General features: G+C 50.1%; 38 protein-coding genes and 1 riboswitch (1 of these 39 running past the window's edge). Of the genes, 26 read left to right on the top strand and 12 right to left on the bottom strand.

Annotation, left to right across the window (positions count from 1 at the left end; genetic code table 11):
• Nucleotides 1-108 precede the first annotated feature (108 nt).
• From WMO41_RS06350 to WMO41_RS06340, 3 genes are all read left to right on the top strand, one after another.
• Nucleotides 109-984, top strand: a complete 876-nt coding sequence (locus WMO41_RS06350; RefSeq protein WP_349229016.1) for a DMT family transporter — start codon at nucleotides 109-111, stop codon at nucleotides 982-984.
• A 201-nt stretch (nucleotides 985-1,185) separates the two neighbouring features.
• Nucleotides 1,186-1,716, top strand: a complete 531-nt coding sequence (locus WMO41_RS06345) for a shikimate kinase (protein WP_349229015.1) — start codon at nucleotides 1,186-1,188, stop codon at nucleotides 1,714-1,716.
• 84 nt (nucleotides 1,717-1,800) lie between these two features.
• Complete coding sequence (locus tag WMO41_RS06340) at nucleotides 1,801-3,198, top strand: EAL domain-containing protein (RefSeq protein WP_349229014.1); 1,398 nt, start codon at nucleotides 1,801-1,803, stop codon at nucleotides 3,196-3,198.
• A gap of 93 nt (nucleotides 3,199-3,291) precedes the next feature.
• Here WMO41_RS06340 and WMO41_RS06335 read toward each other — a convergent pair whose 3' ends face one another.
• Nucleotides 3,292-4,863 carry a sensor histidine kinase gene (locus WMO41_RS06335; protein ID WP_349229013.1) on the bottom strand — a complete coding sequence of 524 codons (1,572 nt, stop codon included), beginning with the start codon at nucleotides 4,861-4,863 and terminating at the stop codon, nucleotides 3,292-3,294.
• Nucleotides 4,853-5,539 carry a response regulator transcription factor gene (locus WMO41_RS06330; RefSeq protein ID WP_349229012.1) on the bottom strand — a complete coding sequence of 229 codons (687 nt, stop codon included), beginning with the start codon at nucleotides 5,537-5,539 and terminating at the stop codon, nucleotides 4,853-4,855. Before WMO41_RS06330 ends, WMO41_RS06335 begins: the two co-directional genes overlap by 11 nt.
• A 405-nt stretch (nucleotides 5,540-5,944) precedes the next feature.
• Here WMO41_RS06330 and WMO41_RS06325 point away from each other — a divergent pair, with 405 nt between their 5' ends.
• From WMO41_RS06325 to WMO41_RS06290, 8 genes are all read left to right on the top strand, one after another.
• Nucleotides 5,945-6,367 (top strand): hypothetical protein, encoded by a 423-nt coding sequence (locus WMO41_RS06325; protein WP_349229011.1) that lies wholly within the window; start codon nucleotides 5,945-5,947, stop codon nucleotides 6,365-6,367.
• A 121-nt stretch (nucleotides 6,368-6,488) separates the two neighbouring features.
• Nucleotides 6,489-7,769 (top strand): efflux RND transporter periplasmic adaptor subunit, encoded by a 1,281-nt coding sequence (locus tag WMO41_RS06320; RefSeq protein WP_349229010.1) that lies wholly within the window; start codon nucleotides 6,489-6,491, stop codon nucleotides 7,767-7,769.
• A gap of 14 nt (nucleotides 7,770-7,783) precedes the next feature.
• The gene (locus WMO41_RS06315; RefSeq protein ID WP_349229009.1) at nucleotides 7,784-10,798 is read left to right on the top strand and encodes an efflux RND transporter permease subunit; all 3,015 of its coding nucleotides are present in this window, start codon (nucleotides 7,784-7,786) and stop codon (nucleotides 10,796-10,798) included.
• Between the two features lie 14 nt (nucleotides 10,799-10,812).
• A complete protein-coding gene (locus tag WMO41_RS06310; RefSeq protein ID WP_349229008.1) occupies nucleotides 10,813-11,982 on the top strand; it encodes a TolC family protein in 1,170 nt (389 codons plus the stop codon).
• An 18-nt stretch (nucleotides 11,983-12,000) separates the two neighbouring features.
• A complete protein-coding gene (locus WMO41_RS06305; protein ID WP_349229007.1) occupies nucleotides 12,001-13,119 on the top strand; it encodes an HlyD family secretion protein in 1,119 nt (372 codons plus the stop codon).
• A gap of 723 nt (nucleotides 13,120-13,842) precedes the next feature.
• Entirely contained in the window at nucleotides 13,843-15,264 is a 1,422-nt protein-coding gene (gene mgtE / locus WMO41_RS06300; RefSeq protein WP_349229006.1) for a magnesium transporter, read from the top strand.
• Nucleotides 15,265-15,394: 130 nt separating this feature from the next.
• Nucleotides 15,395-15,913 carry a peptidylprolyl isomerase gene (locus tag WMO41_RS06295; RefSeq protein ID WP_349229005.1) on the top strand — a complete coding sequence of 173 codons (519 nt, stop codon included), beginning with the start codon at nucleotides 15,395-15,397 and terminating at the stop codon, nucleotides 15,911-15,913.
• A gap of 18 nt (nucleotides 15,914-15,931) precedes the next feature.
• Nucleotides 15,932-16,678, top strand: a complete 747-nt coding sequence (locus WMO41_RS06290) for a GNAT family N-acetyltransferase (RefSeq protein WP_349229004.1) — start codon at nucleotides 15,932-15,934, stop codon at nucleotides 16,676-16,678.
• 166 nt (nucleotides 16,679-16,844) lie between these two features.
• Here WMO41_RS06290 and WMO41_RS06285 read toward each other — a convergent pair whose 3' ends face one another.
• The 3 genes from WMO41_RS06285 to WMO41_RS06275 all read right to left on the bottom strand — a co-directional run bounded on the left by WMO41_RS06285 (nucleotide 16,845) and on the right by WMO41_RS06275 (nucleotide 22,829).
• Nucleotides 16,845-19,838 carry an EAL domain-containing protein gene (locus WMO41_RS06285; RefSeq protein WP_349229003.1) on the bottom strand — a complete coding sequence of 998 codons (2,994 nt, stop codon included), beginning with the start codon at nucleotides 19,836-19,838 and terminating at the stop codon, nucleotides 16,845-16,847.
• Between the two features lie 291 nt (nucleotides 19,839-20,129).
• Nucleotides 20,130-20,205: riboswitch (cyclic di-GMP riboswitch) on the bottom strand.
• 194 nt (nucleotides 20,206-20,399) lie between these two features.
• Nucleotides 20,400-21,935, bottom strand: a complete 1,536-nt coding sequence (locus tag WMO41_RS06280) for a sodium/proline symporter (protein WP_349229002.1) — start codon at nucleotides 21,933-21,935, stop codon at nucleotides 20,400-20,402.
• A gap of 309 nt (nucleotides 21,936-22,244) precedes the next feature.
• Nucleotides 22,245-22,829, bottom strand: coding sequence for a TetR/AcrR family transcriptional regulator (locus WMO41_RS06275; protein ID WP_349229001.1), 585 nt, complete (start codon nucleotides 22,827-22,829; stop codon nucleotides 22,245-22,247).
• A gap of 165 nt (nucleotides 22,830-22,994) precedes the next feature.
• Between WMO41_RS06275 and WMO41_RS06270 the strand changes: the two genes are divergently transcribed.
• The 3 genes from WMO41_RS06270 to spoIIID all read left to right on the top strand — a co-directional run bounded on the left by WMO41_RS06270 (nucleotide 22,995) and on the right by spoIIID (nucleotide 24,614).
• Complete coding sequence (locus WMO41_RS06270) at nucleotides 22,995-24,053, top strand: FUSC family protein (RefSeq protein ID WP_349229000.1); 1,059 nt, start codon at nucleotides 22,995-22,997, stop codon at nucleotides 24,051-24,053.
• 37 nt (nucleotides 24,054-24,090) lie between these two features.
• On the top strand, nucleotides 24,091-24,264 hold the full coding sequence (locus tag WMO41_RS06265) for a chorismate--pyruvate lyase (protein ID WP_118533521.1): 174 nt from the start codon (nucleotides 24,091-24,093) through the stop codon (nucleotides 24,262-24,264).
• Nucleotides 24,265-24,335: 71 nt separating this feature from the next.
• Complete coding sequence (spoIIID, locus tag WMO41_RS06260) at nucleotides 24,336-24,614, top strand: sporulation transcriptional regulator SpoIIID (RefSeq protein ID WP_177292259.1); 279 nt, start codon at nucleotides 24,336-24,338, stop codon at nucleotides 24,612-24,614.
• A 60-nt stretch (nucleotides 24,615-24,674) separates the two neighbouring features.
• On the opposite strand, the gene WMO41_RS06255 is transcribed toward spoIIID, so the two are convergent.
• Complete coding sequence (locus WMO41_RS06255) at nucleotides 24,675-25,403, bottom strand: histidine phosphatase family protein (RefSeq protein WP_349228999.1); 729 nt, start codon at nucleotides 25,401-25,403, stop codon at nucleotides 24,675-24,677.
• Between the two features lie 188 nt (nucleotides 25,404-25,591).
• Between WMO41_RS06255 and WMO41_RS06250 the strand changes: the two genes are divergently transcribed.
• The 5 genes from WMO41_RS06250 to WMO41_RS06230 all read left to right on the top strand — a co-directional run bounded on the left by WMO41_RS06250 (nucleotide 25,592) and on the right by WMO41_RS06230 (nucleotide 29,953).
• Complete coding sequence (locus WMO41_RS06250) at nucleotides 25,592-26,557, top strand: D-2-hydroxyacid dehydrogenase (protein ID WP_349228998.1); 966 nt, start codon at nucleotides 25,592-25,594, stop codon at nucleotides 26,555-26,557.
• A gap of 75 nt (nucleotides 26,558-26,632) precedes the next feature.
• On the top strand, nucleotides 26,633-27,064 hold the full coding sequence (locus WMO41_RS06245; protein ID WP_177292256.1) for a protease complex subunit PrcB family protein: 432 nt from the start codon (nucleotides 26,633-26,635) through the stop codon (nucleotides 27,062-27,064).
• A gap of 95 nt (nucleotides 27,065-27,159) precedes the next feature.
• Complete coding sequence (cysE, locus tag WMO41_RS06240; RefSeq protein WP_349228997.1) at nucleotides 27,160-27,810, top strand: serine O-acetyltransferase; 651 nt, start codon at nucleotides 27,160-27,162, stop codon at nucleotides 27,808-27,810.
• Between the two features lie 101 nt (nucleotides 27,811-27,911).
• The gene (locus WMO41_RS06235; protein WP_349228996.1) at nucleotides 27,912-29,468 is read left to right on the top strand and encodes a DUF3794 and LysM peptidoglycan-binding domain-containing protein; all 1,557 of its coding nucleotides are present in this window, start codon (nucleotides 27,912-27,914) and stop codon (nucleotides 29,466-29,468) included.
• A gap of 206 nt (nucleotides 29,469-29,674) precedes the next feature.
• Nucleotides 29,675-29,953, top strand: coding sequence for a GIY-YIG nuclease family protein (locus tag WMO41_RS06230; RefSeq protein ID WP_177292253.1), 279 nt, complete (start codon nucleotides 29,675-29,677; stop codon nucleotides 29,951-29,953).
• A 20-nt stretch (nucleotides 29,954-29,973) separates the two neighbouring features.
• On the opposite strand, the gene trhA is transcribed toward WMO41_RS06230, so the two are convergent.
• Nucleotides 29,974-30,624, bottom strand: a complete 651-nt coding sequence (trhA, locus tag WMO41_RS06225; RefSeq protein WP_177292252.1) for a PAQR family membrane homeostasis protein TrhA — start codon at nucleotides 30,622-30,624, stop codon at nucleotides 29,974-29,976.
• Nucleotides 30,625-30,782: 158 nt separating this feature from the next.
• Here trhA and WMO41_RS06220 point away from each other — a divergent pair, with 158 nt between their 5' ends.
• The 3 genes from WMO41_RS06220 to WMO41_RS06210 all read left to right on the top strand — a co-directional run bounded on the left by WMO41_RS06220 (nucleotide 30,783) and on the right by WMO41_RS06210 (nucleotide 32,618).
• Nucleotides 30,783-31,688 carry an RluA family pseudouridine synthase gene (locus tag WMO41_RS06220; RefSeq protein ID WP_349228995.1) on the top strand — a complete coding sequence of 302 codons (906 nt, stop codon included), beginning with the start codon at nucleotides 30,783-30,785 and terminating at the stop codon, nucleotides 31,686-31,688.
• A gap of 316 nt (nucleotides 31,689-32,004) precedes the next feature.
• Nucleotides 32,005-32,280 carry a type II toxin-antitoxin system HicB family antitoxin gene (locus WMO41_RS06215; protein ID WP_118533499.1) on the top strand — a complete coding sequence of 92 codons (276 nt, stop codon included), beginning with the start codon at nucleotides 32,005-32,007 and terminating at the stop codon, nucleotides 32,278-32,280.
• Between the two features lie 80 nt (nucleotides 32,281-32,360).
• Nucleotides 32,361-32,618 (top strand): TIGR03905 family TSCPD domain-containing protein, encoded by a 258-nt coding sequence (locus WMO41_RS06210; protein ID WP_118533497.1) that lies wholly within the window; start codon nucleotides 32,361-32,363, stop codon nucleotides 32,616-32,618.
• On the opposite strand, the gene WMO41_RS06205 is transcribed toward WMO41_RS06210, so the two are convergent.
• A complete protein-coding gene (locus WMO41_RS06205; RefSeq protein ID WP_349228994.1) occupies nucleotides 32,619-33,503 on the bottom strand; it encodes a LysR family transcriptional regulator in 885 nt (294 codons plus the stop codon).
• A gap of 185 nt (nucleotides 33,504-33,688) precedes the next feature.
• Here WMO41_RS06205 and WMO41_RS06200 point away from each other — a divergent pair, with 185 nt between their 5' ends.
• From WMO41_RS06200 to WMO41_RS06185, 4 genes are all read left to right on the top strand, one after another.
• The gene (locus tag WMO41_RS06200) at nucleotides 33,689-34,966 is read left to right on the top strand and encodes an L-cysteine desulfidase family protein (RefSeq protein ID WP_349228993.1); all 1,278 of its coding nucleotides are present in this window, start codon (nucleotides 33,689-33,691) and stop codon (nucleotides 34,964-34,966) included.
• Nucleotides 34,967-35,146: 180 nt separating this feature from the next.
• A complete protein-coding gene (locus tag WMO41_RS06195; RefSeq protein WP_349228992.1) occupies nucleotides 35,147-36,361 on the top strand; it encodes a sensor domain-containing diguanylate cyclase in 1,215 nt (404 codons plus the stop codon).
• The gene (locus tag WMO41_RS06190) at nucleotides 36,273-38,573 is read left to right on the top strand and encodes a DMSO/selenate family reductase complex A subunit (protein ID WP_349228991.1); all 2,301 of its coding nucleotides are present in this window, start codon (nucleotides 36,273-36,275) and stop codon (nucleotides 38,571-38,573) included. Before WMO41_RS06195 ends, WMO41_RS06190 begins: the two co-directional genes overlap by 89 nt.
• A complete protein-coding gene (locus WMO41_RS06185) occupies nucleotides 38,563-38,871 on the top strand; it encodes a DUF3837 family protein (protein WP_349228990.1) in 309 nt (102 codons plus the stop codon). Before WMO41_RS06190 ends, WMO41_RS06185 begins: the two co-directional genes overlap by 11 nt.
• Before the next feature lie 81 nt (nucleotides 38,872-38,952).
• On the opposite strand, the gene WMO41_RS06180 is transcribed toward WMO41_RS06185, so the two are convergent.
• The 4 genes from WMO41_RS06180 to WMO41_RS06165 all read right to left on the bottom strand — a co-directional run.
• Entirely contained in the window at nucleotides 38,953-39,546 is a 594-nt protein-coding gene (locus WMO41_RS06180) for a cytidylate kinase family protein (RefSeq protein WP_177291977.1), read from the bottom strand.
• Nucleotides 39,547-39,559: 13 nt separating this feature from the next.
• A complete protein-coding gene (locus tag WMO41_RS06175; RefSeq protein ID WP_349228989.1) occupies nucleotides 39,560-40,222 on the bottom strand; it encodes an amino acid ABC transporter permease in 663 nt (220 codons plus the stop codon).
• Nucleotides 40,216-40,944 (bottom strand): ABC transporter permease subunit, encoded by a 729-nt coding sequence (locus WMO41_RS06170; RefSeq protein WP_177291979.1) that lies wholly within the window; start codon nucleotides 40,942-40,944, stop codon nucleotides 40,216-40,218. Before WMO41_RS06170 ends, WMO41_RS06175 begins: the two co-directional genes overlap by 7 nt.
• Nucleotides 40,945-41,032: 88 nt before the next feature.
• A protein-coding gene (locus WMO41_RS06165; RefSeq protein WP_349228988.1) for a transporter substrate-binding domain-containing protein crosses the window boundary here: on the bottom strand, nucleotides 41,033-41,203 show its 3' end. 747 nt of this gene lie beyond the right edge of the window; the window shows 171 of its 918 coding nt (coding positions 748-918); its start codon lies off the right edge, out of view — the gene reads right to left on this strand; it ends in the stop codon at nucleotides 41,033-41,035.

The following is a 41,203-nucleotide window of genomic DNA, read 5'->3' as shown; positions in this document are numbered from 1 at the left end:
CAGGCAAAAATCCCATTGCCGAAGGCAATTTTCAATGGATTTTTGCCCGTAACTGTGAGGGTACTGAACAGTTACGGACTATGACAGTACAAGAGAGGACTTGAGATTATGAAACGCAATGCAGGCTATTTATTTCTGTTGATCACATTTTTTTGCTGGGGCAGCATTTATATTGTAAGCAAATATGCCCTGGCGGTTATGGGGCCGGTGACGGTTGGGATGTGCCGGTACGCAGTATCAGTATTATGCCTTTACGGAATTCTGAAACTGAAGGGCGGAGCGAAGAAGATTCAGCCGGAACACTGGAAGTATCTGCTGATTCTGGGCGGACTTGGATATTTTGTTTCTATTATACTACAGCTTGGCGGAACGGCCTTGTTATCCGGTTCCCTGGCATCCCTGATCAACTCCTTAAACCCGGTGGTCATTTCCATTATGGCGGCACTGTTTTTAAAGGAGCAGATCACCTGGAAAAATGTAGTCAGCATCGTGGTATCCCTGATCGGTGTTTACATCATTCTGGGAAAGGGCAGTATGGAGATTAATACGATGGGCGTCCTGTGCTCCGTCGGATCTGTGATTCTGTGGTCTGCGGCATCCGTATCCATCCGCAAGATTTCCGGCTACTATGATCCGGTACAGACGGCGCTTTATGGCATGGCTATTGCGCTGGTGTTCAATATTCCGGCGGCTGTGATCGAGAATGTGTTTGTGACAGGAAGTCATCCCACTGCTGTAGCGCTTGGTGCCTGCCTGTTTGTAGCAATTTTTGGCACGGCGGTGGCACATACCTGTTGGAATAAGGCTTTGCAGCTGCTAAATGCCAGCACCTGTTCCATGTTTTATCCGCTGCAGCCGTTGGTATCTGCGGTGCTGGGCGTGCTGCTCCTGCATGAGGTCATCACCCCGTCCTTTGTGGTGGGCGCAGTGCTGATCTGCGCAGGCGTGGTTGTAACATTCCTGCCAACGAAGGCGAAAAGATGATAGGTTTAACTTTCGTCAGCCTTTACGAAATCGGAACAGGACAAAATGATTGCGCAAACATAGAACTGCTGATATAATTACAAATAGAAAATTGGTAATTGCGCGGCGGAAAGGCCGGTGGTTGCAACATCATAGTTCCGGGCCTTCGGGGAAGCAAAACGGCTTTACGAAGTGTCCGGAATTGTGCAAGTGGAGGAATTTATGGAAACAACGCAGACAAAGCAGCCCGACTGCAATATCTTCCTGATCGGCTTTATGGGAGCAGGAAAGAGTACCATTGCGGCGGAGCTGAAACGGCAGCTTCATCTGGAGCTGATCGAGATGGATCAGCTCATTGAGGAACAGCAGGGCATGCCGATCACGGAGATTTTCGCAAAGTATGGCGAGGATCATTTCCGGAAACTGGAAACAGACATGCTGGTCAGCTTTCAGAACAAAACCAATACCGTAGTTTCCTGCGGAGGCGGCATTGTGGTGCGGCCGGAAAATCAGGCGTATATGAAACAGAGCGGAAAGGTCGTGCTTCTGACGGCATCCCCGGAAACGGTTTATGAGCGGGTGAAGGACAGCAGCAACCGCCCGGTTTTAAATGGCCATATGAATGTGGAATACATTGCCGGACTGCAGGAAAAGCGCCGGGCACTCTATGAGGCGGCGGCCGATATTGTGGTAGCTACCGATGGCAAGACACCAGAGGAAATCTGCCGGGAGATTGCAGACCGGATTTTGTAAGGACAGAGCAGTCTGTCGATGGCAGAAGACCGATTTTACAGCAGAGAAAGTGGAGAAAATCAATCAGAAAAGGGGGATTTGATTATGGGCTTATTTGGAAGAAAAAAACAGAATACAGAAAAGATGACTGAGACTGTGACAAAGGCAGTCGCAGAGGTACCGGCAGAGAACAGCAATCTGGGAGATGTCAGCCTGGGCGGTGACCGCATGGTGTGCCGTCACCAGCTGGATCATGCGTTATCCGGAGATGGCCAGGGTGTGGTCATGAAGTTTTACATTGAAAACTTCAAACGAATGAATGAACTGTTCGGTTTTTCTTATTGTGAGGAACTGTTAAAAGCAATTCTGGAGTATCTGAGAGAAGAGACTGGCTGTACGGTGTACCGTTATGTGGGCGTGGAATTCATTTCCATCTTAAGAAGCCGTACCCAGGGACAGGCTGTACGTCTGGCAGAGGAGATTCTGGATCGTTTCTCCCAGAGCTGGAAGATTGATGGGACCGACTGCATGTGTTCCTGTCAGATCGGACTTTGTTCCTATCCGGGTTATGCGTCCAGTGCGGATGAAATCCTCAAATGTCTGGATCTGGCAGTCAGCAAGGCGGCGGAGACCGGCATGAACCAGTACGCGATTTACGATTCCAAACTGCATGCGGCTCATCTGCGCAAGCAGGCGATTGCGAAGTATATCAGCACAGCTCTGGAGAACCATGAGCTGGAGATCCGCTTCCGTCCTACCTACAACACGCAGGAAAACCGCTTTGTCCGCGCAGAATATTACATGCGGATGTTTGTAAAAGATATCGGTATGGTTGGCAGCGCAGAGTTCGTTCCGATCGCGGAGGATACCGGCCAGATCAGCAGTGTGGAATATTACGCCTTGGAGCGGGTAGCTCAGGAAATCGCGGAGCTGGAGAAAAAGGGCATTGAGTACGAGTCCATTGCGGTTCCGGTATCACCGGTGTTGATCATTCAGGAAAACTTTATAGATACGGTTCAGAGTATGATCGAGAAATACCAGATTCCGTCCGGCAAGCTGGCTGTTGAGATCGATGAATATGCCCTTACCACCACACCGGTCATTATTGAGATTGTGATGCAGCAGTTAAAGGATCTGGGTGTGGAGCTGATTTTAAACAATTTCGGTTCCGGTTATTCCGGAATCAGCAAGATCCTGGAGCTTCCGGTGGATACACTGAAGTTTGAGCGCATGTTCATGTGGCAGCTGGAAACCAATCCGAAATCCGAGCCCATCGTGGAGTGCCTGATCAAGGCAGCGGACAAGCTGGGCAAACGCCTCATCGCAGAAGGCGTGGAGACCCAGCGCCAGTTAGATATTCTGGCAAAGTTCGGCTGCGCATACCAGCAGGGCTACTACTATTCCCCAACCATTCCGCAGGAACTTCTGGTTAATGTACTTGGAAAAAGTATGGAAGAAACCAGAACCGTGCTGGATCAGGAGCGGGAGAAACTGAAACGGTAATAAAAAATAGTTGGTATTATAAAAGCCAGCAACACGCGCGTAAATTGGCGATGTGTTGCCGGCTTTTTATATGGGGCGCAGTACATGGTTATTTTACCGGCACACAAACCAGAAAATGTTATACCCATCCTTACAGTCCACGCCGTAAGGCATCTCATGCGCTTTTAAGATGGTGCTGACAATGGAAAGTCCGATACCGGTGCCGAGGCGGCGGCCGCTCTGATGCTGGCTGCGCTGGAAGCGCTCCCAGATGATGTTGCGGTCTTCCTCCGGAATGGGATCACCGGGGTTTGCAACCTCCACGAGACAGCAGGAACCGGCAATTTTGCTGGCAGCATCCAGCGCGCTGTCCGGAACTTCTGCTCCTGCAGCCGGATTTGGAATCAGACGGATAAAGATTTCCTGGTTTTCCGGCGTATGGTTGATGGCGTTGTTTAAGAGGTTTCGCATGACCTGGCTCATTTTCAGGGCGTCCACCTGGAATTGCAGTGGGTACATGGCCTGGTTGTTTGCTGGTGTGCCTGTGGATTTGGTATCTGGCATGTCTGAAACCGTGGTGCCCTGTGGCAGTGCATCGGGCATCTGTGCATCTGCAATCTGCAGGGTTAGCGTGATACCATGTTCCGCGGCGGCCTGACGGCATCGGGTCAGCTCCGCGTTTACGATATCCCGCAGGTCGTACCAGTCTTTCTTTAACTTGCTGTAGCCGGCGGAAAACTGGGAGTAGTCCAGGATATCGTTTACCATCTCGCTCATGCGGTTGGATTCACTGATGATGAGATTTAAGTTTTCATTCCGCATTTCCTCATCCTTCCAGGTGATGTCCCGCACCATCTCGGCATAGCCGGTGATGAGGGCCAGCGGGGAGCGCAGCTCATGGGAGACATTGGCAATGACTTCCCGGCGCAGCACATCCAGCCGCTGCAGGGCTTTTCCAAGCTTTCCGACCGAGTGGGAGAGCTGCCCCAGTTCATCCTGACGTTCCAGATCCGGTCCAATGGAAAAATCGTTCTGAGTCAGCTTATCCACGGATTCCTTAATCTGAAAAATGGGTTTTGTAAACTGCTTGGACAGGACCGCGGCCAGTACGGAGGCAATACCGGTCAGAAGAATGCTTAACACAATGAGCTGTGACCGGTTTAAATTCAGCACGGTACGGGTCATGAGGGCGTTTCGCAGGATCAGGTAAGCGCAGTCTCCGTTATAGGTGACGGGAAATCCCAGCTCATAGCCGATGATCTGGCCATGCATCCGTTCAATGTGCTTGTAAGGATGACCGTTTAAAAGTTCCTGAAAGTCCGGCTTCTGTCGGATCATTTCCGGGGAATCAAATTTCAGTTCCCACTCCTGGGGCTGAACCAGATGACCGGAGGAGTACATTTCAATTAGCGTGCCATCTTCGGAGACCAGAAGCAGTTCGCCGTTGATATGGCTGATGAAGGACAACAGCCGCTCATCGTTTCCGATATCGCGGGTCCGCAGGTCTTCCATGACCGGGGACAGGCGGTCCAGCGCCTCATTGACGGAGGCGGTGGCATAGTTTTGCTCAAAGAGAAAGATCTGTACCACCCACATAAAACAGATCCCGAACATGACAGGGATCATCATAAAGGCCCAGAGCCGGAAGACCATCCGGTTTCTCAGGGCAGAAAGTCTAGTTTTCATCCGGTTCTTCAAATTTATACCCCACTCCCCATACAGTCTGAATCAGTTTCCGGTAAGGTCCGATATGCTCCCGCAGGGACTTGATGTGCGTGTCCACCGTGCGGGCATCCCCACAGTACTGGTACCCCCACACGGTTTCCAGAAGCTTGTCACGGCTTAAGACAATGTGCTCGTTCTGCGCCAGCTTGTAAAGCAGGTCAAATTCCTTGGGCGGCAGAGTGACCTTTTTTCCGTCTAAGGTGACGATTCGGGAATCCGGGAAAATGGAAAGGCCGCCGAAGGCCAGTTCATTTGTAACGGCTGCCGGTGTGCGGGACTGGGTGCGGCGCAGCACGGCTCCGATGCGGGCCATCAGTTCTTTGGGGCTGAAGGGCTTGGCAACGTAATCATCGACGCCAAGCTGAAAGCCGTTCAATTTATCATATTCTTCATTGCGCGCGGTCAGCATGATGATCGGGACTTGGCTGAAGCGGCGGATCGCTTCGAGGGTTTCAAAGCCATCCGGGCCCGGCATCATGACATCTAAGAGAACCAGATCAAACGGGACCTGTTTCAAAGCGGTGACTGCGGCGGCTCCGTCTCCTGCCTCCGTGCAGTCATAACCTTCCAGCTCTGCATAGGTGCGCACCAGACGGCGCAGATGCGGATCATCATCGGTAATGAGGATATGCGGCATGAAAATTCCTCCTTTATGTTCCGGCACGTATCACTGTCTGGTGTGTTGACTGCATCACCATTAGATCATTGTGCTTCATCTCTCTTCTGAGATTATAACATCTTTCCCGGACTTCTGAAACTTTCCTCACAGAATTATGCGCATTTTCTCACACTTTTCTCACATTTCGTTTTTAAGATTTCTAGTATAATCCACGATAATTACCGATCCATTACACGCAGGATAAATTTTCATGTGCAAGGAAGCTGAATGAGGCGATGCCGGTAGCATCGTCGATTGAAGCTGACGCGGCAGATGGAAATTTAGACAAGTGAAAGGGGCGGATAATTATTGTGGATTATACTAGCATGTCAGAACATGTGCAGTTTGTGCAGCGCAGGAACGATAACCGGAAAGGAGAGCCTTATGAACCAGAAATCTTCGGGAAGACCGCCGGATCACGGGATATTAAAAAAAGAAATGTTTGGGTATGCGGGCATTTGCCTGATGCTGCTTTTGTTTCTGGGAATCGGCGGGATGCTGGTTCGGACTTTTCCCGTGAAGGGCGTGCTTGGCGCGTTGTGTTATCTGGTCGTGGGAGGCCTTGGAATGTCGGCCGGGATTTTCTGGTTCCGTCCGGAGGCAGAGTGGTCCGAGTTTTTCAAGACCTTTAATCTGCTGTATCATCCCGGAATCTGGATTCTGGCAGCGGCCTCTTTTCTGGAGGGAACAGGAATCGGTACGGCGTACATCACTGGAAATCTGCATCTGATTTACATTGCCGGATGGACCTTTCTGGTGGCGGGCGTGATCGTACTGGTGGTGATCCTGCGAGGCAGCCGGATGTAGCGGATGGATGTGCAGGCAGTCGGATGCGCAGATGCAGGAAGGTGGCTGAATGCCGGTCCGGCAAAGGTTACAAAGCAGCATAATATGTGTTTCAGAAAATAGAAGGGTGAAGGAGTGCATCATGGATAAGAAGAAAAAAATCATGGTAGGAGCAGGCGCGGCAGTGATCATTCTTGCAGGCGCAGCATTTTTCCTTGGAGGAAAAGGCGGAAATGGCGGACAGGGAGGTCCCGGAGGTATGGGAGGTCCTGGTGGTATGCCGCAGGAATCTGCAGTGACTGTAGTTAATGCGGCAAATCCGACCACCGGAGACGTAGAAGTTACGTCCAGCCTGACCGGTACGGTCGAGGCTGCCGATGTGATTTACGTGTACGCGAAGGCCGGTGGGGATGTGACTGCCGTGAATGTCAAGGCTGGTGATATGGTCAGTCAGGGCCAGGTGCTGATGGAGATCAATACTGAGCAGGTGGAATCCGCAAAGAACAACATGGATTCCGCCCAGGTCAACCTGTCCCAGGCCCAGAGCAACTTAAGCAGAATGCAGATCCTTTACGACAGTGGTGATCTGTCCGATCAGGAGTATGAGCAGTATCAGAACAATTTAAAATCTGCCCAGCTGCAGTACGAATCTGCCAAGCTTCAGTACGATAAGCAGGTGGAGTACAGCACCATCACCGCTCCGATCGCGGGCCGTGTGGAGAGCGTGGATGTCGATGTGTATGACCGCGTGAACCAGTCCGCGCAGCTTTGTGTCATTGCAGGCGAGGGCCAGAACAGCATCACCTTCTACGCAACCCAGCGCATGGTACAGAATTTAAAGACCGGCGATGAACTGGAAATTTCCAAAAACGGCAAGACCTACAGCGGAAATATTACCGAGATCAGCAACATGGTCGATGAGACCAGCGGCCTGTTCAAGGTAAAGGGCGATATGGAGAGCAGCGATGAGATTGCCATTGGAAGTACCGTAAAGATCAGCCTGGTAACTGAGCGCGCGGAAAATGTGATGCTGGTTCCGGTGGATGCCATCTACTACAGTGGCGGCAAGGGCTATGTATATTTATATGAAGACGGCAAGGCCAAGATGGCTTCCGTGGAGGTCGGCCTTTATGATTCCGAGAACGCGCAGATCCTTTCCGGCCTGAATGCCGATGATATGATAGTCAGCACCTGGAGCTCCAACCTGTACGAGGGTGCGGACATCCGACTGAAATCCGATGTTGAGGCAGCAAATGCGGCAGGTGATGGCCAGGATCAGAATGGCGCACCGGCGGGCGAAGGTCAGAACGCAGGTGGCCAGGCTCCGGCAGGTGATGCACAGGGCGCAGACAGCCAGGCGCCGCAGGGCGCTCCGGCAGATGGCGGCGCACAGAACGGAAACGCAGCACCGAAAGCACAGTAAGGAGGCAGACGTAAATGGGAGTTACTAGATTTGTACTGAAGCGTCCGGTCACCGTGCTGATGGCGCTGTTGTGCCTGATCGTGTTCGGTATTTCTTCGGTATTTAACGCAACACTGGAGCAGATGCCGGATATGGATCAGCCGATGATGATCATTATGGCAAACTATTCCGGCGCCAGCCCGGAAGACATGGATGAGCTGGTAACGCAGCTCATTGAAGACCAGGTCAGTACGCTGGAAGGTGTCAAGAGCATGAGCTCCACCACCAGTGAGGGCCGCTCCATGATCATGCTGGAGTATGATTACGATACCGACATGGATGAGGCCTACAGCGACTTAACCAAGAGCTTGAACAGCATCCGGGATCTGCCGGACGATGTAGAGCCAACTGTTATGGAGATGAATAACAACGCACAGGCCAGCATGATGCTTACCGTTGCGAACCCATCGCAGGAAAACCTCTATGATTATGTAGACCAGAAGATTGTGCCGGAGCTGGAAAAGCTCAGCACGGTGGCAGAGGTATCCACCATGGGTGGTTCCTCCGAGTACATAAAAATTGAACTGATGTCCGATATGATGGACCAGTACAACGTGAGCATCAGCGACATCAAGTCCGCCATGTCGGCGGCCAACCTGTCCTACCCGTCCGGAAGCGCGGAATCCGGCAATCTGGACTTATCCGTTTCTACCTTAACGCAGCATGACACGTTGGATGAGCTTCTGGAAATGCCGATCACGGTATCCGGCAACAAGATTGTTTATCTGGAAGATATCGCAGTGGTTTCCTACGCGGAGGAGCAGAAGGGCGGCGTGTCCCGTTACAATGGTGAGGAGACCATTTCCATTTCCCTGACCAAGCAGCAGAGCAGCACGGCCATGGACCTGTCCAAGCAGGTACAGAAGATCATCAAAAACCTGCAGGGGGATGATGAAAACCTGACCATCACCGTAGCAAGAGATGAGGCGGACTCCATTCTGGATTCCTTAAAGGATGTAGCAGAGACCATGGTCATGGCGGTTGTGATCTCCATGATCATCATTTTCCTGTTCTTCGGAGATTTCAAGGCATCCCTGATTGTAGGAAGTTCCATCCCGACCTCCATCCTCATGTCCCTGATTGTTATGACGCGGGCAGGATTTACGTTGAATATCATCACCATGAGCGGCCTGGTTCTCGGTGTCGGCATGATGGTCGATAACTCCATCGTTGTGCTGGAGAGCTGTTTCAGAGCCATGGATAAGCAGCAGGATAAGGGCGCCCTGGGCTATGCGAAAGCGGCTCTGGAAGGAACCAACATTGTGGTGTCTTCCATTGTCGGTTCTACGGTTACCACCTGCGTTGTATTCATTCCGCTGGTATTCTTAAACGGTATGAGCGGCCAGATGTTCGGGGCCATGGGCTACACCATCGTCTTCTGTATGTGCGCGTCCCTGCTTTCCGCGATCGCCATCGTACCGCTGTGCTACATGATGTATAAGCCGAAGGAGCGGACCTCCGCACCGGCAACCCGTCCGCTGACCTTCTTACAGAACGGCTACCGGAAAATCATGCCGACCCTGTTGAAACACAAAGCCATCGTCATGCTGGCATCCGTTGGCATCATCGTGGCTACGGTGTTCCTGGCAAGCGGCATGCAGACGGAGTTAATGACCGCCGATGATACCGGTACCGTCAGCGTTACCATCGAGACCCGCCCGGGCCTGATCACGGAGCAGGCCGATGCGATTCTGTCTGAGGCAGAGTCTATTGTGGCAGCCCATGAGGATGTGGAATCCTACATGCTGCGTTACAACAACGATGAGGGAACCATTACCGCTTACTTAAAGGACGACCGGAAGATGTCCACCGATGAGGTGGTAAGCCAGTGGGAGAACGAGATGGCGGATCTGGAAAACTGTACTGTCACGGTAGAGGCATCCACCTCCATGAGCATGATGGGCCGGAGCCGCGGCTACGAGGCCATCTTAAAGGGAACCCAGTACGATGAATTGCAGGAGGTCAGCAACGAGATCGTAAACGAGCTGATTGCCCGGGATGATGTGAAGAACGTTCATTCCAGCATTGAGAACACCGCGCCGGTTGTGGCTGTCAAGGTGGATCCGGTTTCTGCTTCCGCGGAAGGACTGACTGCAGCCCAGATCGGAACCATGGTAAAACAGATGTTAGACGGTGAGGAGGTTACCACCTTAAAGGTGGACGGTCAGGAGATCAGCGTCAAGGCCGAGTATCCGGAGGATCAGTATAAGACCGTGCCGCAGCTGGAGCGCATCATCTTAAAGAAGCCGTCCGGCGGTTATGTGGCGCTGTCCGATGTGGCAGAAATCTATTATAAGGACAGTCCGTCTTCCATCGAGAAGGAGGATAAGTCCTACCAGATCACGATTTCCGCAGATTATGTGGACAGCAGCTCCAGCGCGGCTGTGAAGACCAAAATCGATAATGAGGTTATCAGCCCGAACCTGACCGGGACCATTACCCGCGGCACCAACTCCAGAGACCGTATGATGCAGGAGGAGTTCTCCGGACTGTACAATGCGATCGCGGTAGCGGTATTCCTGATCTTTGTGGTTATGTCTGCGCAGTTCGAGTCCCCAAAGTTCTCCTTCATGGTTATGACCACCATCCCATTCAGCCTGGTGGGTTCCTTCGGACTTTTGAAACTGACCGGAGTCAGCATGTCCATGACCTCCATCCTGGGATTCTTGATCTTGGTTGGTACGGTCGTTAACAACGGTATTTTGTATGTGGATACGGTGAACCAGTACCGCATGGAGATGCCATTAAAGAAAGCTCTGATCGAGGCCGGTGCTACCCGTATGCGTCCGATCATGATGACAAGTTTAACCACCATTCTTTCCATGCTGCCGATGGCGATGGCCTTCGGAAGCAGTGGTTCCACCACCCAGGGTCTTGCGGTGGTAAACATCGGAGGACTGAGCGTTGGTGTGCTGGTAGCGCTGTTTATCCTGCCGGTTTATTACGCTCTGATGAATGGCAGGAAGGAATTGAAGGTTCTGGATATTTAAGGAGGAGATGAAAAATGATCCGGAAACGTGCAAAACGGCTGGCAGGCGCAGTGCTTGCCGCCGGCGCCATTACGGCAATGCCATTTCAGGCATTTGCCCAGAGAAGCCCGGAATTTGCCTATTCAGCAGAAAAATGGGCGACACTCCGCGATAATAAGCTGGAGTTTGATGAAATTTCAGATCTGGTTCATGAGTACAATCCGACTGTGGTCCAGAACGAGATCAGCTACAAGGATTATCTGACCAAGAACCGGGATGATGTGGCCCAGGATTATTACGATAAGGCCAATGAGATCTATTCGAATATCAGCTACCCGGACTCAGACGATGCCAACTACGGAAGTGGTGTGGCAGCGGCACTGCGTAATGAACAGCAGGCCAAAAGCCTGATGGAGCAGGGAGATGAAAACACCGATGACCAGGCTACCATGCGGATCCAGTACGATCAGGCCGAGGCGAAGCTGGCCAAGCAGGCACAGGGGCTTATGATCACCTACTGGACCCAGTACTATAACCTGGACAGTCAGAAGGCCCGCATTGAGCAGGCAAAGCTTTCGTACCAGTCTGAGCAGAACCGCCTGGCAGCAGGGATGTCTACCCAGTCCAAGGTTTTAAGCGCAAAGGAATCCGTGTCCAGCGCGGAGGCAGCGCTGGTGACTGCCGAGAGTAATCTGGCCTCCACAAAGGAGAGTCTGTGCCTGATGTTAGGCTGGGGCTACGGCGCGGATGTGGAGATCGCGGAGCTTGCAGAGCCGGACCAGAGTAAGATCGCGGCCATTGATGTGAATGCGGATATTCAGACGGCTCTGGAGAACAGTTACGCCTACCGCCTGACGAAAAAACAGCTCACCAACGCCAGAACAGACAGCGTAAAGGAGAAGCTGACCGAGACGGAAAAGAATCAGAGGGAGACCATTTCCAACAGTGTGAAATCCGCTTATGATTCCCTGCTTCTGGCCCAGTCAAATTATGAGCAGGCCCAGTCCGCGCTGGCGCTGCAGGAGGTTTCCATGAAGTCTGCCGATGCAAAGCTGGCAGCGGGAAACATTACAAAGAACACCTATGAGAGCCAGAAGGCTTCTTATACCACGACCCAGGTGACGGCTCAGACCCAGAAGCTGTCCCTGTTACAGGCCATGAATGATTATGACTGGGCCGTGAACGGACTGGCATCCGCAGAGTAAGGAAAGGAGTGCGTTGCGATGAAGAAACAGATGGGGCTTGCACTGGCTCTTTTTCTGGCAGTTGGTACGCAGATGCTGCCGTCCGCTGCGTTTCCGGTGATGGCGGAAACAACGGAGGCGGCCGCATCCGTAACCTCTGTGGAGTATGACAATCTGGAACAGCTGGTGCAGAATAACCGTAACCTGAAAAATGCCCTGGATAATTACACCAGCAATAAGGAAACCTACGAGAACATGCTGAAAACGCTGGAAGATGAGCGGGACTACATGAAACTCATGCAGGAAAAATATGACGATGACGCAGAGGCAAAGGCGACTTACAAAATGAACGCATCCATGCTGAACATGTCCATTTCCCAGATTACGAAACAGCTGGAAGCCCAGGAATCCAAAACCCAGACCACCAGCCGCCAGAAGACGATCGACGGCTATGTGCTGACAGCCCAGAGCCTCATGCGCACTTATGATCAGATGACAACCAAGGCTCAGGCCGAGGAGAAAAACTACCAGGCGGCCCAGAGCAGCTATCAGGCGACCCTGAAAAAGCAGAGCGCGGGCATGGCCACGGCAGCCGATGTGATGGCGGCAGCCGACACCATGAACAGCGCAAAGAACCGGTATGAATCTTACCGGCAGCAGGCATCGAATGCCCGCTTCAATCTGCTTTCTGCATTGGGACTGGATACCAGCGCGGACATCAGCATTGGAAGCGTACCGCTTCCGGATCTTGCCGCCATTGATGCAGTCGATTTCAATGCGGATGTGGAACAGGCAGTCGGCAACAGTGCCAGTGTGCAGAATGCCCGTCATCAGAGCGCGGGAACCGCAACAGAAATATCTGTGAAATCTGACCAGGAAACCCAGGCAGAAGGAAATGTCCGTTCCCAGATGCAGAGCCTCTACGAGCAGTTAAAGGCCACAAAGCTCCAGTATGAGGGAGCCGAGGACGCTTATCAGAGCGCGGCTATTACCTATTCTTCCCTGCAGAAAAAGCAGCAGGCCGGAATGCTGAGCCAGAGCGATTACCTGCAGGGCGTGGCGGATTACTACAGCGCGCTGGAAGCAAGGGAGACCGCGGTAGTGAATTTGAACCAGGCGTGGGAGACGTACAACTGGACTGTAAAAGGAGTGTCGTAAGTGAAAACCTCAGAGGTGTGAATCTCTGGGGTTTTTGTTTGCCAGAAAAGCAAATTCTGTGAAAAATGGAAGTAAAAGTGGTGAAAAATTTATCAGTTGAAGAAATTGGGTGGTTGACGATAAAAAAACCGTGTAGTATAGTTGTAGAGGAAATTATTGATCGTGCGTAACTGTTCAGTATCCTCACAGTTACGATCGTGCATATATAAGGAGGTGAGATGATGGACGTCGCGGACAGTTATAAGCGAATGAGCGGCAATGGAAGAGAGAAGAAGACCGGCAGCCTGTCTGAATCCGCTGTCTGTCATCTCACACGATAGAATCAGGAAATAGAAAGAATGTCTGATTGGTGATGCCGGAGCGGCTGGCATCCGGATCAGGCTGATTTGCTGTGGTTTCTGTGTTGTCAGGATTGCAGTGTTATTTCTCTGTGTGTCTGCCATTGCCCGTTTACAGTGAAACTGGTGATGGCATTTTTTATTTGCGGAAACGGAAAAGACAGTTTCAGGCAGATGTTTTGCTGCATAGATTTTGCTTTTGAGATTCTGGTCAGCTGATATGCTGTGCTATGCGTTAAGAATCTGCAAAGACTGGGAAGAAAGCAAAAACTGCAGGCAGCAGGTTTGCGCAGATCAAAAATGCCCTGTCCACGGGTGACAGCCGTGAGAGCAAACTGCCGGGCAGAAGGTGAAAACCGGAACTCAGGCAGAGAAAGGGGCAGACATGGAAAAGATGAGAGAGAACGACGGAAAAGATACCGCAGTTCAGGTTCGTGACTACCAGACGGAACTGGAGCAGATCATGCGGAGCAATGTATCCCCGCGGGTGTTAAAGGATCGCATTTCCGACTACCATGAGAACGATATCGCATCCTCCTTCGAGGTGCTGACAAGAGATGAGAGAGAGCGGCTGTACCGCATCTTAGATGCAGAGCAGCTTTCCGATATTTTTGAATATCTGGATAACGCAGAGATTTATTTTGAGGAACTGAACGCAAGAAAGAAGGTTGAAGTTCTTTCCTGCATGGAGGTTGATCAGGCGGCAGCGCTGTTAAAGCGTCTGGACAAGCCGGAGCGCAACATGCTCATCGACCTTATTGACAACGAGTCCAAGCGCGACATTGCCATGCTGGAGTCTTTCGATGAAGATGAGATCGGAAGCCGCATGAGCATGAACTTTATTGAAATCAAAGCCGGTATCAGCATCCGTGAAGCCATGCGGGAACTGATTGACCAGGCGGCGGAGAATGACAACATCTCCACGCTGTATGTAACCGATGACAACCACACCTTCTGTGGTGCCATTGATTTAAAAGACCTCATTATTGCCCGGGAGGGCAGCAAGCTGGACGACATCATCATGGAGTCTTACCCGTATGTGTACGCCCGTGAGATGATTGAAGACTGTATCGAGCGGATGAAGGATTATTCCGAGGATTCCATTCCGGTACTGGATGAGAACAACAAGATCATCGGTGTCATCACATCCCAGGATATCATCCAGGTTGTAGATGATGAGATGGGCGATGATTACGCAAAGTTAGCAGGTCTTGCTTCTGAGGAGGAATTAAACGAGCCGATCCGCCAGAGTGTGCATAAGCGTCTGCCGTGGCTGATCATCCTGTTGGGCCTTGGCCTGGTGGTTTCCAGTGTGGTAGGACTGTTTGAGGGCGTGGTGGCCCAGCTTACCATTGTCATCTGCTTCCAGTCCCTGATCCTGGACATGGCCGGAAACGTTGGTACCCAGTCTCTGGCAGTTACCATCCGTGTGCTGATGGACGAGAACCTGGACGGCAAGCAGAAGCTCGGCCTGGTATTCAAAGAGGCAAGAGTTGGTATGTGCAATGGTATGATCCTTGGAATTCTTTCCTTTATATGTATCGGCGCGTACGTTGTTTTTGCAAAGGGCATGACCCCGTTTTTCGGTTTTTCCGTATCCGCCTGCATTGGAGTGGCATTGCTTCTTGCAATGATCATTTCCAGTATTTCCGGTACGGTGATTCCGATTCTGTTTAAAAAGTTTGGCGTAGACCCAGCGGTTGCGTCCGGTCCGCTCATTACGACCGTGAACGACCTGGTAGCCGTTGTGTCTTACTACGGACTGACCTGGATCTTCCTGATTGAGATGCTGCATTTAGCAGATTAGAAAATAAGAATGTTTTGAGATGCTGCATGACTTGGATGTTTGCGTATCAGGGGAATGTATGATATAATGTTTTTCATCTTAGCGTTTGAGTTGTAATACGAGACGCACCACACGAAGGGAGATTTGATCCATGAAAAATCCAGAGATTACCATTACCATGGAAGACGGCGGCGTGATCCGCGCAGAATTATATCCGGAGGTTGCTCCGAACACGGTAAAGAACTTTATCAGCCTGGCAAAGAGGGGCTACTATGACGGCCTTATTTTCCACAGAGTCATCAAAGGCTTCATGATTCAGGGCGGATGCCCGAACGGCAACGGCATGGGCGGCCCGGGCTACTCCATCAAGGGTGAGTTCAGTCAGAACGGTTTCCAGAACGACTTAAAGCACACCGCAGGCGTTCTTTCCATGGCACGTTCCATGATGCCAAACTCCGCAGGTTCCCAGTTCTTCATCATGCACAAAGACGCTCCGCACTTAGACGGCGCATACGCAGCATTCGGTATGGTTGTTGACGGTATGGACGTAGTAAACAAGATTGCCGAGACCCGCACCGACTACAGCGACAGACCGCTCAAAGAGCAGAAAATCAAGAGCATGACCGTAGATACCTTCGGCGAAGAGTACGACGAGCCGGAGAAGTGCTAATTCAGAGGAAAAGAATATATGGTTCAGAACTATACAGTTTGGGTAGAAAATAACGCATATCCGGTGGTGGTTTCTGACGAACGAGAGGCTCTCCTTGCTGCGAAAGCAGTGGGGAGAGTTTTTGTTGCGTTATATACCGAAAATCCGGAACAGGAAACTCTCTGGGACGCCGAGTATCTCGCTGCCCCGGATGCCATTTGCCCGGAATACTTAGAGCGCATCGTGCGCCGTCACATCGGCCTCCCATGGATCATTGCCGAGACCGACCGTCTGATCATCCGGGAATTTACTCTGGATGACATCGCGCAGATGCCAGAAGAACCAGATGTCTGGTACACAGAAGAAGAGCGCACTGCAGACCGGGTTTTTTATGACAAAGACAAACTGGAATCCTACATCAAAAGTCAGTACCGCTTCTATGAGTACGGAATCTGGGCGGTGGTGCGGAAAGCAGATGATGTGATCGTGGGAAAAGCCGGGGTGACGAATCTGGAAGAATCAGAGCATGGTGAATTCGGCAACAAAACAATACCAACAGAAGAATCTGCAGAATATCTGGAACTCGGCTACCACATCTTTCGCCCCTACCGCCGCCAAGGTTATGCAGAAGAAGCCTGCCGTGCCATTTTAAATTATGCCAAAGAAGAACTTGCCTGCCCGGTATGCGCCCGGGTGGCAAAAGAAAATACAGCATCCATCCAGTTGCTGGAGAAATTAAAACTGCCGTATTTCACGATAGATTGCAAAAGAAAAACATATCTGTAATCCGTATATGTTGTCGAAAACTATTTGCGCAATAAGGATGTTATTTACAAAAAAGTGACCGGGGAATGATGGGGGGACTTTACGATCAAGCAAACTCGATCTTACGAACTTCTGTCAAAAACGTCTCGTCACTGGATTTATCCCCCCAGTAACGAGACGTAATACATCATAATTTCTCATAGCAAACTACTTGATTTTTTCCGTTTGACTTTGCAAAATACATTGCCTGATCTGCCTTATCGATCATTTTTTCGTACCGGGAATTATCTGTTGTATATCCAATACTAACAGTAACATTATCAAAGCTATCGTTTCTTCCGATACATAGATTTCGAATGGTATTTAACATTTCGAGTGCCTGATGTGCAGCCAATTCTTTTGCTCCCTCTGAAATACCCAGAATTTCTTCGCCTCCATACCGAAAGAAGCAGATATTCTGTTCCTTCCCATACTCTTTTAAGGCATAAGAAATCTTACGCAAACACTCATCTCCGGCCTCATGTCCATTCGTATCATTGTACTTCTTAAAATTATCCACATCTATCATATACATTGTAGTAGGATGAATAGCTTTATCTGCCAATGCATTTTTAAGATAGTCAAATAGAGATTTGCGATTAAGAAGACCTGTAAGGAAATCCCTGCGACTTTCATAATCAGCCTGATTATATTTGTCTGTCATCGTCTGAAGTTCCTGTTTCACTAGATTCATTTGATTATCATTTTCTTTTTCCTTTGAAATGTCCATTCCATATAGAACGGCTTCCAAATGCTTGGTTTTCGGATTCTCCAGGAGATGAACCGTAATTCTGGACCAACGTATACTCTTGTCATCGTAGTATGACAATGTTTCCAGGCTAATTTCTCTTTTGCCTTCTTCGTGAGCCTTTAAAAGTGCATCGCGACAAAATGTCTTGAAAAAGTTTTCTTGTTTTTCTTTGTCTGGCACAAACAAAGAAATTTGCCGGATGAGCGTATCCACACTCTGAATATTTTGAAGATTGCGGGCATTTTGTGCCATTCCTGTAGAACTAAGACATTCATCCAGAGTCACATTCATGTGGAACACCCCTTGTTTCTCCGGCATAGATTTGAGAATTGCCAGTATTTGCGAATCGTATTTTCTCTCCATCATTTTCTGTTTTGTAACATCACGACCCATTTCCATAAAATAACGCTTTCCGTTCCAGTTGAAATATTGAGCCGTTAGAGAAAAAATATAGTTTCCGTCATCCACTTCTAGCTGGCGTCGGTTTTCACCATGCATCAGCCACATGGGACAGTGAGCACACATTTTGTCCGCTCCCATCATGTATTGATAGCATTTCTGCCCGACATAACTCTCATCTGGTTTTCCAGAGATTGCCCGAGTGGCCTGGTTGGCGTAAACTATTTCCATGGTATCCGGTTCACAAACCTGTATAAAATATTCGGTTCTGTCCAAAATGGCTGCCAAAAGATCCTGTTCTTTTTCAGAGGTTGCAATCGGTTTTTTCTGCTCTTCCTCGCTGAAAAGATGCAGGTATGTTTCTCTTTTTTTTATACTTTTCTTTTGTTCCTCCAGATATTGATAAAAATCCGCTTCCGGCATGGGTCTGGCAAAATAGTAGCCTTGAATATAGTCGCATCCATGTACTTGCAAAAATTCATACTCTGTTTCGGTTTCTACTCCTTCGGCAACAACCTGAATACTCATTTCATGGCACATTGCAATAATCGCTCGAACAATGCTGCGTGTATCCAGATTTAATTCGATTTTCTTAATAAATCCCATATCAAGCTTTAATATGTCAAATCGAAAGTTTTGAATCATGCTGAATGATGAATAGCCACTCCCAAAATCATCCAATACAATTTTGCAGCCGCTCTTTCGGATTTCATCAAGGTAATCTTTGCACAGATTCTCCATCGTATTAAACGCAGTTTCTGTAGTCTCAAAACGCAAATGCTTTTTTAATACAGATGAATGGTTTATCTTTTGCAAAATCGCATAACGCATCTTCTCATCATATAAGTCCATCCAGGATAAGTTGATTGCTACAGGTACAATTATCTGATTCTTCTGCGAACGTTCCAATAGTTTTTGCGACACCATTTCTAACACATATTGATCCAGTTGGGTAATATGGCCATGCTTTTCTAAAACAGGTACAAAGATATCAGGGCGAATAAAACCATGTTCCGGATGATTCCAGCGGACCAATGCTTCAGCTGCAACCACTGTTTGCGTAATTGTATCCACGATCGGCTGATAATAAACCTCAATCTCTCCATGCTCGATGGCCTGAGCATATTCAAACAGAATCTGGGAGTGGTCGATATATTCTTTCCTCATTACCTCATCAAAGATAGCATAGGGCTTTACATAAGCGTTTACAATATGATTGCTGGCAAGAGCAGCACGGTCAATCATTCCGGATACAGACATGGATTTGTCTTCCACATAATAGATTCCGTGTAATATATGGATTGGCATCGTTTTTCCATTGTATGACCATGTATGAATGCTATATTCTGTAAGCTGCGCTGGGTTAAAGTCCTTTTGTTTATAAAAACACACAAAAATATCATTATGTATGCGTGATAGTGCCAATGGCTTTGAATTTTGCTCAATTTCCAGATATTCCTGGCAAAGCAATACATCCCCTGCTGCAAAACCAAAAATCCCGTTGATGGATTTAAAGTTTTGGATATTATAATAAGTGAGCACAAAGTTATCCTTTGGCGCGGCATCTTTCAAAATAGCCTCCACCTTTCGAATAAAACCTTTTTTGCTGAAACCTCCCGTTAATTTGTCATAATATTCCTGGTCATACAAGGCATTAAACTCTGATTCCGTATTTGGTAACTGTTTGGCATAGCGTTCCTTTTCTCCCACCGTACTAAAAACTAACGCATAATTTTCACTGCCATCTTCTGCAAGGACCGGTACTGCATCAACGGTTTCATATATTTTCCGAATTGGGTCAAAATAGGTTTTTGGTCCCTTAATTCGATTAGCTACCGGACACGGTGGACAAGGTGTATCCAGATTCATCAGACACTTGTAGCATTTCTCACCTTTCTTTAATGATGGATATAAATCTAGCGCAGTCTGATTAAATGTCACGATATCATAATCTTTGTTGATTATGTAAGTTCCTGATGATTGTTCAACCATTATTTTCTCCTGACTTGAAACACTTTTGTGTAGCGGTTAGAATAGTTTCATTATTTACCATTTTTATACATACCTGTTGTCAAACGTTCATCTTTTGGTTGCTCTGTATCCTATGATATTACCAAGACTTTACCAGATTGAATTGCACCAGTCAGCTTTCCTATCGCGTTTCCCCCTAGCTCATTGTTCAGATAAGCTCATCTTCCAGTAAATTTCTGATGGCGTTACATCGATTTGTTTTAAATCTTCTCCCCCCAAAAAAAAACAGCACTGCCTTCTCCAGCAATGCTAACGTGCAACTGGCTGCCATTTTACAGGCTCTATAGCTTTGCGTCGCTATCTTTCGATAATTTTGCTCGAATATATTTATTGTATTCGCCTTACGACTGCTTGTCAACATTTGCCGTAATTACTACACCGATTAAGTCATTACAACATGTTTAAGTCCCGCCGCTGTCCAATCTCCAATCTTAAGCCATCTTGTCACTGCTTTTTTATTTGAGAAAGAAAAAGCTGCGCAACAACCTTGGCAGGCCGTCGCGCAGCGACTTAGTTCAATTTTTATTTCCCCACAGAATCAAATTCTCTGCAGATCTCCTCTGACGGAGCCTTGGTTGCCAGGGATACGATTACGATAGCCAGTGCGGATACTACGAATGCCGGAAGCAGTTCGTAGATATTCCAGGTGCCGCCCATTGGGCGTACCAGATACTTCCATACGAATACCATCACGCCGCCGGCCACCATTCCGGCAATGGCACCCTGAAGATTGGTGCGCTTCCAGAACAGGGAGAAAAGTACCAGCGGGCCAAATGCTGCACCGAAACCAGCCCATGCGAAGGATACGATGTAGAATACGGAGCTGTCCGGGTTCCATGCCAGGAAGATACTAACGATGGCAATGCCGACTACGGTCAGGCGGGCTGCCATCATGGAGGCAGCGGTGCTCATTTTAATCTTTAAGAAGTCCTGCATCAGGTTCTGGGAAACACCGGAAGCTGCGGTTAACAGCTGGGAGTCTGCGGTGGACATGGTGCATGCCAGGATACCGGCCAGAACCACGCCTGCAATCAGGGAAAGCAGGAAATTGTGCTGTCCTAACAAATGAGCAAACTGAATGATGACGGTTTCAGATTCAGAACTCTGGGTAAAGAGCGGAATTGCGCCAGCCACGGAAGCAGCGTAACCAATGATGCCGATTAAGATAGCCACGCACATGGAAATCAGCACCCATACGGTAGCAATGCGGCGGGAAAGGGTCAGCTTTTTCTCATCCTCGATTGCCATGAAACGGAGCAGGATATGCGGCATGCCAAAATATCCAAGGCCCCACGCGGTGGTGGATACAATGGTTAAGAGACTGTAAGGTGCTGCATCACCGGTCGCACGGTCATGAATGTGCGTCATGGAGAGGTATCCTGCCAGAGAGGTTGCGTTGTTTACTACCTCGTCCCAGCCGCCAGCCATATGGATGCCGTAGAATACGATCACGATCAGGGAAATTGTCATGACGATACTCTGGATCAGGTCGGTGGTGGAGACCGCCAGAAATCCGCCCATAACGGTGTAACCTATAATAACAATGGCACCCACGCTCATAGTCATATGATAATCAACGCCGAACAGGCTGGAGAACAGAGTTCCGATAGCTTTAAAACCGGAAGCGGTGTACGGGATAAAGAAAATCAGAATCACGATAGCCGCGATACACATCAGGATGTTCTTTTCATCGTGAAATCTTCTGGAAAAGAAATCCGGAATGGTGATAGCATTGCAGACTACGGAGTAACGGCGCAGCCGCTGGGCTACAATCAGCCAGTTTAAGTAGGTACCGACGCCAAGACCGATGGCGGTCCAGCCTGCGTCAGCGATACCGGAGAGGTAAGCCACGCCCGGCAGTCCCATTAAGAGCCAGCTGCTCATATCGGATGCCTCCGCGCTCATGGCGGTTACAAGCGGTCCGAGTTTCCGGCCGCCTAAGTAGAAATCGTCAGCGGAATTGCCGCTGCCCTGTTTGCTGAAATAGAATCCCACGTAAACCATTGCTGCCAGATAGATGACAATGGCTGCCAGGATTCCAATCTGTCCTGATAGCATAGATTTTTCCTCCTCATTCCCATGCTGGTTTTCAGCACCAGCTGTATGATGTGGTCGATTATAGCATGGATCAAAATAGACTACAATACAGAATAAAGTATAGAACGAATACTGTACGATTTAATTGAAATAACAGTTAAAACTATATTTTATAAGGAAAAACAACTAGACGATAAAAGAAAATAAAATAGATACAAAAAATGTATTTTTTAGAGACGGAGGTTCTGTGCGTCAAAAACGATCCTCAAAGATGTATCTGTCGGCATATCTGACTCTGGTTTTCTGGTATGAAAAACAGCTTCCAGCCGGTCAGGGCTGAAAGCTGCTTAAGAATCCGGGCATCACCTCCCCGGCATATTCTACCAGAGAGTATTCTCCGGAACAGAGGCACCAGTCATAGAGCAGGGCACGTTCACACAAAGCATAAAGCTTCACCATCTCATTGACATTGGAACGGGTGCTGAGTTCACCGTCAGTCTGCCCTTTTGCGATAATCTTTCGAAGAAGCTTATAGTAGATCCGGTTATGATCCAGCAAATGTTTTTCTCCGCTGGTGGTAAGCTGCGTGGAGTAAAGCCTTGCCAGAAGATCCAGGGAAATGCTGTTTTCAATCATGCGGAACAGTTCCTGGTTTAAAAAGAGAAGCTGGTCCATGGCACTCATTTCCGGTGTCAGCTGCGGCAGCAGCTCTTCATATTTTTCATCAAACAGGGAGCTTAAGGTGGAAAGAAGCGCGTCCTTGCCGTCAAAATAGTGGTAAAAAGAGCCTTTGGAAGTTCCGGACAGATCAATGATTTCTTCCACGGTGGTATCCTCATAACCCTGTTCATAGAACAGTTTCCATGCGGCACTTACAATTTTTCCGCGGGTATTGCGTGCGTTTTTCTTTGCCATAACAGCCTCCTGTTTCTTCGTATGAGTCGATTATAAAGAAGGAAAAAGACGATGTCAACTGTTCTGCCGGGCCGACGGAAGCGGCTATATGGCAAAAATATTTGACATTCTTTTCTGTACACGATATAGTTATTCACTGATAATCAAAGAAAAGGCAGGGATGTTATGACATTTTACCAGGAATTACAGTTAAGCTCCGCAGGCTCCAAAAACCTGATCCGGCGGACAACTGATAAAGAAGAAAAGAAACGGCATATCTTCATTTATAATATAAAGGTCTACCTTGTGGTCGCGTTCTGTTTTGCGGTGGTTACCGCGTTCAGTCTGCTGTTTGGCTCTGCCAACAGTATAGCAGGTGTGGTGGTGCTTCTGGCACTTCTGGTTCTGCGCCAGGCAGACTTTGGAATTCGCACCTCCCACGGCCTCATTTGCATCGGCTTCATCTTTGGCGTGCTGATTGCAGGCCCGCGCGTTTCCAATATGCTGGCGCCGGGATACGCGTTTTTTGCAAACTGTGCCTTCATCATGATTCTGATGGTACTGGGCTGCCACAATGTGATCATGTCGAATCACTCCACATTTGTTCTGAGCTATCTGCTGCTGAAGGGCTACGACGTCAGCGGCGCCGATTACGAAAAACGTGTATGGGGATTGCTTTTGGGAATGGTCATCTGCATGGCCGTATTTTACAAAAATCAGAGACTGCGCCCATACCGCAGGAGCTTTCTGGATCTGTTCCGGGAATTCCATTTTCATTCTGCAAGAAACTGGTGGTACATCCGCATGACATTAACAGTCTCTACGGCCCTTCTCATCATGAATCTTCTTGGACTCCCAAGAGCCATGTGGGCCGGAATTGCCTGCATGTCCGTGTGCCTGCCATTTTCCGGAGACATGGAGCCGAGAGCGAAAACCCGAGGTTTGTACAATATTCTGGGCTGTACAGTCTTTGCAGCACTGTATTTTCTGTTGCCGGAGTCCCTGCATCCATATCTGGGAATTTTAGGCGGAATCGGTGTTGGTTATTCTGCCGGTTATGCATGGCAGACTGTATTTAATACCTTCGGTGCGCTCTATATTGCGTCCGGGGCATTTGGACTGATCGGAGCGATTGCGCTTAGAATCGGAACCAATGTGGGAGCGGCAGTGTATACCATGCTGTTGGATCAGATTTTAAACCGGCTGTTTGGCCGGGAAATGAAAGGAGAGAAAGCGTTACAGTGAGCACAACGTGTGAACAGTAACGAGAAAGGAGAAAGCTATGTTTGAGAGAGTTGAGTACACCGTAGCAAGAATTGACGGAGATTATGCGTATTTGCAGCGCGTGGATGATCCGTCCGCAGAAGAAAAATGCGTGGCACGGGCGCTGCTTCCGGCAGAAATCAGCGAAGGCTGCCGCGTGGCATATGAAATGTTGGAATATAGTATGGCGTAAAATCGGATAACCGGTATAACCCCTCAGAATTCTTCATACATTGTAAAAAAGAATTCTGAGGGGTTTTTCCTTTGAAGGATTATATTGAAGAGCGGGCCGTTGCCATTGCCAATTACATCATAGACCACAATGCCACGGTGCGGCAGGCGGCAAAGCAGTTTGGAATTTCCAAATCCACCGTGCACAAGGACGTGGCTGATCGTCTGGAATACATAAATCCGGCGCTAGCGGCCCGGGCAAGGATTGTGTTGAACATCAACAAATCCGAGCGGCATATCCGCGGCGGCATGGCCACGCGGGAGAAATATCAGCACAGAGTGGCAATCTGCAGCCGGGAGGAAAATTCCTAGGGGTAGGAGCAGCCGTCAGATATTCGGACCATAACAGCAAATATAAAAAGAGCGGCGTGTTCAGTCATGCCGCTCTTCTTCGTTATCCCAGGTTTCACAGAACCGTGCCGCAAAGGAAGGTTCTTCCCCGGCTGCGTAAAGGTGGGAAACATCCCCAAACGCGCTGACACGGAAGCTGGCAATGCCTTGTCTCCGTTCCTCAGTGTAAATGGTGGTGACGGAGGATGGTGCCGCGCACAGGCCATGCCACAGTGGCATCGGCGAAACGTGCATCAGGTGGCTTAAGAGCACGCACTCCACACCGAAATGGCAGAACAGCACGATGGTGTCCCGGTTTGGCCGGACGGCCCGGTAGTACAGGCCTTCCCGCTCATATCCGTGGGAGGCCAGAAGCCGGTCGAATTCCTTTGTGACCCATTTGTATTCCAGTTCCGCGTTCACGGAGCGCATGGCATTGGTGTGATACCATTCCTCCGGATCATAATAGCGGGGTTCCTTCGTCCAGATTTCCGGAAGCCAGTCCCAGATGCTGGTGCTTCGGTCCATGCCTGGTTTTACAATGCGCGGGGAAAATTCCCGGAGCCATTCACAGGTTTCGGCGGTGCGCCCCAGCTTCTTTAAGGTCAGGGACGCGGTATCGTTTGCCCGGCCCAGTGGAGATACGTAATAGGCATCCGCAGGCATGCGCACAAGTCGGTTGGAGAGCAGTTCCGCCTCCTTCCAGCCGGTCGGAGTTAAGGAGTCAATGGAGTAGTCCGGGTCAGCGTGTCTTACGATTACAAGTTTCATGAAAGTTCCTTTCGTTGTGTTATCGTAACTGTGAGGGTACTGAACAGTTACGTATGTTCTGCATTCCGTTGTCATTCTATTTTACCATTCCCGTCCTGACGAAACAAGCAATAGATTTTTTCTTGTGCATTCGCTGCATATGGTCTAAAATGGAAAAAGAAAAAATTTCAATACGGAGGATCCCCCCAATGAAGAACATCTTAGTTGCTATGCCATTCCATGACGCACATAAGGCTTATATCGAAAAAATCGGCGCAGGCTGTGAGTTTCACTATACGACCATCAAAACTGCCACTGCAGAGGAAGTAAAAGCTGCCGATATCATTTTCGGAAACATCAGCCCGGAGCTGGTGAAACAGAATGACCATCTGGAGTGGATGCAGTTGAACTCCGCTGGTTCTGATCAGTACTGCAAGCCGGGTGTTATCGGACCGGACACCATTCTGACCTGTGCGACCGGCGCGTATGGCCTGTCTGTGTCTGAGCATATGGTTTCCATGTCCATGATGCTCTGCCGCAAAATGGATTTATATATGAAGAATCAGATGAACCATGAGTGGAAGGAAGAGGGAAGTGTAACCTCCATCTGGAATTCTACCACACTGGTAGCAGGTCTTGGTGATATCGGAAGCGAGTACGCAAAGCGCATGAAGGCGCTGGGCAGCCATGTCATCGGCATCCGCCGTCATGTGGCAGACAAGCCGGACTTTATTGATGAGCTTTACACGATGGATCAGCTGGATGAGGTTCTGCCGAAGGTGGATTTCGCGGTATTCATTCTGCCGAGCACCCCGGCTACCCATCATATCATGGATGAGCGCCGCCTGCGCCTCATGAAGCCGGGTAGCTATCTCATCAATGCAGGCCGCGGCGATGCGGTGGACTGCGACGCTTTAAATAAAGTCCTGTGTGAGGGTGTAAGCCTGGCAGGCTGTGCCTTAGATGTAACGGAACCGGAGCCGCTTCCGGCAGACCACCCGCTGTGGGATGCGCCGCGCACTATCATTACCCCGCACAGCGCCGGAAAGTTCCATCTGCAGGAGACCTTCGAGCGCATTGTGCGGATTACCGGGGAAAATCTGGAGAAATATCTGGCTGGTGAGAAGCTTAAGATGCGCAACCAGGTAGATGTGAAGACCGGAAACCGGAAGTAAAAAGCATAAGTCCAGGCATACATTCGGCCCTGGAAGAATAGGTTATTACTATCAAATTTTTTCGGGGAGGCTGTTATGGGAAAGAAAAAAAGCGGGAAAGTGCTGGTAATCCTGGCTCTTCTGGCCTGGGTCTTTGTGGTGCGGTTTCTGACGGCCTGCAGCGTGGAGAAGGATGACCTGAAAAAGGTGCGTGACCTGGAATTTACCGTAGTCGGGGAGGCAGATCTGCCGGAAGAACTGAAGAACGTGATCGGAGAGAAAAAGGCGGCACCCTTCAAGCTGACCTACACCGATGACCAGAATCTTTACATAGTCGTGGGTTACGGGGAGCAGGAGACCGGCGGATACAGCATTTCTGTGAGGGAGCTTTACCTGACAGAGAACGCGATTGTGGCGGACACGGAGCTTTTGGGACCGGAGGCTGCGGAGCAGGCAGGTACGGAAAAATCATTCCCGTACATTGTCATAAAAACGGAATATCTGGAGGAACCAATTATATTCCAGTAAAATACTAGGAATTATTTGCTCAGCACTTGTATTTCCTTTGCATCATATGATAAAATAAGAGCCAAAATCCTAACGTATTGCGGAGGCTTGGAATTATGATTTTGAAAGATATCTGGATGGATGTAAAGGCAGTACAGGAACGTGACCCGGCGGCACGGAGTGCCCTGGAAGTACTTCTTCTTTACCAGGGCGTGCATGCCCTGATCTGGCACCGGTTTGCCCACTGGTTTTATAAGCACCATATGTTTTTTATCGCGCGGCTGATTTCTCAGATCGCCCGCTTTTTCACCCTGATCGAGATTCATCCCGGAGCACAGCTGGGGCATGGCATTTTAATTGACCACGGCTGCGGCGTGGTGATTGGTGAGACTACGGTAGTCGGGGATAACTGCACCATTTATCAGGGTGTGACTCTGGGCGGCGTCGGCCTGAACAAAGGAAAGCGCCATCCTACCCTGGGGAACAATGTCACCGTAGGATGCGGCGCCAAGATTCTCGGCGCTTTTGAGGTGGGAGACAACTGCCAGATTGCGGCCAACGCAGTACTTTTAAAGCCGCTGGACAACGACACTACGGCGGTCGGTATCCCGGCGCAGCCGGTCAAGGTAGCGGGTGTTCCCATTGAAAACCGGAAAAAAGCGGTGACCATGGAACACTATGAAAGGATGGAGAAGCGTGTCCGGGAGCTAGAGGCCGAACTGGAGCGCCTGAAGGCGGAAATGGCAGACAGCTCAGGAGAAGACTGATCGCGCGGAGTGTCGGCCTGGCAGTATCATAAAACGAAAAGCATTCACATAGACTTTCTGTAAAGGGTTTCTGATATGGAAAGGAAGGTGGGTGCTTTTTTATGCTGGAACTGGAAAAACAGAACCTGCACAGAAACCGTCTGAAAAGCCAGACGGAAGCGCAGGTAACCCTGGATGATGATTTTATTGTTCCGGATACCATGAGTGACATTGACGAGGTGATCCTGGATTCCGGTCTTATTCAGCTGGAGCCGGTGAAGGTGCAGCGGGAGCGGATCACAGTGCGGGGAAAGCTGGATTTTCATGTGCTTTACCGCAGGGAGGAGGGAGGCCTGCAGGCGCTGGGTGGGGCGATCCCCTTTGAGGAAACCATCAATGTGCCGGATCTGGATGAAAAGGATTATGTCAGTGTTTCCTGGCAGCTGGATGACCTGAACACGGAGATGGTCCATTCCCGCAAGCTGGGAATCAAGGCGATCGTAACGCTGGAGGCAAAGGCAGAGAGCCTGTATGACACGGCGGCAGCCGTGGATGTGAACGGGGTGGATGAGGAAATCCATCTCCAGGTGAGACGGGAGCAGATCCCGGCAGCGGCCATTGCCCTGCGCAGAAAAGATACCTACCGCTTAAAGCAGGACATCACGCTTCCTGGCAGCAAACCGGCCATTGAGCGGATGCTGTGGACAGAAATGAAGCTTGCCGGGGGCCAGGCAAAGCCGCTGGACGGCCAGATCCATCTGGAGGGAACCCTGATGGTATTTGCCCTGTATGAGGGCGGCGAGAGCGGCATGGTTCAGTGGGTCGAGGAAAGCATTCCATTCTCAGGGGAAGTGGAAATGCAGGGTGCGGCTGCGGAGTTGATTCCGGCCATCGGCCTGAAGCTGATCCACCGTGACCTGGAGGAAAAGCCGGATTACGATGGGGAGATGCGGGAGCTTTCCATCGACGCGATCATTGAGCTGGATGTACGCCTTTATGAGGAACAGCAGCTGGAGCTTTTGCAGGATCTGTATGCCACGAACCGGGAAATTGTGCTGGACACCGGCGAGGCGGTCTTTGACCGGATCCTGACCCGCAATTTCGGAAAATGCAGGGTTGCGGAGAATGTGGAGATGGAAACAGACCCCAGGGTGCTGCAAATCTGCCACAGCAGCGGAAGCGTGAAGCTGGATGGGGCGGAGGTCCTGGAGAACGCGCTGGTGGTAGATGGTGTTCTGGAGGTAAAGCTTCTGTATCTGACAGACGATGACGCAAGGCCGGTGCAGGCGGCCACCCGCCTGGTGCCCTTCCATTATGATGCAGAGGTTCCGGGCATCACAGAGGAAAGCATCTGGTATCTGGAGCCGGGACTGGAGCAGCTGACCGCGGTCATGGCAGGAGGCGGACAGGCGGAGCTGCGCGGTGTGATCACCCTGGATTTACTGGTTCTGCAGCCGGAGAAAAAACAGGTAATTTTGCAGGCGCAGGTTCAGCCGGCAGATACAGAAAAAATGAAAGCCATGCCGGGCATTGTCGGCTATCTTGTACAGCCCGGAGACAGCCTGTGGGATGTGGCGAAGCGTTTTCATACGACAGAAGCGTCGATACTGGCGGCGAACGATCTGCCAGGAGGCACCATCAGTGCGGGGGACTGCCTGATTCTGGTAAAAGAAATTTAGGGGTAACTGCACAAAACGGGCAAAACTGCGTAAGATGTAGTATAAGATATAGCTGGTCACTGCATCAGGCCGGTGCTTTTCATAGATCAGGGAGACCTGGGCGGCGCATGCTGTACTTGCAAGAAGCAGGCGCCGCCTACATAGCGTTGCGCGGGAGCATTTCTTATGGTACGATGATAACCGTAATGCAAAGGATGGGAAGAACGATGTCAGAAGAAAATTACACCTATATTCTGGAGTGCGCGGACGGAACCCTCTACTGCGGATGGACAAACCATCTGAAGGAGCGGGTGGCGGCCCACAATGCCGGAAAAGGCGCCAAATACACAAAAAACCGCAGGCCCGTGGTGTTGAAGTATTACGAAACCTTCAGCACGAAGCAGGAGGCCATGCGGCGGGAATGGGCGGTCAAGCAGTTAAGCCGGAAGGAAAAACTGGCGCTGATCGGACAGTTTCAAAAACAGCAGATGCCAGAAACGCAGTAAAAAGGCCGCCGGGTAACTGTTCAGGCAACGAACGCGTACATCATGATGTAATGGCAGAGGCTTCCACCCATAACGAACAGGTGGAAAATCTCGTGGGAGCCGAAGTAGCGGTGTTTCTGGTTGAAGATCGGCAGCTTCATGGCGTAGATCACGCCGCCAACGGTGTAGATGATACCGCCGGCCAGGAGCCATCCAAAGGCCTGGCGCGGAAGCGCTGCGATGATCTTTCCAAAGGCCAGCACGCAGACCCAGCCCATGGCAATGTAAATCAGGGAAGAAAACCATTTGGGGCAGGTGATCCACAGCGCGTTTATGAGAATGCCTGCAGCGGCAATGCCCCATACCAGCGCCAGAAGGAGCCAGCCGGTGCGGTCGCCCAGAACCAGCATACAGACCGGAGTGTAGGTCCCGGCAATCAGAATGAAAATCATCATGTGGTCCACCTTGCGCAGCATGCGGTTTATCTTCGGTGAGATGTCCAGCGTATGGTAGACGGTGCTGGCCGCGTAGAGCAGCACCATGCTGGTAATAAAAATGGTAAGAGCCAGCACGTGGCTGCGGCCGGGCTCCTGCGCTGCCTTGATGATGAGCGGGGAAGCGGCGCAAAGCGCCAGGATCATGGCAATAAAATGAGTCAGGGCACTGCCCGGATCTTTGATTTTCAGAGTCATAAAAATTCCTCCTTTTTAGAAAAAACAATATAGTTTTGAAAACTACGTCTAACTGTTTTATATACTATACAGCGACAGGGAGAAAAATGCAAGGCTTTTTGCGGAAAAACTTTGAAAATCAAACTATTTGACAAAAAATACCAAAAAGGGAGAGCAGCATGCTGAATATACTATATGAAGACGAAGCAGTTTTAGTGGTATGGAAACCGGTGGGGATGGAGTCCCAGTCCGGCCGTGGTTTTGACGCGGATATGGTCAGTGAGATCAAACGCTATTTATCCACAAAGAGAGCGGTGGATAATCACAACTTGTCCACAAAGCCAGTGGAACCTTATGTGGGAGTTATCCACAGACTGGATAAGCCGGTCAGCGGCGTGATGGTGTATGCTAAAACGAAAAGCGCGGCAGCTGCGCTGAGTAAACAGGTGTCGGAGGGAAAAATGCATAAAAAATATCTCGCGGTGCTCTGTGGAAAACCTGTGGATAATGTGGAAAAGTATGTGGATTATCTGTTGAAAGACGAGAGGGAAAACACTTCCAGGATTGTGGATATGGGGATAAAAGGTGGAAAACGCGCAGAACTCATCTGCAGGCTGCTTGAGACAAAGCCGGTGGAACCTTATGGGGAGCTGACACTGGCAGAAATTGAGCTTCTTACGGGACGGCATCACCAGATCCGCGTGCAGATGTCTGGTCATGGACTGCCGCTCTGGGGGGATAACCGCTACAATCCCGCTTTCCGGAAAGGGGATGCGGCAATGTCAGACTGTGCGGCAGAAAACGGCGGGCGGGAACAGATGGCAGAAAAGAACCGGGAATCCGGCCGCACTACGCTTCGCGGACGGCGCCGGGGCGATACAGGACGCAGCGCCCGCCCGCCCCGGGCGGATGTGGCCCTGGCGGCGTATGAACTGACCTTTACGCATCCGGAAACCGGGAAGTCCATGACATTTCAGCATAATCCGTCGGGCGGCATCTTCCGCCAGTTCCAGATGCCTAGTATAATCCACGATAATTACCGCTCCATTACACGCAGGATAAATTTTCATGTGCAAGGAAGCTGAATGAGGCGATGCCGGTAGCATCGTCGATTGAAGCTGACGCGGCAGATGGAAATTTAGACAAGTGAAAGGGGCGGATAATTATTGTGGATTATACTAGGCAGCAATGAGAACAGGAAAACAGCCAGTGCATTCTGTGGCCGTATAAATCCGGAAAGAGCGGGCAGACTAGAGAATGTACAAAGGAAGTACAGATCAAAAAGCAGGTGAGTCCATGGGAAACCGACCGAGACACTAATGATAACTCCATTTACATATGAAAAAAAATGTCGTATACTGGTACTGCTTCACGAAATGAAAAGAAACAGGAGGCAGGATCATGACATTTACCTATCCTGCGGTGATCACACCGCATAAAGACGACGATGGTTTCCATATCGTATTCCCGGACCTGGAACTCTGCGAGGGAGACGGACCGGATTTAGAGGATGCTCTGGACGATGCCAGAGAGGCGGCCTACAACTGGCTGATGCTGGAACTGGAAGAAGGCGGAGAGTTCCCGGCACAGAGCCATGAGGAAGATATTGAAGTTCCGGAGGGCGGATTTGTACGCCGCATCATCGTGCGGATCAAACTGCTGCCGGACAGCGACTGATTACGATGCAACCTGGCCGGAGCTGCTTGCGGAAGCTGCGGCCAGATTGCATGCTGTATACAATGAGGAGGAGTTGAACTATGAGATACACTGTAAAACCACACGACGTGTGCCCGACATCCCTGTCCTTTGACCTGGAGGGCGACGTAGTAAGAAACGTAGAATTTACAAGAGGCTGCAACGGCAACTTAAAGGCCATCAGCAAGCTGGTAGACGGCATGACCGTAGACCAGATCTACAACACCCTGCACGGCAATACCTGCGGCTACAAAGATACATCCTGCGCGGACCAGCTGGCCCAGGCAGTGCGCCAGTGCTACGAGGAGAGCCAGAAATAATCAGCTCATTTCCTGTGCGAGACGCAGGAATTCCTGCATTTCTTTTGTGACCCATTTATCTTTGTGATAGAAAATCTGCCGCCAGGTCTGCATCTGAAATCCGCGGACCCTAAGCGCGGTCAGCCGTTTCAGCTCTATTTCCCGTCGGATGGTAAATTCCGGCAGAAACGAGATTCCCGTATTTTTTAAAAGCATGTGAATAATGAATTCGGTACTGCCGATTTCCAGAAACGGCCGGATCACACGGTCTGTAGATGCCAGATACTGTTCTAACATATGACGGTAGCTGGCATCTTTTTCTGTGAGCAGAAATGGAAAACGCAGCACCTCGTCAAGCTCCAGCTCCCGATTGGCCCTGGCCAGCTCATGATCCGGAGAAGCCACAAAAATATTCTCTTCCGGTTCCTCCAGGGTTTTGCACCAGCGGTTGTCATAGATGCGCCGGTCTAAGAGATACACGAGATCAATGGCATTTTCGTTCATCCGGTTTAACAGAACATCCGGTGAATCCGTAACAATGCTGATGGTGACCTCTGGGTAGAGCCGGTGATATTCGGACAGCAGATCCGGAAAGATAGAGGCGCAGATGGACTCGATGGTGCCAAGACAGAGCTTGCCGTTTAACGAGGAAGAATCGGAGACTGCGCTCCGGGCCTGCTCTAAGTCCTTCTGGATGGTAACCGCGTACTGGTAGAAGACCTGTCCCTGGTGGGTCAGGGAGATCTGTTTTCCAATGCGGTCAAACAGATGGACACCCAGCTCCCCTTCGAGCTGTTTGATCTGAATGGTGACAGCGGCCTGGGAGTAGCCGAGCTGCTTTGCGGCCTTGGAAAAACTCTGGTGCTGCGCTACCTGGAGAAAGGTGCTGATTTCGCGAAATTCCATGGAGATCCCTTCTTTCATCATTAAAAAATTTTAAACAATATGATAAAATCTTTAAATTTTACATTAACGTAACTATATGTTACAGTAAATTTATCAACAAGGCAAGCCGTAATGATGAATTCCGGATGGCCCTCATATCTGATCAGTATGAAATGGCCACAAGATAAAAGAAAGGTGATAATGAGATGGAAAAGTCAGATCCGCGTTATCAGGCATACATCCAGATCCTGAAAGAAGAACTGATTCCGGCTATGGGATGTACCGAGCCGATCGCGCTGGCCTACGCAGGCGCAGTTGCAAAAAAGACACTGGGAGAACAGCCGGACAAAGTAAAGGTGGAAGCCAGCGGCAGCATCATCAAGAATGTAAAATCCGTGATCGTGCCGAACACCGGTCACTTAAAAGGCATCAATGCGGCAGTGACCGCGGGTATTGTGGCAGGAAATCCGGACAAACAGCTGGAAGTCATTGCCCAGGTTAGCCCGGAGCAGATTCAGCAGATGAAGCAGTTTATGGAAGATGTGCCGATTGAAATCGAACATCTTGCAGGCGGCTGCACGTTCGATATTATCGTAACCGTATATCATGGAGAGGACTACGCGAAGGTGCGTATCGCAAATTACCATACCAACATTGTTCTCGTTGAAAAGAACGGGAAGGTTCTGCGCAGCGAAGCTGTTTCCGATGACAGCGAAGACGGCCTGACCGACCGCACGCTGCTTGATATGGAACATATCTGGGATTTTGCGACAACGGTGGATATCAGCGATGTCAAAGAACTTCTGGATCAGCAGATTTCCTGCAATGTGGCCATTGCGGAAGAAGGACTGAAGAATGATTACGGCGCAAACATCGGCAAGGTACTTCTGGATATGGATGGAGACGATGTCCGCGTGAGAGCAAAAGCCATGGCAGCAGCCGGTTCCGATGCCCGCATGAATGGCTGTGAGATGCCGGTAGTCATCAACTCCGGAAGCGGCAACCAGGGTATCACCACCTCAGTTCCGGTCATTGTTTATGCAAAAGAGCTGGGGGTCAGCGATGAGATGCGCTACCGCGCCCTGACGCTGTCCAATCTGACAACCATCCACGTAAAGACACCGATCGGCCGTCTGTCTGCTTACTGCGGAGCAGTAGGAGCAGGTGCCGGAGCAGGTGCCGGAATCGCATATCTGTGTGGCGGCGGTCTGAAGGAAGTAGAGCACACCGTAGTCAATGCCCTGGCAATCGTATCTGGTATTGTATGTGATGGCGCAAAGGCATCCTGCGCAGCCAAGATCGCGGCAGCAGTCGATGCCGGCATCCTCGGCTACAACATGTATATCCGCGGCCAGCAGTTCCGCGGCGGAGACGGTATTGTATCCAAGGGCGTAGAGAATACCTTACAGAATGTCGGCCGTCTCGGAAAAGACGGTATGAAAGAAACCAACGAAGAGATCATCAAGATTATGATCGAAGCATAATTCGGGACAAAACCTGAAACAGGATAAAACCCTCTGCATCTGGTAACTTTTTGATGCAGAGGGTTTCTTTTTTTATTTTACATAGTATTGCGTGAAAAGTCAGACAGGATGTGATAATATAAAATTATAGATTTATGTAGCGTCAGAAATCCTGACTGTTTCAGTAAAGGAAGAATGTTGATGAAAAAAAGAAAAGGAAGAATTGTACAGCTGCTGGTCATGAGCGTGATAACCCTGGCTATGGCACTGAGTATATACCGGAATCCGGAACATGAAAGCCTGGTTGCGCTTCTGCTTCTCTGGTGTTATTTTGGCTGGAATCTCTGGACCAACCATCAGCTTGCAAAAAGCCGTTCGGAGGCGGTGGTGGAACTGGAACGCAGTACGGTGCTGATCCGCTGCGTGACGGAGCTTTCTTCTCATGAAGACATGGACCGGGCGATCAATAACCTTCTGAAAATCGTGACGGAGTATTTTGAGGGAGACCGGTCTTATATCGTTAAGGTGGATTATGAGAACCAGCTGGTTCACAATACATATGAGCATGTCGCACCCGGGGTCACAAAAGAAATTGACAATCTTCAGCAGGTACCACTTCAGGTTGTTCAGTCTTGGCTTGATATGTTTCAGAAGCGCGGTATGTTTTATATATCTGATCTGGACCATGAAAAGGAAAAGGAGGCCCAGACCTATGATATTCTGAAAGCCCAGAATATCAACAGTCTGATCGCGGTTCCATTTAAAAAAGACGGTACGGTGATAGGATTTTTTGGTGTAGACAATCCACGGAAATACTACCGGGATTTTCAGCTCCTCTCTTCCATTCAGTTCTTTCTCATGAACCGTCTGGAGATGAAGGACCGCCAGGAACAGCTTCAGTATTTAAGCTACCGCGATCTGCTGACGAATCTGTATAACCGCAACTATTACATTCGCCTGCTGGAAAAATCTCGGGGCAGATGCTTTAAAAATATCGGAGTGGTTTATATTGATTTAAATGGCTTAAAGCAGATCAACGATGAGCAGGGACATGAAGCAGGTGATTCCTTTATCCGTCGGGCAGCCCAGCAGATTGTGGCAGTTTTCCCGGAGCGCACCTACCGGATCGGCGGGGATGAATTTGTGGTGATTTATCCAGACATTCTGCAGCAGCAGTTTGAATTCCTGATAAACCAGCTTTGCCTGAATGCCAGACAGCATCATGTCAGTATTTCCTGCGGTTCGGTCTGGAGAACAGAATGCATGGCTCTGGATGAGATGCTGAAGGAAGCCGACGAAAAAATGTATGAGGACAAAAAGAAATTTTATGAAAAAAGAGAACATGACCGGAGACGTGATATCCGAAGACGCGAGTATATGGAAAGAACCGGTTATCCGGACCACCGGACGCAATAACTGCGGCGGACGCTGTGTGATCTGCGTGCATATGAAGGACGGAAAAATCGATCATCTGAGCACGGAGCACCCCTGCGATGCACCTGAGGAAGAGATTCCGCTCACAGCCTGCGTGCGGGGCCTGAATTACCATAAGACCTTTCTTGGCGAAGACCGTCTGCGTTATCCCATGAAGCGGGTGGGAAAGCGCGGCGAAGGAAAGTTTACGCGCATCAGCTGGGAGGAGGCGGTGGATACCATCGCTTCCGAATGGATCCGCATCCGCGATACCTACGGTGTTGGGTCTCGTTATGTAAATTATGCAACAGGCATCAGTGCCTTAAACCGCGGAAACAACATGGCTAAGCGCCTGCTGAATTTAGATGGCGGATTTCTGGATTATTACAATTCCTACAGCACCGCCTGCATCCGTCAGGCAACGGACATTATGTATGGCACGAACCAGACCGGTCATGATCCGGAAGACTGGTTAAACAGCAATCTGATTATCCTCTGGGGGCACAACCCGGAAGAAACCAAGTTTGACAGTGTCACCATGAACGTGCTTTTGCGCGCAAAAAAGAAGGGCATTTCCATCATTGTCATCGATCCGAGAAGGAATGACACGGCAGTGCGTCTGGATGCGGAGTGGATTCCGGTCCGTCCTGCTACCGACAGTGCGCTCATGGACGCCATGGCGTGGGTCATTGTGGAGGAAGGGCTGCAGGATCAGGAATTTCTGGACCGCTGCTGTATCGGCTTTGACAAGGCGCATATGCCGGAGGGCGTGGATCCATCGGAATGCTATCTTTCCTATTTATATGGAGAGAAGGATGGCGTATCCAAAACACCGGAATGGGCAGAAGGCATCACCGGAGTACCGGCGGACACCATCCGCAGCCTGGCAAGGCGTTACGCCAAGGCAAAGCCCGCGGCACTTATTCAGGGCTATGGCCCCCAACGCAATGCCAACGGAGAACAGAGCACCCGGGGTGGCATTCTGCTTGCCTGCATGACGGGAAATGTTGGAATTTCCGGCGGCTGGGCCAGCGGAGTCGCAGACTGGAAAAACCACAAATTACCGTCCTGGCCGAAGCTGGTGAATCATTACAATCGCCAGATCCCGGTTTATCTGTGGACGGATGCTGTGCTGCATGGCCGCACCATGAACCAGTTAGACGGCGTGCAGTGGATTAACGGCTCGGAAGAACCGGTCACACTGGAAAGCGATATCAAGATGATCCTCAACCTGGCAGGCAACTGCCTCATCAACCAGCACGGAGACATCAACCGCACGGCAGAAATCCTGCGGGATGAGAGTAAATGCGAGTTTATTGTGGTCAGTGACCTGTTCATGACGGCCAGTGCGAAGTTCGCCGATATCCTGCTTCCGGGCATTTCCATGTTCGAGTGCGAGAATATCACCATGCCCTGGCTGTACACTGATTTTCTGGGCTTCAACAACAAGGTGATGGAGCCGCTTTACGAAGGGCGGTTTGAGTATGACTGGCTTTCCGAGGTGGCAGACCGCCTGGGATTAAAAGAGCAGTTTACCTGCGGGCGTACCGCATCAGAGTGGCTGGAATATTTATATGAAGAGTTAAGAAAAACGGAAACGGAACTGCCGGATTATGAGATTTTTAAGAAGCAGGCTCTGTTTCGCTATCAGAAGCAGCCAATTCGGCCTGCTTTCAAAGAAAAATGCAGCAATCCGGAAACGCATCCGTTTCCGACAAAGAGCGGAAAGATTGAGATTTTTTCTGAGAAGGTTTACCGGACCGAGTTTAAAGAATTCATGCCGGCCATCCCGCGGTATGTACCGCCGGTGGAGGGACCACAGGATCCTCTTGCAGAAAAGTATCCGCTGCAGCTGACCGGCTGGCATACCAAACGGCGCTGCCACAGCATCCACGACAACAACCAGGCTATGCATAAAATGGATCCCCAGACTCTGTGGATGAACCCGGCAGATGCCGCAGACCGGAACTTAAAAGACGGGGATCTGGCGGAGGTATTTAACGACCGCGGGCGGATCCGCATGCCGGTGCGCGTCACAGACCGGATCATGCCGGGCGTGACTGCCATCTCCCAGGGTGCCTGGTATCGGCCAGACAAAAACGGAACCGACACTGCCGGTTCCATTAACGTGTTGACATCCCTGCACCCGACCCCTTACGCGCGGGGCAACGGGCAGCATACCAATCTCGTGGAGGTGACCCGATATGGTCTATGAACTGACAGTTCAGTCCGTAAAACTGAAATCAACCCTGTTCACGCCGCCGTCCAGGCTGATCAATACCTGTGAAGCTACCTGTGCCATTGGCATGCTCTACAAAAAAGCAGGCCAGCCCATGCCACAGGTGAAAGCAGGAGACAACCTGGGAAAACTCATCGAGAGCATTCCACAGCAGGTCTACGACGCGGAAGGCGGCAACCTGTCCGAAATCGTCCGCAACTACACCTGGTTTGACACCGATGAAGTGACGGAAGACGCGGCTATTACGCTGCGGATGGGGTACGAAGCCATATAAAAATTTAATTTGTGTACAGAAAATGCCGGAAGGCGCCATTTGACGCCGCCCGGCATTTTCGTTGCTTTCCAATTTTGTTATTTACCGGAATTTCCGTCGTACTACCTCCGCAATCAGATCCGCGGTCCCTTCTACGCCAAGCAAAGATGAATCAATCATCAGGTGCTTGTGCATCGGGTCAGCCGGGAAGTATCCGGCATAGCGTTTGTGGTAGGCGCTTCGGGCCTTATCGACCTTCATGATGGTGCGCTTGGCATCTTCCTCAGACATTTCCAGCGTGTGCACGCAGTTTTCCAGGCGTGCCTTGTAAGGAGCGTAAATGAAGATGTTCAGCACATTCGGTTCATTCTGCAGCAGAAAATCGGAGCAGCGCCCTACAATGATGCAGCTGGATTTTCGTGTCAGATCCAGGATGATATCCTTCTGCACATCAAAAATCATATCCTGAATGTACTGTTTGTCTGTACCAAGCGGGAACATGTGGGCGAAGAAATGGTTGTGGGAGGTTTCCTCCGCGTCGCTGATCTGGGACACCGGCAGGTTTAACTGCTTCGCAACCTCATCCACGATATCCCGGTCATAATATTCAACCCCAAGCTTCTGGGAGAGGGCGTGGGCAATGGGGCGGCCCAGACTTCCGAACTCCCTGGTAATGGTGATGGTGTATTTATCCATGAATCTTCCCTCCTTAAGCGGTCACAATGGTTTTCTGGTATCCTCTGACGACGCAGCTGAGCGCAAAGCAGATTACAAAGTAACAGATGCCTTCGAAGGCCAGCAGCATAATCATGCCGCGGACATCATAGATGCTGCCCATGACAATGGCGCAGTTGCGCATGAACTCGGCTACATCCACCATCTTTAAGAAGGAAGTATCCTTGATGATGGTAATGACCTGGCTGAGCAGTGCCGGGATGACTTTCTTGTAGGTCTGCGGAAGGATGATATACCACAGTGTCTGCAGGAAGGAAAAGCCCTGGGACTGGGCTGCCTCAAACTGTCCCTTCGGGATGGAGTTTAAGCCGCCGCGGAAGATCTCGGCCATAACAGCGGAGGTAAACAGGGAGATAGCAAACACGGAAACCGCAATTTTATTTCCCTTGATGGTGAAATAGATCCAGAGGATCCACAGCAGATTCGGCGTGCAGCGGAAAAACTCCGTGTATACAGCAACCAGGGCGGAAGCCCACTGGAATGGTCCGTTCGCGTAGGTGCGGATCAGGGCCAGGATCGTGCCGAAGAACATGCTGATGATGGTGGCCAGCACTGCGATGGCTACGGACATGGCCAGGCCCTTTAGCATGAAGGTGACATTGGCAAAGGTAAAAATCTGATCAAACAATGCTAACATAAGCCTTCCTCCTCAATCACGATTTTTTTCGGTGCCGGAAGACGCATAGAGCGAATCTCCAGATAACGTCCAAGGCGGGCCAGCGGGAAGCAGATGATAAAATACAGCAGCGCGCTGGTGAAATAGGCCTGGGCAAAGTATCCGCGGTCAGCACCCCAGGAATCGGTGTAGTACATCAGGTCCATTCCGGCTACCATGGCCAGGATAGAAGTGTTCTTCACCAGATTCAGTGCCTGATTTGCCAGAGGCGGCATGATGATGCGGATCGTCTGGGGAAGAATGATATAGTACATGGTCTCCAGATACGAAAAACCCTGGGAAGCTGCGGCCTCGGACTGCCCTTTTGGTACAGCCTCGATACCGGTACGGATCACCTCTGCTATGTAAGCTCCGTGGTATACGCCGACTCCGATAACGCCAAGAACAAACTTGGGGATACGGAAGCCGGAATTGGAAAAGAGGAGTGGAAGCACCGAGTAGTAAAACAGGATCTGCAGTGCCAGTGGTGTGTTCTGCAAAAATTCCACGTAAATGCGGGCAAGAATTTTTGCGGGTTTGAATTTCATTGTAGAAAATGTACCGAACACAATTCCCAGGACCAAGGCGACCAGAAGGCCGACGATGGAAATCTTCAGAGTCATGATAAATCCCGGCACATAATATTCAGGGAGCGCCTTCAAAAGGGCGGCCCATCGTTTTCCTTCTAAAAGACCTTTGATCATAATACCCATCATCCTTTACTGTTTCATAGTTTGATAAAATCAGAGAACGCGCCAGTGACGCGTTCTCGATATCATTTTCCGGATTATTTTACTGTAAGTTCCACTGATCCTGCAGTGCTTTCATGGAACCGTCGGAAAGCATGGAAGTTACTTTCTTGTCTACCAGTTCAGCAAGACCGGTGTTCTCTTTTGCGGATGCAACACCGTATTCCTGCTCACTGAAGCGGTCATCCAGAATATGGTTGGAATCATTTACATA

Origin of the sequence: Ventrimonas faecis (assembly GCF_040096075.1) — a bacterium.
Lineage (GTDB): Bacteria > Bacillota > Clostridia > Lachnospirales > Lachnospiraceae > Brotaphodocola > Brotaphodocola faecis.
This window is presented reverse-complemented; position numbering and strand designations above follow the sequence as displayed.

Bases quoted from the DNA above. Each gene is read 5' to 3' on its own strand.
- WMO41_RS06350 (WP_349229016.1), top strand. From the start codon at position 109: ATGAAACGCAATGCAGGCTATTTATTTCTGTTGATCACATTTTTTTGC.
- WMO41_RS06345 (WP_349229015.1), top strand. From the start codon at position 1,186: ATGGAAACAACGCAGACAAAGCAGCCCGACTGCAATATCTTCCTGATC.
- WMO41_RS06340 (WP_349229014.1), top strand. From the start codon at position 1,801: ATGGGCTTATTTGGAAGAAAAAAACAGAATACAGAAAAGATGACTGAG.
- WMO41_RS06335 (WP_349229013.1), bottom strand. From the start codon at position 4,863: ATGAAAACTAGACTTTCTGCCCTGAGAAACCGGATGGTCTTCCGGCTC.
- WMO41_RS06330 (WP_349229012.1), bottom strand. From the start codon at position 5,539: ATGCCGCATATCCTCATTACCGATGATGATCCGCATCTGCGCCGTCTG.
- WMO41_RS06325 (WP_349229011.1), top strand. From the start codon at position 5,945: ATGAACCAGAAATCTTCGGGAAGACCGCCGGATCACGGGATATTAAAA.
- WMO41_RS06320 (WP_349229010.1), top strand. From the start codon at position 6,489: ATGGATAAGAAGAAAAAAATCATGGTAGGAGCAGGCGCGGCAGTGATC.
- WMO41_RS06315 (WP_349229009.1), top strand. From the start codon at position 7,784: ATGGGAGTTACTAGATTTGTACTGAAGCGTCCGGTCACCGTGCTGATG.
- WMO41_RS06310 (WP_349229008.1), top strand. From the start codon at position 10,813: ATGATCCGGAAACGTGCAAAACGGCTGGCAGGCGCAGTGCTTGCCGCC.
- WMO41_RS06305 (WP_349229007.1), top strand. From the start codon at position 12,001: ATGAAGAAACAGATGGGGCTTGCACTGGCTCTTTTTCTGGCAGTTGGT.
- mgtE (WP_349229006.1), top strand. From the start codon at position 13,843: ATGGAAAAGATGAGAGAGAACGACGGAAAAGATACCGCAGTTCAGGTT.
- WMO41_RS06295 (WP_349229005.1), top strand. From the start codon at position 15,395: ATGAAAAATCCAGAGATTACCATTACCATGGAAGACGGCGGCGTGATC.
- WMO41_RS06290 (WP_349229004.1), top strand. From the start codon at position 15,932: ATGGTTCAGAACTATACAGTTTGGGTAGAAAATAACGCATATCCGGTG.
- WMO41_RS06285 (WP_349229003.1), bottom strand. From the start codon at position 19,838: ATGGTTGAACAATCATCAGGAACTTACATAATCAACAAAGATTATGAT.
- WMO41_RS06280 (WP_349229002.1), bottom strand. From the start codon at position 21,935: ATGCTATCAGGACAGATTGGAATCCTGGCAGCCATTGTCATCTATCTG.
- WMO41_RS06275 (WP_349229001.1), bottom strand. From the start codon at position 22,829: ATGGCAAAGAAAAACGCACGCAATACCCGCGGAAAAATTGTAAGTGCC.
- WMO41_RS06270 (WP_349229000.1), top strand. From the start codon at position 22,995: ATGACATTTTACCAGGAATTACAGTTAAGCTCCGCAGGCTCCAAAAAC.
- WMO41_RS06265 (WP_118533521.1), top strand. From the start codon at position 24,091: ATGTTTGAGAGAGTTGAGTACACCGTAGCAAGAATTGACGGAGATTAT.
- WMO41_RS06255 (WP_349228999.1), bottom strand. From the start codon at position 25,403: ATGAAACTTGTAATCGTAAGACACGCTGACCCGGACTACTCCATTGAC.
- WMO41_RS06250 (WP_349228998.1), top strand. From the start codon at position 25,592: ATGAAGAACATCTTAGTTGCTATGCCATTCCATGACGCACATAAGGCT.
- WMO41_RS06245 (WP_177292256.1), top strand. From the start codon at position 26,633: ATGGGAAAGAAAAAAAGCGGGAAAGTGCTGGTAATCCTGGCTCTTCTG.
- cysE (WP_349228997.1), top strand. From the start codon at position 27,160: ATGATTTTGAAAGATATCTGGATGGATGTAAAGGCAGTACAGGAACGT.
- WMO41_RS06235 (WP_349228996.1), top strand. From the start codon at position 27,912: ATGCTGGAACTGGAAAAACAGAACCTGCACAGAAACCGTCTGAAAAGC.
- WMO41_RS06230 (WP_177292253.1), top strand. From the start codon at position 29,675: ATGTCAGAAGAAAATTACACCTATATTCTGGAGTGCGCGGACGGAACC.
- trhA (WP_177292252.1), bottom strand. From the start codon at position 30,624: ATGACTCTGAAAATCAAAGATCCGGGCAGTGCCCTGACTCATTTTATT.
- WMO41_RS06220 (WP_349228995.1), top strand. From the start codon at position 30,783: ATGCTGAATATACTATATGAAGACGAAGCAGTTTTAGTGGTATGGAAA.
- WMO41_RS06215 (WP_118533499.1), top strand. From the start codon at position 32,005: ATGACATTTACCTATCCTGCGGTGATCACACCGCATAAAGACGACGAT.
- WMO41_RS06210 (WP_118533497.1), top strand. From the start codon at position 32,361: ATGAGATACACTGTAAAACCACACGACGTGTGCCCGACATCCCTGTCC.
- WMO41_RS06205 (WP_349228994.1), bottom strand. From the start codon at position 33,503: ATGGAATTTCGCGAAATCAGCACCTTTCTCCAGGTAGCGCAGCACCAG.
- WMO41_RS06200 (WP_349228993.1), top strand. From the start codon at position 33,689: ATGGAAAAGTCAGATCCGCGTTATCAGGCATACATCCAGATCCTGAAA.
- WMO41_RS06195 (WP_349228992.1), top strand. From the start codon at position 35,147: ATGAAAAAAAGAAAAGGAAGAATTGTACAGCTGCTGGTCATGAGCGTG.
- WMO41_RS06190 (WP_349228991.1), top strand. From the start codon at position 36,273: ATGAAAAAAGAGAACATGACCGGAGACGTGATATCCGAAGACGCGAGT.
- WMO41_RS06185 (WP_349228990.1), top strand. From the start codon at position 38,563: ATGGTCTATGAACTGACAGTTCAGTCCGTAAAACTGAAATCAACCCTG.
- WMO41_RS06180 (WP_177291977.1), bottom strand. From the start codon at position 39,546: ATGGATAAATACACCATCACCATTACCAGGGAGTTCGGAAGTCTGGGC.
- WMO41_RS06175 (WP_349228989.1), bottom strand. From the start codon at position 40,222: ATGTTAGCATTGTTTGATCAGATTTTTACCTTTGCCAATGTCACCTTC.
- WMO41_RS06170 (WP_177291979.1), bottom strand. From the start codon at position 40,944: ATGATCAAAGGTCTTTTAGAAGGAAAACGATGGGCCGCCCTTTTGAAG.